The organism is Kosakonia sp. MH5, from assembly GCF_009935945.1.
GTDB classification, from domain to species: domain Bacteria; phylum Pseudomonadota; class Gammaproteobacteria; order Enterobacterales; family Enterobacteriaceae; genus Kosakonia; species Kosakonia radicincitans.
Window position 1 is genome coordinate 115344 of record NZ_QODH01000005.1, and the last position, 56672, is coordinate 172015.

The following is a 56672-nucleotide window of genomic DNA, read 5'->3' on the forward strand; positions in this document are numbered from 1 at the left end:
GCAAGTGAGGCGGCATCTTCTGATACCGCCTTATTATTATTGGTTGTCCTGTTTCATTTTGGCTTTCAGTTGCGCCAGTTGCTCGCTGATTTCGTCATCCGCACGCAGTTCGGCAAATTGCTGATCCAGCGATTTTTGTTTACCAAAGCCGTGGCTTTCGGCTTCCGCTTCCATCTGATCGATACGACGTTCGAAAGATTCAAAACGCGCCATCGCCTCATCCAGTTTGCCGCTATCCAGTTGACGGCGCACATCGCGCGAGGAGCTGGCCGCCTGGTGGCGCAGGGTCAACGCCTGCTGACGAGCACGGGTTTCGCTGAGTTTATTTTCCAGCTCGCCAATCTCTTTTTTCATCCGCGCCAGACTTTCATCCACCAGCGTGACTTCCTGGCCCAGAGTCTCAATCAGCGCGGTGACTTTCTGTTTTTCGATCAGCGCCGCACGCGCCAGATCGTCTTTATCTTTACGCAGCGCCAGTTCAGCTTTCTCCTGCCACTCTTCTTGCTGGGCCGTGGCCTGCTCAATACGGCGCGTCAGCTGTTTTTTTTCCGCCAGCGCACGCGCTGAAGTTGAACGCACCTCAACCAGCGTATCTTCCATCTCCTGAATCATCAGGCGCACCAGTTTCTGCGGATCTTCCGCCTTTTCCAGCAGCGAGTTAATGTTGGCGTTCACGATGTCGGCAAAACGAGAAAAAATACCCATAATCTGTTCCTCTTCCTGTTTCTGTTATCGGGCGTGGCCCTGCTACATGACTACATAGCCCTGCTATTACAATCTTCGTGCCAGGTTTTTATTTAATTGATTTTTAAGAAATTGAATAATTTTACCGCAGCGACGTTTTCATTTAGAGTGGTTAATAAGACCAACTAATGGCGAATTTCATCATGTCAGAATATAAGGATAACCTGCTCGGTGAGGCCAATAGCTTTATCGAGGTGCTGGAACAGGTTTCGCGCCTTGCGCCGATCGATAAACCGGTACTGATCATCGGCGAGCGCGGCACCGGTAAAGAGTTGATTGCAAACCGTCTGCACTTCCTCTCCTCGCGCTGGCAAGGGCCATTTATCTCGCTTAACTGCGCGGCGCTGAATGAAAATCTGCTGGATTCCGAATTGTTCGGCCACGAAGCCGGCGCCTTTACCGGCGCGCAGAAGCGCCATCCAGGCCGCTTTGAGCGTGCCGACGGCGGAACACTGTTTCTCGACGAGCTGGCCACCGCACCAATGCTGGTACAGGAAAAACTCCTGCGGGTCATTGAATATGGCGAACTCGAACGCGTGGGTGGCAGCCAGCCTTTGCAGGTGAATGTGCGGCTGGTCTGCGCGACCAATGCCGACCTGCCACAGATGGTGCTGGACGGCACCTTCCGCGCCGATCTGCTCGACAGGCTGGCCTTTGACGTGGTGTTGTTGCCACCGCTGCGCCAGCGCCAGAGCGATATCATGCTGATGGCCGATCACTTTGCCATTCAGATGTGCCGGGAACTTAAATTGCCGCTGTTCCCCGGCTTTACCGAACGTGCCCGCGATGTGCTGATGAATTACGCCTGGCCCGGAAATATTCGCGAGCTAAAAAACGTGGTGGAACGTTCAGTTTATCGCCATGGGCGCAGTGATGAGCCGCTTGATACCATCATTCTTGACCCGTTTAACCGTACATTGACTGCACCGAAGGCTGAAGAGAATACCTCAATTTCCCTGCCGCTGGATTTGCGTCAGTTTCAGCACCAGCAGGAAAAGCAACTGCTGCAGCAGAGTCTGCAACAGGCGAAATTTAACCAAAAACGCGCCGCGGAATTGCTGGGACTGACCTATCACCAGCTACGGGCACTGCTGAAAAAGCATCAAATAAGCTGAAATCGTCGACAATAACAGCAGTCGCTTGCAGACATTTGTACGAAGCCATAGCAAGTGCGATACACTTTGTTCATGAATTTAAACACGTTGAATAAATCATGCGTCCGGTTCTCTCCTCTCTGCTGTTGACCGCAAGCCTGATCGCAGGCATCGCCCAGGCGGCAGTCACGCCTGCTCCGCTGGCGGATATTCGCGACAGCGGTTTTGTTTATTGCGTCAACGGCCAGGTCGATACTTTTAACCCGCAGAAAACCAGCAGCGGTTTGATTGTTGATACGCTGGCCGCGCAACTCTACGATCGCTTGCTGGACGTCGATCCCTACACTTACCGGCTGGTGCCGGAACTGGCGGAAAGCTGGGAAGTGCTGGATAACGGTGCAACTTACCGTTTTCGTCTGCGCGATAACGTTGCCTTTCAGACCACGCCCTGGTTCACTCCGCACCGCGCATTAAATGCCGACGACGTGGTATTTACTTTTCAGCGCATTTTCAACCGCAATCATCCCTGGCATAACGTCAACGGCGATAGTTTCCCGTACTTCGACAGTTTGCAGTTTGCCGATTCCGTCGACAGCGTGCGCAAGCTGGACAACCGCACCGTCGAGTTTCGCCTGAAAAAACCGGATGCCTCATTTTTATGGCATCTGGCAACACATTATGCCTCGGTGATGTCGGCGGAATACGCAGGCGAACTGGCGAACAAAGATCGGCAGGAACTGATCGATCGCCAGCCGGTCGGCACCGGCCCCTATCAGCTTGATGAGTATCGCGCCGGGCAATATATTCGGTTACAACGTCACGAAAAATTCTGGCGCGGTAAACCACTGATGCAGCAGGTGGTTGTCGATTTAGGCTCCGGCGGTACGGGCCGTTTATCAAAATTATTGACCGGCGAGTGCGATGTCCTGGCGTGGCCAGCCGCCAGCCAGTTGACCATTCTGCGTGACGACCCGCGCCTGCGCCTGACGCTGCGTCCGGGGATGAACATCGCCTATCTGGCATTTAATACCAACAAACCGCCGCTGAATAACCCGCAAGTGCGCCATGCGCTGGCACTGTCAATCAATAACCAGCGCCTGATGCAGTCGATCTACTACGGCACAGCGGAAACGGCGGCGTCAATTCTGCCCCGCGCCTCCTGGGCTTATGATAATGAAGCCAAAATCACCGAATACGATCCGGATCAGGCGCGCGAACGGCTGAAAGCGCTGGGGCTGGAGAATCTCACATTACAACTGTGGGTGCCGACCAGCTCACAGCCCTGGAACCCCAGCCCGCTGAAAACCGCCGAGCTTATCCAGGCCGATATGGCGCAGGTCGGCGTTAAAGTGGTGATCGTACCGGTGGAAGGCCGTTTCCAGGAAGCGCGATTGATGGACATGAACCATGATTTGACACTCACAGGCTGGGCGACGGACAGTAACGATCCGGACAGTTTCTTCCGCCCGCTGCTGAGTTGCGCGGCTATAAACTCGCAGACCAACTTTGCGCACTGGTGCGACCATGAATTCGACGATGTGTTGCAAAAAGCGCTCGCTTCACAGCAACTTGCTGCGCGAATTGATGATTATGACGAAGCCCAGCAAATCCTCGCTCGCGAATTGCCGGTGCTGCCGCTGGCCTCCTCGCTGCGTTTACAGGCGTATCGATATGATATTAAAGGGCTGGTGCTGAGTCCGTTCGGCAGCGCCTCTTTTGCCGGGGTCTCGCGGGATAAACAAGAGGTGTCGAAGCCATGATTATCTTTACTTTGCGTCGTCTGTTGCTTCTGTTGGTGACCCTCTTTTTGCTGACGTTTGTCGGCTTCAGCCTGAGCTATTTCACGCCACACGCGCCACTCCAGGGCGCCTCGCTGTGGAACGCGTGGGTGTTCTGGTTTAATGGCCTGCTGCACTGGGATTTTGGCGTATCCAGCATTAACGGCCAGCTTATTTCAGAACAGTTAAAAGAAGTATTCCCCGCCACCATGGAACTCTGCCTGCTGGCTTTTGGCTCCGCGCTGGTGATCGGTATCCCGGTCGGGATGCTCGCCGGGGTAATGCGCAGTAAGTGGCAGGATTCACTGATTAGCGCCATTGCGCTGCTCGGCTTTTCCATTCCGGTGTTCTGGCTGGCGCTGCTGCTGACGCTTTTCTTTTCGCTCAACCTTGGCTGGCTGCCGGTGTCCGGGCGCTTCGACCTGCTCTATCAGGTAAAAACAGTCACCGGATTCTCGCTGATTGATGCCTGGCTTTCGGACTCGCCGTGGCGCGATGAGATGATGGCCAGCGCTTTGCGCCATCTGATATTGCCGGTAATGACGCTGGCGGTAGCGCCAACGACGGAAGTGATCCGCCTGATGCGAATCAGCACCATTGATGTATTCGACAAAAATTACATTAAAGCGGCGGCGACGCGCGGTCTTTCACGCGTTACGATTTTGCGCCGCCATGTGCTGCATAATGCCCTGCCGCCGGTGATCCCGCGCCTTGGGCTGCAATTTTCCACCATGCTGACGCTGGCGATGATCACTGAAATGGTATTCAGCTGGCCGGGCCTTGGGCGCTGGTTGATTAATGCCATTCGCCAGCAGGATTACGCGGTGATTTCGGCCGGTGTGATGGTAATTGGCTCGCTGGTCATTATTGTCAACGTGCTGTCGGATATTCTGGGTGCGCTGGCGAACCCGTTGAAACATAAGGAATGGTATGCCTTACGATAGCGTTTATAGCGAAAAACGCCCGCCCGGCACGCTGCGCACAGCCTGGCGTAAATTTTATGGCGATACCACCGCGATGATCGGTCTGTACGGCTGCGGCGCGCTGGCGTTGCTGTGTATTTTTGGCCACTGGTTCGCGCCTTACGGTATCGACCAACAGTTCCTCGGTTATCAGCTTTTACCGCCATCATGGTCGCGCTATGGCGATGTGTCATTTTTCCTCGGCACGGATGATCTGGGGCGTGATGTGCTGAGCCGTCTGTTAAGCGGCGCAGCGCCAACAGTAGGCGGTGCATTTATCGTCACGCTGGCTGCCACGCTGTGCGGACTGGCGCTCGGCATTTTTGCGGGTGCCACCCACGGGCTGCGTTCAGCCGTGCTGAACCATATTCTCGATACGCTGTTATCGCTGCCGACACTGCTGCTGGCGATTATTGTGGTGGCATTTGCTGGTCCGCATCTTACTCATGCGATGTTCGCCGTCTGGCTGGCGCTGTTGCCGCGCATGGTGCGTTCGGTCTACAGCATGGTGCATGACGAGCTGGAGAAAGAGTATGTGGTCGCTGCCCGGCTTGATGGCGCGTCAACGAGCAATATCCTCTGGTACGCCGTGCTGCCTAATATTACCGCCGGGATGGTGACGGAAATCACCCGTGCGCTGTCGATGGCGATTCTGGATATCGCTGCGCTGGGCTTTCTCGATCTCGGCGCGCAGCTTCCCTCCCCTGAATGGGGCGCAATGCTCGGCGATGCGCTGGAACTGATTTATGTCGCGCCGTGGACCGTGATGCTACCGGGCGCGGCCATTATGATTAGCGTGCTGCTGGTTAATATCCTCGGCGACGGGATCCGTCGTGCGATCGCGGCGGGAGTCGAATAATGCCACTTCTTGATATCCGCAATCTGACCATTGAAGTGAAGACCGGCGATGATTGGGTTAAAGCCGTCGATCGCATCAGCCTGACGCTTGCAGAAGGTGAAATTCGCGGGCTGGTGGGCGAATCTGGTTCGGGTAAGAGCCTGATCGCAAAAGCGATTTGCGGCGTCACCAAAGATAACTGGCGCGTCACCGCCGATCGCATGCGCTTTGACGATATTGACCTGCTGCGTCTCTCGGCGCGCGAACGCCGCAAGCTGCTCGGCCATAACGTGTCGATGATTTTCCAGGAGCCGCAATCCTGTCTCGATCCCTCGGAGCGCGTCGGTAAGCAGTTGATGCAAAACATTCCCGGCTGGACGTGGAAAGGCCGCTGGTGGCAGCGCTTTGGCTGGCGTAAACGCCGGGCTATTGAGCTTCTGCACCGCGTCGGGATTAAAGATCACAAAGATGCGATGCGCAGTTTCCCCTACGAGCTGACTGAAGGCGAATGTCAGAAAGTAATGATCGCCATCGCGCTGGCTAACCAGCCGCGCCTGCTGATTGCTGACGAACCGACGAACGCGATGGAGCCGACAACCCAGGCGCAGATTTTCCGCCTGCTCGACCGTCTTAACCAGAACAACAACACTACCATTATGCTGATCAGCCACGATTTACAAATGCTCAGCAAATGGGCCGACCGCATTAATGTGATGTATTGCGGGCAAACGGTGGAAACCGCGCCCAGCGAAGAGCTGGTGGTTACGCCGCACCATCCGTATACGCAGGCGCTGATCCGCGCGATTCCGGATTTTGGCAGTGCGATGCCGCATAAAAGCCGCCTCAACACAATGCCTGGCGCCATTCCGCTGCTTGAGCAACTGCCGATTGGTTGCCGCCTCGGGCCGCGCTGTCCGTATGCGCAGCGCAAATGCGTCGAAACACCGCGTCTGACTGGCGCGAGAAACCATCTTTATGCCTGCCACTTCCCGCTGAATATGGAGAGCGAATGATGGTTGAGACCTTGCTTGAAGTGCGTAACCTGAGCAAAACCTTCCGCTACCGCACAGGCTGGTTCCGTCGTCAAACCGTGGAGGCAGTTAAACCGTTAAGTTTTACCCTGCGCGAAAAGCAGACGCTGGCGATTATCGGCGAGAACGGTTCCGGGAAATCGACGCTGGCGAAAATGCTGGCGGGCATGGTCGAACCCTCTTCCGGCGAGCTGGTGATTGACGATCAGCCGCTGCATTATGGCGACTATACTTTCCGCAGCCAGCGCATTCGCATGATTTTTCAGGATCCCACGACATCGCTCAACCCGCGTCAACGTTTGTCGCAAATTCTTGATTTTCCGCTGCGCCTGAACACAGATCTGGAGCCGGAAGCACGACGAAAACGCATCCTGGAGACGCTGCGCATGGTGGGGTTGTTGCCGGATCATGTCAGCTACTACCCGCACATGCTGGCGCCAGGACAAAAACAGCGCCTTGGTCTGGCGCGTGCGCTGATCCTGCGGCCGAAGGTGATCATCGCCGATGAAGCGCTGGCCTCGCTGGATATGTCGATGCGTTCGCAGTTAATTAACCTGATGCTGGAATTGCAGGAAAAACAGGGTATCTCTTATATCTATGTCACCCAGCATATCGGGATGATGAAGCACATTAGCGACCAGGTGCTGGTTATGCATCAGGGCGAAGTGGTGGAGCGCGGTAGCACTGCCGATGTGCTGGCCTCTCCGCTGCATGATTTAACAAAACGTTTGATCGCCGGGCATTTTGGCGAAGCATTAACCGCTGATGCCTGGCGTAAAGACCGCTGATTGACGAGATTCAGTGGTCGGATTAACTCATTCGGCGACTCATGATAGAATCGCCGCGTTTTAACGACGAGCGCCCCATGAAGAGGACGCTCGCCACAACAATGAATATAAGGATTAAAGCTATGGGTTTTCTTTCCGGTAAGCGCATTCTGGTTACTGGCGTCGCCAGCAAACTCTCCATCGCATACGGCATCGCACAGGCAATGCATCGCGAAGGCGCTGAGCTGGCATTCACCTACCAGAACGACAAGCTGAAAGGCCGTGTTGAAGAGTTTGCCGCCCAGCTGGGTTCCAGCATTGTTCTGGAATGTGATGTTGCTAAGGATGAGAGCATCGACGCCCTGTTTGCGGACCTGGCGAAAGTCTGGCCGAAATTTGACGGTTTCGTTCACTCCATCGGCTTCGCTCCGGGCGATCAGTTGGACGGCGACTACGTCAACGCGGTAACCCGCGAAGGTTTTAAAATCGCACACGACATCAGCTCCTACAGCTTCGTGGCAATGGCTAAAGCCTGCCGCCAGATGCTGAATCCGGGCTCCGCGCTGCTGACGCTCTCCTACCTGGGCGCTGAGCGTGCGATCCCGAACTACAACGTAATGGGTCTGGCTAAAGCCTCTCTGGAAGCGAACGTGCGTTACATGGCGAATGCCATGGGCCCGGAAGGCGTGCGTGTTAACGGTATTTCCGCAGGTCCGATCCGTACGCTGGCGGCGTCCGGTATTAAAGACTTCCGTAAAATGCTGGCGCACTGCGAAGCGGTTACCCCGATTCGCCGCACTGTGACCATTGAGGACGTGGGCAACTCCGCTGCGTTCCTGTGCTCCGATCTCTCCGCCGGTATCTCCGGTGAAGTGGTTCACGTAGATGGTGGCTTTAACATCGCTGCGATGAACGAACTGGAAATCAAATAATTTCCCCTCGCCCCTTCTCTGAAGGGGCTTTTCCTTCGATATGCCATTCTGATATTTATTATCACCTAACAATCTTTCATCCCAAACTTGCCATGCGCCAGGATAAAGCAGCAAAAAAGATCCGGCGTATAGACCTGACGTCGAATCCGGATCGCCACTTTCAGACCAAGGAACGACCATGGAACGACGCCGGACAGAAGGCAAAAACCACTGGTACCATGAGACCCAGTCGAGTGCCAGCCGTGCGCAGGCGCTACCGCTGGTTCCCGAAGCCGCCACGGTAAATGACCCTTTCCTGCTCGATATCGCCCTGCCTGAAGACCAGGCTGCCAATCTTGACGGTATTGTGACACCCGCCCGCAAGCTCTACGCCCTGCTCTTTCCGCAGCGCGTGACGGTTAATCGCCTGCGCACCTTCAGCACCTACGATCGTCTCAGCACTGCGCTTACCGTAGCGCAGGTTTTTGGTATTCAGCGGTTATGCAACCACTATGCAGCGCGACTCGCACCGCTGCCTGGCCCGGATTCTTCGCGGGAGAGTAACTACCGGCTGGCGCAAATCACGCAATATGCCCGCCAGCTTGCGGCTTCACCGTCAGTGATTGACGCCCGCGCGCGGCAGCAACTGGAAGATGTCGGTTTAACCCAGTATGACGTGGTGGTTATCACGCAAATTATCGGCTTTGTCGCTTTCCAGGCCCGTGTTCTGGCGATATTGCAGGCCGTTCTCGGCCAGCCTGTGCGAGTGATCCCTGGCATGGAGGTACAACAGGAAGCCGATGCCTCACTGTTCGCTCACGCCGATATCATATGGGAACCCGCCATTGATGCCGTGGATTTGCGCATTGCTAACGCGCCACAGATGGAGTCGCTGGCTCACTGGCAACCGCTACCGGAACTGCGCCTGCTCGCCCCGCTGCTGGCACATGAACATTTGCAATTAAATGCGCTGGGCGAGATTTGCGACAAGCTGACCAGAGCGACGCCGAATAAACAGCTCGCCGGGCTTACCGCGCTCTATACTGCCCGCATTAATGGCAGCGTCGGTTGTTTCGCCGAAGCGCTACAACGTGCGCCGCAGGAGAGATCGATGGAACACGCCTTGCGCGGCGGCGAGCGCGAGGTTAATCGCGAAACGGCCGACAATCCGCAAATCAGGGCATTGCTGCAGTCCGTGCAATTGCTTACCTGCGCCGCCGATCGCTTCAGCCCACTGCACTTTTCACTGCTTGTTGAGCAAGGTTTCAGTCGCCAGGCAGCGGTGAGCCTGCTGATGGGCTGCGCCCTGAACGGCTGGCTTAACCGCCTGAAAATCGCCCTCGGGCAAACTACCTTCCCTGAGACGGAATAACGCAGCGGCAAGCGGCTTCGCCGCCGCTTGCCCACACAGATTTTGCTGAAACAGCGCTTGCCGCAACCAGCAGAATCGCGTAAAACTGTCAGCCGCTCTTTTAGCCACGAAAATACATAACTATGTTTCAGGACAACCCGCTGCTAGCGCAGCTTAAACAGCAACTTCATTCCCAGACACCACGCGCGGAAGGTGTTGTAAAAGGCACGGAAAAAGGCTTCGGATTTCTGGAAGTCGATGCGCAAAAAAGCTACTTCATTCCGCCGCCGCAGATGAAGAAAGTGATGCACGGTGACAAAATCATCGCCGTCATTCACAGCGACAAAGATCGCGAAAGCGCAGAACCTGAAGAGCTGGTCGAGCCGTTTCTGACCCGTTTTGTCGGTAAAGTGCAGAAGAAAGACGATCGTCTTTCCATCGTACCGGATCATCCGTTGCTAAAAGACGCCATTCCCTGCCGCGCGGCTCGCGGCGTGGAACATGATTTTAAAGAAGGCGACTGGGCCGTTGCGGAAATGCGTCGCCATCCACTCAAAGGCGATCGCGGCTTCTATGCCGAACTGACGCAGTTTATTACCTTTGCGGAAGACCATTTTGTTCCGTGGTGGGTTACCCTGGCGCGCCATAATCTGGAAAAAGAAGCGCCGAACGGCGTGGCGACGGAAATGCTTGATGACGGTCTGCAACGCGTCGATCTGACCGCGCTGGATTTCGTCACTATCGACAGCGCCAGCACTGAAGATATGGACGATGCGTTGTTTGTGGAAGAGACCGCCGACGGCAAACTGCAACTGACCGTTGCTATCGCCGATCCTACCGCGTGGATTGCTGAAGGCAGCAAGCTGGATGATTCCGCCAAAGTGCGCGCCTTCACCAACTATCTGCCGGGCTTTAATATCCCGATGCTGCCGCGCGAACTCTCCGACGATCTCTGCTCTCTGCGCGCGAACGAAATCCGCCCTGCGCTGGTTTGCCGCATGACGCTGGATGACGAAGGTAGCATCGAAGAGAATATCGAATTCTTTGCCGCCACCATCGAATCGAAAGCCAAACTGGTTTACGACGAGGTCTCCGACTGGCTGGAAAATACCGGCTCATGGCAACCGGCGAATGAAGCGATTGCCGCGCAGATCCGTCTGCTGCATCGCGTAAGCCAGCTTCGTTCACAGTGGCGTCAGACCCACGCGCTGGTGTTCAAAGATCGCCCGGATTACCGCTTTGTGCTGGGTGAAAAAGGCGAAGTGCTGGATATCGTGGCCGAACCGCGCCGCATTGCGAACCGCATTGTTGAAGAGGCGATGATCGCCGCCAATATCTGCGCCGCTCGCGTTCTGCGCGACAAGCTGGGCTTCGGTATTTATAACGTGCACCTTGGTTTTGATCCGGCGAACAGCGAGCAACTGGCCGCCATGCTGAAAACCCATGGCATGCATGTTGATGCGGAAGAAGTGCTGACGCTGGAAGGTTTCTGCAAACTGCGTCGCGAACTGGATGCTCAACCGTCAGGCTTCCTCGACAGCCGTATTCGCCGCTTCCAGTCGTTTGCCGAGATCAGCGTTGCGCCAGGCCCGCACTTCGGTCTTGGCCTCGAAGCGTATGCCACCTGGACTTCACCAATCCGTAAGTACGGCGATATGGTTAACCATCGTCTGCTGAAAGCGATTATTAAAGGTGAAACGCCGAAGCGTCCGCAGGACGAAACCACCGTGCAGATGGCTGAACGTCGCCGTCTGAATCGCATGGCTGAACGCGATGTCGGTGACTGGCTGTACGCCCGTTTCCTGCAAAACAAAGCCGGTACAGACACCCGTTTTGCAGCCGAGATTATCGATGTCAGCCGTGGTGGTATGCGCGTGCGCCTGGTCGATAACGGCGCCGTCGCGTTTATTCCGGCCCCCTTCATTCACACTGTGCGTGATGAGCTGGTTTGCAGCCAGGAAAACGGCACGGTGCAAATCAAAGGCGAAACAGCGTTTAAAGTGACGGATGTTATTGATGTCACGATCGCCGAAGTGCGCATGGAAACCCGCAGCATTATCGCGCGTCCGGCCCTGTAAAAACCTCACCAGCGGCTCCTTCCCCGTCGAAGGAGCCGTTTTTCGCTGCGATCCCTCCCGCATTTTTTTTCAATTCCTCCCACAACCCGGTAAAAACAGCCACAATAAAACCAGGTCAACTTACTGTTTCGCCCCGATTTATACATTTTTCGCGCCAGCTCTGCTGATACCCGGACTCGCGTTAATGGCATATTCTAAGAAATACAACGCGTTCGTCCTGATGGCCCTTTAACCTGGGCGGTGTTACGCCCGTAAAATGAGTACCCGTTGCGCTTTTAGGTGGGTTGGGAGATAGCATGAAAGACTCGCAGGAACAGAATCTGCTGTTTCGTTACCTGGGTTCGAATAGCCCATTCTGGCGATTGAGCGCCGATAGCAACGCCCTGCACTTTGCCCCCGATGAAACTGCCGATATCAGCCAGGTAGTGCCTCTGACTGATGAGCAGGCGGAACAGATCCGCGAAATGACGGTGATCACTTCCAGCTTAACTATGCATATTTCCGTTTACGGTGAAGAGATGTCCATCCATCTGGTCGGGCGCAAAATTTCCCGCCGGGAATGGGCTGGTACCGCTTCGGCATGGGACGATACTCAGTCTGTCGCCCGCGACCTGGTTCAGGGGCTCTCTTTTGCTGAACAGGTGGTTTCGGAAGCTAATTCAGTGATCGTGATCCTCGACCGCCTCGGCAATATTCAGCGCTTTAACCGATTGAGCGAAGAATATACCGGCATGAAAGAGCAGGAAGTGATCGGGCAAAATGTCTTTAAGCTGTTTATGAGTCGCAGCGAAGCCGCCGCCTCAAAGCGCAATATCACGCAATTTTTTAGGGAAGGTTCATCCTATGAGGTGGAGCGCTGGATCAAAACGCGCAAAGGCCAGCGCCTGTTTCTGTTTCGCAATAAGTTCGTCCACAGCGGCAGCGGTAAAAACGAGATCTTCCTGATTTGCTCGGGCACGGATATTACCGAAGAGCGCCGGGCACAGGAACGATTGCGGGTGCTGGCTAATACTGACACCATCACCGGTTTACCTAACCGCAATGCCATTCACGAGATGATCAGCGACGCCATTGCCAACCGGGGCGATACGCAGGTCGGGATTGTGTATCTCGATTTAGATAACTTCAAAAAGGTCAACGACGCGTATGGCCACATGTTCGGCGATCAACTGTTACAGGCGGTTGCACTGGCTATTTTGAGCTGCCTTGAAGAAGGCCAGGTGCTGGCAAGGCTCGGCGGCGATGAGTTTATTGTGCTGGGGACGAATACTTCTCAGAGCACTCTCGAAGCAATGGCTTCCCGTATACTGACACGCCTGCGTCAGCCCTTCCGTATCGGGCTTATCGAAATTTATACGGGGTGTTCATTGGGTATTGCGCTTGCACCGCAGCACGGTGCCGATCGCGAAAGCGTGATCCGCAATGCCGACACGGCGATGTATACCGCCAAAGAGAATGGCCGTGGGAAATTTTGCGTCTTCTCGCCGGAGATGAATCAACGTGTTTTTGAATATATCTGGCTGGATACCAACCTGCGCCGGGCGCTGGAAAAAAACCAGCTCGTCATTCACTATCAACCCAAAGTGACCTGGCGCGGCGAAGTTCGCAGCCTGGAAGCGCTGGTGCGCTGGCAATCACCGGAGCGCGGATTGATCCCGCCGATGGATTTCATTGCTTATGCGGAAGAGTCGGGGCTGATTGTTCCGCTCGGGCGATGGGTCATGCTGGAGGTGGTGCGTCAGCTCGCGAAATGGCGAGACAAAGGGATCAATTTGCGCGTTGCGGTCAACGTTTCAGCACGCCAGCTCGCCGACCAGACGATTTTTAGCGACCTGAAACAGGCGCTTCACGACCTCAATTTTGAACACTGCCCTATTGATGTCGAACTGACAGAGAGTTGCCTGATTGAAAACGCTGAACTGGCGCTGTCGGTTATTCAGCAATTCAGCGCATTAGGCGCGCAGGTGCATCTGGATGATTTCGGTACCGGCTATTCGTCTCTGTCGCAGTTGGCACGTTTTCCCCTGGACGCCATCAAGCTCGACCAATCTTTTGTCCGTGAAATTCATAAACAATCCGTTTCGCAATCACTGGTGCGCGCCATCGTCGCCGTGGCGCAGGCGCTGAATTTGCAGGTGATTGCCGAAGGAGTAGAGAGTGCAAAAGAAGACGCCTTTCTGACCAAGAATGGCGTCAATGAGCGGCAGGGGTTTCTGTTTGCCAGACCGATGCCCGCTGCCGCGTTTGAGCGCTGGTTTAAGCGCTATCAGGCGCGAAAGATGCGTTAGCTGGCATTACGTAAGCTCACCGCAGTGTGCCGGTTTTGCAGCAACACCAGGCGTTCCATATAAGCAATATCTTTTGGCTGGACGCAAAACGCCGCATCCACCCAATCTTCCGTAATATCCATCAACTCGCTGCGCGGCAGTTGCAGTACCCGCTGCCGTGCACGTAGCATTGCGCGAACACCGTTCAGACGGGGCTGGAGCGTATCGATAAAAGTACGTACCGCCATAAACCCCTGCCCGACATCAAAGGTCTGATCCACCAGCCCCTGCTGTTCGTACCACTCTGCGGTATGCGACTCGCCTTTGTAGATCAGGTCTTCCGCCAGTTTCATACCAGAACGGCGAACGACCAGCGAATAGGCTCCCATACCGGGAAAGAGGTTAAAGGCTATTTCCGGGAACCCCATACGGGCATCACGTTGCGCTAACAGAAAGTGGTGCGCCAGCGCCGCTTCGAAACCACCGCCGAGCGCGCTGCCTTCGACCATCGCCAGTGAAATCGCACCGGTGTCAAAGCCGCGTGACGCGGCATGGACACAGTCCACACAAGCACGGGCGTAGGCACGTAGCGCTTCGCGTCGTCCATTTTTAATGCATTCAACAAAGAATTGTAGATCTCCGCCTGTGTTGTACATACCGGGAACCAGCGAACCTGTTACCCAGAAATCCACTGCGAACCCTGCCCGTTTGACGAGCCAGGAGATATTCATGATCTCTTCAATCAATGCGTGGTTGAAGCAAGGGCGCGGCCTGGCGCGCAACATCATCCACACGGTACGTCGCTCCTCCTCATAGTATCCAGAAAGTTGCGTAAAACGTTCATTATCAGTAAACAGTTTGCACGTAGCCTGGTTGATAACAGTCATTGCTTTATCCTCCGGTAAAAAAAGCGCATTGCGCGCACTGCAAGACTAATCCACGCCAGAACCGGGCTGCCTGTGACATAATGAATATATGCTGAGTGCTTATAAGAATTTGAGATTTCGTTTTTTTTCTTCTCTTTTTACACTCTTTTCTGCATCATTAATTTATTCATTTTTCGATATAAAGGTGAAGGTATGGCAGACATTGACCTTAAACTCCTTGCGGGCCGGATCGATACCGTTCTGGACATACTGGTTGCCGGAGACACACAATCTGCAATTCGCAATCTGGAGATTCTGAAGGCGGAATTATTGGATCTCGACAACAACGACAAGGCCTCCTCTTCTGGCGCGCCTAAAACGCCCTGGGAAATTTGATCTTTCATTTTCACCATCACGCGGCAGCAGGATGCGATAGCCGCAGTGGTGATGTCCGAATTCAATACCTGATTAAAACGACACGACTATGAATTCCCGACAACAAATTATTCTGCAAACGGTGATTGATAAAGGCCAGATGAGCGTCGCCGATCTGGCTCGCATGACCGGCGTTTCTGAAGTCACGATTCGCCAGGATCTGAATACGCTGGAGAAACAGAGCTATCTGCGCCGCACACACGGTTTTGCCGTGCCGCTGGATAGCGATGATGTTGAAACGCGCATGATGAGTAACTACACCGTCAAGCGCGCGCTGGCGGATTTTGCCGCCTCTCTGGTTAGCCCAGGCGAAACTGTATTTATTGAAAACGGCAGCAGTAATGCGCTGCTCGCCCGCAAGTTAGGCGAACAGAGCGACATCACCATTATTACTGTCAGCAGCTATATCGCGCACCTGCTGAAGGAGTCGCTGTGCGATGTGATCCTGCTTGGCGGCATCTACCAGAAAAAGAGTGAAAGCATGGTTGGCCCGCTGACGCGGCAGTACATCCAGCAGGTGCACTTCAGTAAAGCGTTTATCGGTATCGATGGCTGGCAGTCGGAAACGGGTTTTACCGGTCGGGATATGATGCGTACTGATGTCGTTAATGCGGTGCTGGAAAAAGGCAGCGAGGCGATTGTGCTTACCGATAGCTCCAAATTTGGTGTGATGCATCCTTATACGCTAGGCCCGGCTGAACGCTTCCAGCGGGTGATTACCGACGAAAAACTCTCTTCCGAAGCACATCAACAACTTCGCCAGGCAGGCCTGATCGTTGATATTGTTAAACCCGGTATTACTGATTAATTCTCCGCCCGCGAAAGCGGGCTATCTTACTTATATCTGGGAATATTCCGACGCGTTGATTAAGAGTTTTTACCTGTCTGACTTTCTGCCCGCGAGTAAAATTAATATTAGCGATATAACAGGAAGTGACTATCACTCGCGTGATTGTATTACACCTGCGCAGCAAGGTTTCACGGAAGTGCTTTAAGGTGGGCTACAGCTTCTATACTTAAAGAGAACATTTTTCCGTGAATCGATAATTCAGGAGAAAGTATGATGATGTTAACAAGTAAAAAAATGGCCACCGCACTTCTCACCGTAACCTTGGCAATGTCTCTGAGCGCCTGCGGTCACTGGGATAAACGTTCTCGTAATACTGCCATCGGCGCAGGTGCGGGCGCGCTGGGTGGTGCTGTACTGACTGATGGTAGCACGCTGGGTACATTAGGTGGCGCGGCTGTCGGCGGTATTATTGGCCACCAGGTTGGTAAATAATTGGTCATTGAAACGGCGACAACAAGAAAATAAATATACTTTCTTTTCAGGTCTGAGTTACGCAGTGTAAAAATAAGGCCGCGATTTATATCGCGGCCTTTCTGTTTTATCCACCGGCAAGTTTGACTTTCATTCCTTTGGCTTCCAGCAGCGATTTTAATAAATCACGCTTGTCCCCCTGGATCTCAATTACGCCGTCTTTTACCGCACCGCCGCATCCACATTTTTTCTTCAATTCAGCGGCCAGTTTCGCCAGTGTTTCATCATCAGAATCGATACCGGTGATCAGGCACACGCCTTTGCCTTTGCGTCCGCTGGTCTGACGTTGAATACGTACAATGCCATCGCCTTTCGGGCGTACGGCAGCCTCTTTGGGTTCGTCAATACGCCCGGTTTCCGTCGAATAAACCAGACGGCTGTTGTTGTCGCTCATTAAGCCCCCTTACCCAGCGAAGCGTTGATGGCTTTCAGGGTTGCGGCCGGATCTTCCGATTGCGTAACCGGGCGTCCAATTACCATATAGTCTACGCCTGCAAGCTGCGCCTCTTCCGGCGTCATAATACGGCGTTGATCGCCCGCTGCACTGCCCTTGGGACGAATGCCCGGCGTCACCAGTTTAAACGCCTTACCCAGTTCGCTTTTGAAACGTACGGCTTCCTGAGCAGAGCAGACTACGCCATCAAGGCCGCACTGCTGCGTCAGGCGCGCCAGACGCTCAGCATGCTCTGCCGGTGAGGTGTTGATGCCCAGATCCTGTAAATCGCTGGCTTCCATGCTGGTTAACACGGTCACAGCGATCAGCAGCGGCGCATCGGAGCCAAAAGACGATAGCGCCTCTTTCGCCGCCGTCATCATCCGCGCCCCACCCGAGGCGTGAACGTTAACCATCCACACACCGAGTTCTGCCGCTGCTTTCACCGCATGCGCCGTGGTGTTAGGGATATCATGAAATTTCAGGTCGAGGAAAATATCAAAACCACGCTGTTGCAGATCGCGCACCAGTTGCGGCCCGAACAACGTAAACATCTCTTTGCCCACTTTCAGGCGGCAATCGCGGGGATCGATGCGGTCGACAAACGCCAGTGCTTTGTCGCGGTTATCGTAATCAAGTGCCACTACCACCGGGGAAGCAGTCACAGCGCGGGAAGTCGATAAAGGAGTAGATGTCATGATCAGACCTTCTGAAATGAGGCACCCGCACAGGCGCGAAGTGAATAAACGGCGTGCATTCTACCTGCGGGAGCCTGGAAATAACAGTTTCCATTTTTCGCCTGCAAAGCGATATTACTGCGCAGGTCTGACAAATGGGTGTTTAAATCCATTAGTATGTTGTAACTAAAATAAGGGCTTTTAAAAAAATCACTGCCCATCGAGGCCGCGAATAGGCTTAACCGTTGACCACGCCCGGCATGACGGACAGTGCCAGTAAATGGTAAATGCCGTAAAACCGCATTTATGGCAGCGGTAGCGCGGTTTACTGCGCACCTGCTCACCCACCATGTCGCGCAGCACCATCAGGCTCTCTTTCGCACGCCCTTCCTCTGCATCATTCAAATGATAATCGATAAGTTTGTGGAACACACGCATGGTCGGATGACGCTGTACCTGTCGGGTCACGTAGCTCTGCGCAGCATCTGCCCCATCACGCTGCTCAATGATTTCCGCCAGCATCAGTTCCGCGATGGCGCCAACGTTCTCTTCAACACAACGTTGTAGAAAAGCTGCCCACTCGTCATTTTTGCCCAGTTGCTGATAGCAGGTCTGGAGCATATCCAGCGTTTCGCATACCAGCTCCTTATCCTGCTCGATAACCCGCAACAATGTTTCGACCGCTTTACTGTACTCCCCGTTGGTCATAAACACCCGCCCCATCATGATGGAGACGCGTGGGCTATTACGATCGGCGGCGGCACCTTTTTTCAGCAGCCCCATCGCACGATCCATATCTTCATTGCCCATCTGTTGCAGCGCCAGCTCACAGTAGAAATGGGCGATCTCGACGAGTTGCTTCTCTTTGCCGAGTTTCACCAGCCGCTCAGCCACATCAATCGCTTTCTGCCATTCACTGGTGGCCTGAAAAATTTGCAGCAATTGCTGCAGTGCGTTGACGCGGAAATCCGTCTCATCGACCAGTTGCTTGAACATATCTTCGGCCCGGTCATACAGACCCGCCGCCATATAGTCACGACCCAGTTGCTGCACGGCCAGCAGACGCTGGTCATAGGTGAGCGAAGCGCTTTCCATCAGCGTCTGGTGTATGCGAATAGCGCGATCCACTTCGCCGCGCGAGCGGAACAGGTTACCAAGGGTGAGATGAGCTTCGACGGTGCCGGTATCCTCTTTCAACATCTCGAGGAACAGATCTACAGCCTTATCTTGCTGGTTGCTGAGTAACAGGTTAACCCCGGCCACATATTCACGTGAGAGCCGGTTAGCTTCATCCTGCTTTGTTTGTTGAGCATTTCTGCGCCCCATATACCAGCCGTAGGCAGCGGCGACAGGTAACAACAGAAACAGCAACTCCAGCATAAAATATTATTCCTTCACCGCCGCTGTGCCGGAGACAACCGGTACATCTGAGGCGGGAGCAAGCTGGTGCTCAAGTCGTTTGATCTTACGTTCCGCGCGAACCAGAGAGACACGCACGCGTAGCCAGAACAGGCCGCAAATCAGCCAGCCGATGATAAACCCGGCTGCAAACAGCACAGCCAACAGCGTAGAAATGCGATATTCGCCCTGCGCGAGTAAATAATTGAATGTCACTTGCTGATCGTTTTGCGCACCAAGCGTAATCGACACGACAAAAATCGCTAATACCAGTAAGAAAATGAGTAAATATTTCACATTACATCCCGTTATGTGGTTCAGGCGACGAATTTCTATGCAAATGACTGCACGCAGCCTTATAACCTATCATTTTAGCGCCCATCGTGGAATGAAATTACATAATGCCAAATTCCGATTTGCGGGCGAAATATCGAAAATCAAGTCTCGCGATCTCTGGCGACAATTTCTGGCACCTCTTGCGCAGGCGGCGTTAATGGCCCACACAGGCATTGCGCCAGCCAGGTTGCCAGCGTAACCAGCAGCCAGGAGATCAGCGTTGCGACCACCAAATCGCGCGGCCAGTGCATACCCAGCAATAAACGGCTACCCATTACCCCGGTTGCCCATACTAGCAGGAAAACAATGGTCCATGTCCGTCTGCGCGGCCACAATAACCCCACACCCAGCAGCGCCCAGCTGGCAGCGAACATAGTGTGCCCGGAAGGAAAGGCAAAACCGGTCCCTTTTTGCCAATGTTTACGTAAAAAACCAGGAATATCATGCTGTCCGGAGAGTTGCGATTTTACCAGTTCTCCCCGTGCCTTACGCTTTAAAGTGTAGAACTCATCCGCCGGGATATTGTGCGTTTTTTCCAGCCATAACACGAAAGGACGCGGTTCCTGTACCCGCTCTTTGACGAAGGATTTTACCCCCTGCCCGACCAGGATTGCGCATCCAAGAATAGCAAACAGCATCAGCGCCGCTTTCAGGCGAAAACGCAGGCACCAGAGAAACCAGCCGCACAGCGCCACGTGCGTAATAATCCCCCACGGTTGCGTAACCGTTTCGGTTAGCCAGAAGAGAAAATGGAGCCACCATCGGGATTGTCCGGGCTGCCAACTCCAGCCGGAAACCCACACGGTCAGCGGCATCACCAATAAAATCGCCGCTCCCACAGTTGTACGCTTTACAATTGACAGCATGTCCTCTCCTTTCTGATAAGCGACTCAATCATAACCGAAATATAACATTCACGCTAAAAGCGCCGTATTTGTGCGTTTAACCAGCAATGGAATGGTCACTTGTAGGTGTTATTCAGTGCATTGTGGCAAAATACACCTATACAGAAGGCCAACAGGCTAAAGGCGCGCAGTGCGCCAATATAATTCGGAGATTCACATGCAACTTAAACGTGTGGCAGAAGCCAAGCTGCCAACCCCATGGGGCGACTTCCTGATGGTGGGTTTTGAAGAACTGGCTACCGGGCAAGATCACGTTGCTCTTGTTTTCGGCGATATTTCCGGGCAGTTGCCTGTCCTGGCGCGCGTGCACTCGGAGTGTCTGACCGGTGACGCACTTTTCAGTTTGCGTTGTGACTGCGGTTTTCAGCTTGAAGCGGCCCTGAATCATATCGCCGAGGAAGGCCGTGGAGTGTTGCTTTATCATCGCCAGGAAGGCCGTAACATTGGTCTACTGAATAAAATTCGCGCTTATGCGTTGCAGGATCAGGGCTACGACACCGTTGAGGCCAACCATCAACTGGGTTTCGCCGCCGATGAACGCGATTTCACCCTGTGCGCCGATATGTTCAAACTGCTGGGCGTCGATGAAGTCCGCCTGCTGACCAATAACCCAAAGAAAGTGGAAATCCTGACCGAAGCCGGGATCAACATCGTGGAACGCGTACCGCTGATTGTCGGCCGCAACCCGAAAAACGAACATTATCTGGATACCAAAGCCGAAAAAATGGGGCATCTGCTGAAATAAGCTGCCCGATGAAAGTAAAAAGGCCCGCATCTGCAGGCCTTTTTGTTTAGTTCAGCATGTTGCGTATCACATAGTGCAAAATGCCGTCATTGCGGTAGTAAGTCAGCTCTGTCGCTGTATCAATGCGGCAGCGGCACTCCAGCATTTCCTGCTTACCATCAGCGCGGGTTAGCGTTACCGCTAATGTTCCGCCCGGTTTGATATGCTCCAGATCCACAACGTCCAGTTTTTCCTCGCCAGTAAGTCCCAGCGTTTTGCGCGTGACGCCTTGCGGGAATTCCAGCGGCAGGATCCCCATACCAATCAGATTCGAACGGTGAATACGCTCGAACGATTCGGCGATCACCACGCGAATCCCCAACAGACGCGGCCCCTTGGCGGCCCAGTCGCGGCTGGAGCCTGAACCATACTCCTTACCGGCAATCACCGCTAACGGCGTTTTCTCCTGCTGATAGCGCATCGCGGCATCATAGATAGAGATCACTTCACTGCCCGGTAAATGGCGAGTCATGCCCCCCTCCACGCCGGGCACCATTTCATTACGAATACGAATATTGGCAAATGTGCCGCGCATCATGACTTCATGGTTGCCACGCCGCGATCCGTACGAGTTAAAATCGCGACGCTCAACGCCGTGGCTTTGCAGATAACGTCCAGCCGGGCTGTCCGCTTTGATACTGCCTGCCGGCGAAATATGGTCGGTGGTGACAGAATCCCCCAGCATGGCAAGGATCCGCGCGCCGTGAATATCCTCCACCGGCTTCGGTTGCGCCGCCATATCATCAAAGAACGGGGACAACCGGATATAGGTCGAATCGTTCTGCCAGCCGTAAGTGTCCGAACGCTCAACCTGGATGGCTTTCCATTCCGGCGTACCTTCAAACACTTCGGCATACTCTTTGCGGAACATCTCTGTCGAGACCTGCTCAACGGCCCGCGCAATTTCGTTGCTGGAGGGCCAGATATCTTTCAGGTAGACCGGATCACCTTTCCGATCGTGGCCCAGAGGATCGGTTGCGAGGTTGATATTCATGTTCCCCGCCAGCGCGTAGGCCACCACCAGCGGCGGAGACGCCAGCCAGTTGGTTTTTACCAGCGGATGAATGCGGCCTTCAAAGTTACGGTTCCCCGAAAGCACCGCACCAACAGTCAGGTCGCCCGCACGTATCGCCTGCTCAATCGGTTCCGGCAACGGGCCGGAGTTACCGATACAGGTCGTACAGCCATAACCGACCAGGTTAAAACCCAGCTCATCAAGATAAGGCGTCAGGCGAGCCTGCGCCAGGTAATCGGAAACCACTTTCGAACCCGGCGCCAGTGAAGCTTTTACCCACGGCTGACGTTTCAACCCAAGTGTGACGGCTTTCTTCGCCAGTAAACCGGCGGCCATCAGCACGCTGGGGTTTGAGGTATTCGTACAGGAAGTAATGGCCGCAATGACCACTGCGCCATCCGGCAACTGATATGAATGTCCATTGAGCACGTAGTCGACCGGTTTGCGGTCTTTCTGCGCCGTATTCAGTTCCAGTTCAGAGCTGGCAGCAAAGGCTTTAGGCACATCGCCAAGCGCTACACGATCCTGTGGACGTTTTGGGCCAGCAAGGCTTGCCTCGACATCATGCATATTCAGTTCGAGTGTGCTGGTAAATACCGGTTCATCACCCGGGTTACGCCACATGCCCTGCGCTTTCGCGTAGGCTTCAACCAGCGCAACCTGCTCTTCGCTACGCCCGCTCAGGCGCATATATTCAAGCGTTACGCCATCAATAGGGAAAAAACCGCAGGTAGCACCATACTCCGGCGCCATGTTGGCGATAGTGGCACGATCGGCGAGTGGCAGCGAATCGAGTCCGTCACCATAAAATTCGACGAATTTTCCCACCACGCCGTGTTTACGCAACATCTGCGTCACCGTCAACACCAGGTCGGTGGCGGTAATGCCTTCACGCAGTTTGCCGGTCAGTTTAAAACCAACGACGTCAGGAATGAGCATTGATACCGGCTGGCCGAGCATAGCGGCTTCCGCTTCAATACCTCCGACACCCCAGCCCAGCACGCCCAGGCCATTGATCATCGTAGTGTGAGAATCGGTACCGACTAGCGTGTCCGGATAAGCAACCCACTCTTTGTCCTGGAGTTCACTCCATACGGCTTTGCCGAGGTATTCAAGGTTGACCTGATGACAGATACCGGTGCCCGGCGGTACGACGCTGAAGCGGCTGAAGGCTTGCTGGCCCCAGCGCAGAAAGACGTAACGCTCATGGTTACGCTCCATCTCCAGCCGGACGTTCTCTTCGAATGCGTCATCGTCGCCAAAATGGTCAACGGTGACAGAGTGGTCGATAACTAAATCAACCGGTGACAGCGGGTTTACTTTGGCGGTATCACCACCGAGACGTTTTACCGCTTCGCGCATGGCAGCCAAATCAACGACTGCGGGAACACCTGTGAAATCCTGCATCAGTACCCTGGCCGGGCGATAGGCAATTTCTCTGTCGGCATGGGCGGTACTTAGCCAGCCCGCCAGCGCACGGATATCCTCTTCAGTAACGGATTCCTCATCCTGCCAGCGCAGAAGGTTTTCGAGTAGTACTTTGAGTGACTTGGGTAGACGCGCAATATCCCCAAGTTGTCTGGCGGCCAGCGGCAAGCTGTAGTAGTGGTAAGTTTTATTCTCTGCCTGCAACGTGTCCTTACTGGCTTCGCGTAGGGTCAACGACATGTGCTCCTCCTTACTTACAGGGATTGCGATACCCTGAGGATCTTCAGGGTCTGTATTAAAGATAACACAAACATATCGTAACGATTTGATAACAACCCCAATTGCTACAAATGGACAAATTTGCAGGCGAGGAAATTAAAAAAGCCCCGCAGTTGCGAGGCTTTTCAATTCATTACCGGAAGAGCATCCAGACAATCTGAGTCCAAAAGAGGATGGAAACAGAAAACACGGTGATCCACGACCAGTATTTCATTCGACAATCATTATTCATCAATAAATTACCAGAAAAACTATTCATTAAAACTGAGTCTTTACTCAATTCATTTATGCTGTGTATTAATTAAAGAGTACATAAGAACATATCAATGAATAGCGCAGATAATTTCCCACAATTATTCTGATGATATATTTATTGTTTTTTGGTGTCGTCTTCCGCGAAGGCATCAATAAAAGCTTGCTGCTGTGGCGTCAGTTTCCAGCATGCTGGAATAGAGGTCACAGTTTTGGTTTTCGCTTTCTGTGGTGTGTCACGAAGCTGACATACTTGCTTAACTGGTTCTAATCGACCCGCTATAGCCATTTTAACCCCAGAATTTCCAGATCAATAACGCGATAACCGCCCAAAATAAGGCAGAACCAAGAAATACCGCCAGCCAGGCTTTACGCTTGAGCTCAGGATCCCTTTTTGGCTCTTCACTTCCTGATGGCATTGCTAACCTCGTACAATCGACATCACTTATCATTTTAGGCACCAACAATAGGTACAATTAATCATGAGATGAGACAAATCCTAAAAGAACTTTAGCCGAAAATCCAGTGAATTTACTCACCATTTCCAAAGAAATATTTAATCTTTTGACCACAAATAAATTATTGAAGTAATAAATTTGCAGACCAGCAATTTAGTTTCTATTTTTGTCGCTAATTAGTGACAGTGTCTGCTTTGAGGATGTGATTTCAATCACTGAGGCGGATTTTCGATAAGTCAGATGATGATAATAGTGATTTAGCTTTAGTCAGAGTTAAGGGTGTCTTTTCAGTCGAAAAGATACCCTCTGACATTATTTTTGCGGCAACTTAATATCTTTAAACATCGCTTCTATATCTTCATTAGAACGCAATGCCACGGCAGTGTCGACCACATCGCGGGTTAAATGCGGTGCAAAGCGCTGAATAAAATCATACATATAGCTGCGTAAGAAGGTGCTGCGACGGAAGCCAATTTTGGTTGTGCTGTGGCTGAAAATCTCATGCGCATCCAGCTTAACCAGGTCTGGATCGGAGACTGGATCGACCGCCATACTGGCGATAACACCAACTCCCAGGCCAAGTCTTACATAAGTTTTAATTACGTCTGCATCGGTGGCGGTAAAGACAATACGCGGCGTTAACCCTGCGCGATTAAACGCAGTATCCAGCTCAGAACGGCCCGTAAAACCAAAGGTGTACGTTACCAGCGGATACTGCGCCAGCTCGTCAATCGTGACCGATTGCTTTGAGGCGAGCGGATGGTCCGGCGTGACCACGATGGAACGATTCCAGTGATAGCACGGCAGCATCACCAGATCGTCATACAGATGTAACGCCTCGGTGGCAATGGCGAAGTCCGCATTCCCCTTCGAAACCGCTTCGGCAATCTGCGTGGGCGAGCCCTGATGCATATGCAGGGAAACACGCGGATAGCGCTCAATAAAGCCTTTGATCACGTTAGGCAGCGCATAGCGCGCCTGGGTGTGCGTGGTGGCGACATACAGCGAGCCTTTATCGGGCCAGGTATGTTCCCCCGCCACCGATTTAATCGCGTCCACTTTTGACAGGACTTCACGCGCAATGCGGATAATTTCCTGCCCGGCGGGCGTTACCTGAGTAAGATGCTTGCCGCTGCGGGCAAAAATTTGGATCCCCAACTCATCTTCAAGCATGCGGACTTGCTTACTGATACCTGGCTGGGAAGTATAAAGCCCTTCCGCCGTCGAGGAGACATTGAGGTTGTGATTCACCACCTCGACGATATAACGAAGCTGCTGTAGTTTCATGACAGACCATCCGAAGTACGCAAATGGGTTATCGCTTAAGACGATTTCATAATAAAAAAGCGGGTTACTATAACAACTATATCATTTATAGCTTCTGTGTATAGCAGCTAACAAAGAATAATAATGCAGGCATAAAAAAGGGCCGACAGAGCGGCCCTTTGGGGATAGGTAACTGAAGTCGCTTATTTTTTAGCTTCAGTCCATTTGTTATCAATGTAGAAAGCCGACCATCCGGTTGCTTTGCCCTCTTTTTCCGATGCCACGTACTGCTGTTTGGTTTTACGGCTAAAGCGGACAATCGTTTTATTACCTTCCGGATCCTGCTGTGGTGCATCGGCCAGGTAACGCAGTTTTTCCGGCAGACGATCACGGAAACGGTACAGTTCCTCCACCAGCGGTGCACGCGTTTCACGCGATTTCGGGAAGGTATTGGCGGCGAGGAACACCCCGGCAGCACCATCACGCAACACGAAATAAGCGTCGGATTTCTCGCAAGGCAGCTCCGGCAATGGCACCGGATCTTCCTTCGGCGGTGCTACGTCGCCGTTACGCAGAATTTTACGTGTGTTTTTGCATTCGTCGTTGGTACATGCCATGTACTTACCAAAACGCCCCATTTTCAGGTGCATTTCAGAACCGCACTTCTCACATTCAACGATCGGACCGTCATACCCCTTGATGCGGAACTCGCCCTCTTCGATTTCGTAGCCATCACAGGTCGGGTTATTACCGCAAACATGCAATTTGCGCTTCGGATCAATGAGGTAGCTGTCCATCGCCGTGCCACACTTCTGGCAACGACGTTTGGCACGCAGCGCGTTGGTTTCCGCGTCATCGCCTTCCAGCACATTGAGCACTTCGTTTTCCGGCACCAGGTTAATGGTGGTTTTACAGCGCTCTTTTGGCGGCAGCGCATAGCCGGAACAACCGAGGAATACGCCGGTACTGGCAGTACGAATCCCCATTTTACGGCCGCAGGTCGGGCAGTCGATGCTGGTCAGCACCATCTGGTTCGGTCGCATCCCGCCAGCTTCCGGATCCTGTTCAGCTTGCTCAAGCTGGCGAGAAAAATCGCCAAAGAAGCTGTCCAGCACCTTCCGCCACTCGGCTTCATGGTTTGCGACACGGTCAAGGCTGTCTTCCATCTGCGCGGTAAAGTCGTAGTTCATCAGCTCGCGGAAGTTCTCTTCCAGGCGATCGGTAACGATTTCACCCATTTTTTCCGCGTAGAAGCGACGGTTTTCCACGCGCACATAGCCCCTGTCCTGAATGGTCGAAATGATCGACGCATAAGTGGACGGACGGCCAATGCCGCGTTTTTCAAGCTCTTTAACCAGCGAAGCTTCGCTGAAACGCGCTGGCGGCTTGGTAAAGTGTTGCGCCGGAGTCAGTTCGACGAGCGACAGCACATCACCTTTATTCACCGACGGCAGAGTGCGATCTTCATCGCCCTTGCGCAGTGCCGGCATCACTTTTGTCCAGCCATCGAAACGCAAAATACGCCCGCGCGCTTTAAGGCGGAAATCACCCGCGCCAACGGTCAGCGTCGTGGAATCGTACTGCGCTGGCGTCATCTGACAGGCGACAAACTGACGCCAGATAAGCTGATACAGCTTCTGCGCGTCGGTTTCCATATCCTTCAGCGACTCAGCCTGCACCGCAACATCGGAAGGACGAATCGCTTCGTGCGCTTCCTGGGAATTCTCTTTACTGGCGTACTGGTTGGCAGATTCCGGCAGGTATTTCTTCCCGAAATTGTCAGTAATATAGCCGCGAACCATGCTGACCGCGTCCTGGCTCAGGTTGGTTGAGTCAGTACGCATGTAGGTGATGTAACCGGCTTCGTACAGACGCTGCGCCATCATCATGGTTTTCTTCACGCCAAAACCGAGACGCGTACTGGCGGCCTGCTGCAACGTGGAGGTAATAAACGGCGCGCCCGGCTTGCTGCTGGTCGGTTTATCTTCCCGCTCCAGTACGGTGTAACGCGCTTTCTCCAGCAGGCTAACGGCGGCCATTGTCTGTTCGCGGTTGACCGGACGGAACGCTTTGTCGCCTTGATGCGTCACCTGCAGCGGCAATGCGTCGCCGGCGGGCGTCGCGGTAGCGGCATCAATTTCCCAGAACTCTTCCGGTACAAAGGCTTTGATTTCGCGTTCGCGTTCAACCACCAGACGGACAGCAACAGACTGCACGCGACCAGCAGAAAGGCCACGGGCAATTTTCTTCCACAGCAGCGGAGAAACCATGTAACCCACAACGCGATCCATAAAGCGGCGCGCCTGCTGGGCATTCACACGGTCAATATTCAGTTCACCCGGCGTTTCAAAGGCCTGGCGAATGGCATTCTTGGTGATTTCGTTAAACACTACGCGGCTGTAGCGTTTTTCATCACCGCCGATCACTTCCCGCAGGTGCCATGCAATGGCTTCCCCTTCGCGGTCAAGGTCGGTTGCGAGATAGATGTGGTCGGCTTTTTCAGCCAGCGATTTCAGTTCAGAAACCACCTTCTCTTTGCCTGGCAGCACTTCGTAATGTGCATCCCAGTTGTGCCATGGGTCGATCCCCATGCGATTGACAAGAGCGCCGCGTTCATCCTTTTTAGGCTTCTTAGCCGTTTTGGTGGAGGCTGAGTCTGCGCTCTTTTTGGGTGCTGAGCCACTGGTCGGCAAATCACGGATATGACCAACACTGGATTTAACCACATAGTCATTACCCAGATATTTATTGATCGTTTTGGCTTTTGCCGGGGACTCAACGATAACGAGAGCTTTACCCATATTCACCTTTACCTAATTTAATTCTTCCAGGAATACGTCGACATTGCTTAACACCACCCGCGACGAACCTTCACTATTGCGGCGACAACCGGGGATATCAACCCCCATATCTGGCCAGGCGCGTCAAACGGAGCATTCAGGTGGCTGAGTTTACAAGCTTTTTCGCGTCAGGGTGATGTAGTACGACGGTGTTATGGTCGAATGTCAAGCAATTCTGTTGCCAGGTTGACGAAAGCGTCACACTGTACCTGATAAAATTTGTTACGCAACTTTATTAGCACGCAAAAACGAAACGCGCCAGCACAACAACAGCTCAAACCCTTTGCAAAAACAGGGAAAATTTGCTCCCTGTCCGGGCCAGCGGTAAACTTCAGAAAATTTTGAGGAGTAGAAAAATGACCGGTACATCTCAACCCATCGATCGCCAGACATTGCTGGAGCTGGCTAACAAACTGATCCGTGAGCATGAAGATACGCTGGCAGGTATTGCCGCCACCGATGTTACCCAGCGCAATGGCGTGCTGGTGTTCAGCGGTGAGTACTACCTGGATGAGCAAGGTCTGCCGACGCCGAAAAGCACGGCAGTATTCAATATGTTCAAATACTTAGCACATGAACTTTCTGAAAAGTATCATCTTATCGACTAAGTAAAAACGCGAGGCTTCTGGCCTCGCGTTTTGTTTACATCAGGGGTTTTTGCCCGCGCTGCCACCAGCGCATCAGCAGATGGTCAATACTCTCTGTCGCACTGCCGGTAAACCGCTCCATCATTTTCTTCCGTTGCTGGTAGCGGACGCCGATAACTTCATGATTCTCATACAGGCTGAGTAGCAATTCGTCGCTGGTGCCAATCTGATCAATCAGACCCTTCTCCAGCGCCTGGGAACCGTACCAGTGTTCACCGGTCGCCACGCTTTCAATATCCAGCGCCGGGCGCATCTGATGAACAAAATCTTTAAATAAGTCATGGGTTTCATTCAGGCTTTCGCGGAATTTCTGTCGCCCTTCTTCGGTGTTTTCACCCAGTAGCGTTAGCGTACGTTTAAACTGTCCGGCAGTGTGCAACTCAATATCGATCTCTTTGCCTTTCAGGAAACGGTTGAAGTTAGGGATCTGCGCCACCACGCCGATAGAGCCAATAATGGCGAAGGGCGCGGCAACAATTTTATCCGCCACGCAAGCCATCATATAGCCACCGCTGGCTGCCACTTTATCAACGGCGATCGTCAGTGGGATATGTCTGTCGCGCAGGCGCTGTAATTGAGAAGCCGCAAGACCGTAGCCGTGCACCACTCCGCCGGGGCTTTCAAGCCGCAGAACAACCTGATCCTGCGGTTTTGCCACGGTCAGGACGGCGGTAATTTCCTCGCGCAACCCGCTGACTTCTCCGGCGTCCATACTGCCTTTGAAATCCAGCACATAAACGCGTGATTTTCCTGAGTCAACGCTTTTCCCTGCTTTTGCTTTCGCCTTGGCTTCCTTTGCCTCCTGCTTGAGCTTTTTCTTCTGCGCTTTATGCCACTGTTTCTGCTGATGATCGTCCAGCAACGAAGCGGACATCTCTTCCTGCATCTCTTTATACTGCTCGCTCAAACGGGTAATTTTCAGCTCGCCCCGCTGACGCTTGCGCTGCGTCAGATTGACAATCAGTACCGCTATCACCGCAATCGCCACTACCACGGTCGCGATCTTGGCCAAAAACAGACCATATTCAGACAGTAATTCCACGCGTACCACCTCGGTTACACCAATAATCATGGCTCCAGTGTACATGAGCCATCCGGGCGCGTCTCGCGCAAGCCGTGCACCAAATGTGCCATGTTGCTGAATTTTTTAACACTCTTTGGCTTAAAGGTTGCGCAACTCTCCGCGAGGCCGATTGAAATAGCCTGTCATTTAAGGCATAAAGCCAACATATGAAGGTGAATACCGGCCCGGCCTGAGGAGGCAGTATGCATTATCAGCCGCAACGCGATCTGCTAAACGACCGCATAATTCTTGTTACCGGTGCCAGTGACGGCATCGGTAAAGAGGCCGCCCTGACCTACGCTCGCCACGGCGCGAGCCTGATTTTGCTCGGACGCCAGGAAGCGAAATTACGCCAGGTCACGCAGGCAATAAATGACGAAGGTCAGCAGGCACAATGGTTTACTCTGGATATGGCAACCTGCACGCCGGAAGAGTGCCAGCAACTGGCGGCAACGATCGCTGCCACCACACCACGCCTTGATGGCGTGCTGCACAACGCCGGTTTACTGGGCGATGTCTGCCCGATGAGCGAACAGGATCCCGCAACCTGGGATGCCGTTATGCAGGTCAACGTCAGCGCAACGTTCTATCTTACGCAGGCGCTTCTTCCTTTATTACTTAAATCAGACAGCGGTTCGCTGGTGTTTACCTCTTCCAGCGTGGGACGTCAGGGGCGCGCCAACTGGGGCGGTTACGCAGCGTCAAAATTCGCCACCGAGGGAATGATGCAGGTGCTGGCCGAAGAGTACCAGAACCGCCTGCGGGTCAACTGTATCAACCCGGGCGGCACGCGTACCAAAATGCGTGCCAGCGCCTTCCCGACAGAAGATCCGCAAAAACTGAAAACCCCCGCCGATATTATGCCGCTCTATTTGTGGCTGATGGGCGATGACAGCCGACGCAAAACCGGGATGAGCTTTGATGCACAACCCGGCCGTAAACCAGGGATTGCACAATGAGTGAAGAACGTTATCAGCAACGCCAACAGCGCGTAAAAGAACGCGTTGATGCCCGCGTGGCCGCCGCGCAGGACGAACGTGGGATTATTATTGTCTTCACCGGCAACGGCAAAGGCAAAACCACCGCGGCATTCGGCACCGCCACGCGCGCTGTCGGCCATGGGAAAAAGGTTGGCGTGATCCAGTTTATTAAAGGAACCTGGCCTAATGGCGAGCGTAACCTGCTGGAGCCATTGGGCGTGGAATTTCAGGTCATGGCGACTGGTTTTACCTGGGACACGCAAAATCGTGAAAGCGATACCGCGGCTTGTCTGGCGGTGTGGCAACACGCGGAGAGGATGCTGGCAGACCCTTCTCTGGACATGGTGCTGCTCGATGAGCTGACCTATATGGTGGCGTATGATTATTTGCCGCTGGAAACGGTGCTGAACGCGCTGCGCAACCGTCCGCCGATGCAAACGGTGATCGTTACGGGACGCGGTTGCCACCGGGATATTCTGGAACTGGCGGACACGGTCAGTGAACTACGCCCGGTAAAACATGCTTTCGAAGCAGGTATCAAAGCGCAGATTGGTATTGATTATTGATGGCAATTCTGGCCTGCCGATGATGCAGGCCCGTTGACGAGCAACGCCAACGCAGGCGATAAAAAAGGGGCTTTCGCCCCTTTTCTGTTAATCGTTTTTGTTACGCGTGCTGCCAGGACGGCGAGTGCCGCCAGGCTGGCTGTGGCGCTTCACGGCACGACGGATCTGGTTTGCTTTCATGCGGCGACGATCTTTCTCCACCGCCACTTTTGATTGCGTTTCAACGTCCAGACCAACCAGCTCGCGCAGATAGTTGGTCTGCGCCAGATCCAGCTCGGTCCAGCCGCCGCGAGGCAGGCCTTTCGGCAGCGGGATATCGCCGTAACGTACGCGGATCAGGCGGCTAACCTGGACACCCACCGCTTCCCACAGGCGACGCACTTCGCGGTTACGCCCTTCGGTCAGGGTCACGTTGTACCACTGGTTAATCCCTTCACCACCGCTGAATTTGATGGTTTTAAATGCCGCCGGACCGTCTTCCAGTTGCACACCGCGCGCGAGATCGCGCAGCTTCGCATCATCCACTTCACCAAATACGCGCACGGCGTATTCACGCTCAACTTCACGGCTCGGATGCATCAGGCGGTTCGCCAGCTCGCCGTCGGTGGTGAACAGCAACAGACCGCAGGTATTGACGTCGAGACGACCAACAGCAATCCAGCGCGCACCGCGCAGTTTTGGCAGACGATCGAACACCGTCGGGCGGCCTTCAGGATCGTTGCGGGTACAGAGCTCGCCTTCTGGTTTGTAGTACGCCAGCACACGACAAATCTGCTCAACGGACTCTTTCACCGAAATGAGATGACCATCGATGCGAATTTTCAGCCCCGGCGTCACCTCAACGCGGTCGCCCAGGGTAGCGATTTTACCGTCCACGCTGACGCGGCCAGCTTCAATAATAGATTCGATCTCACGGCGGGAGCCGTGGCCAGCTCGCGCCAGCACTTTCTGTAGTTTCTCGCTCATAGAGCATCCTTAGGTGTCGCCTTCACAGGCGTCGAATAGGGTTATCAGTCCGGCGAAGCCGCTGCTGAAAGGCCGCGTAGTATAGCGGCTTGCGCCGCTATAAGAAAGGTTTAACGTCACCGACGCCTTCGCGAAGCACGACCGGCGAGTCATCGGTTAAGTCTATTACGGTCGTTGGTTGCTGCCCGAGATAGCCGCCGTGAATGATCAAATCGACGACCTTCTCCAGTCGGTCTTTGATTTCATCCGGATCGGATTCGGTAAAATCGCTACCCGGCAGCATTAATGACGTCGAGAGCATCGGCTCATTGAGCGCTTCCAGCAGGGCCAGCGCAATTGGATTCGACGGCACACGCAGCCCAATGGTTTTGCGTTTTTCCTGCAATAAACGACGCGGCACCTCTTTTGTCCCTTTCAGGATAAAAGTGTAATTACCGGGTGTATTGTTTTTAATCAGACGAAACGCCACGTTATCAACGAACGAATAGGTCGACAGCTCGGACAGATCGCGACACATCAGCGTGAAGTTGTGGCCATCCGGCAGATGACGGATGCGGCAAATCCGCTCCATCGCGCCTTTATCCTCGATTTTGCACCCCAGCGCATACCCGGAATCGGTGGGATAAACAATCACACCGCCCTTACGCACGATCTCCACCGCCTGATTAATCAATCGCGGTTGTGGGTTTTCCGGATGAATATAAAAAAACTGACTCATACTTCCCTCTCTTACGTTTTACTGCGGCTGCTCCCATTTCAGCCAGACGCCTTCAACACCGGCCGGTAGCCAGAGTTTTCGCCCCAGTTCAATCCACGGGCAGGGCTGATGGAAATCCGATCCTTGCGACGCCAGCAAACCATACTGGCGGGCATACCCGGCGAGCTGCGCTCGTTCATTGGGAGCCTGCTGGCATTGGGCAACTTCCATCGCCTCCCCGCCGCGGTCAGCAAAATGCGCCAGCAGTCTTTTCAGCCATTTAGCGGAAAGGTTATAACGACCAGGATGGGCCAGCACCGCCGTTCCGCCAGAATGATGAATCACTTCAATAGCTTGTTCTATTGTACACCACTGCGGCGGAACATATCCCGTTTTCCCGCGCGCAAGATATTTTTTAAAAACATCGGCGATGTTACTGGCCTTACCCTGCTCCACCAGAAAGCGTGCAAAGTGACCACGCGTCACGCTCGCGCCCTGCGCCAGTCGCTGTGCGCCTTCCCACGCGCCGGGAATATGCGCTTTTTCCAGACGCCCGGCAATCAGTTGCGCGCGCTGAATACGACGCGCGGACTGCTGCTGCAAAAATTCGCACATCGCCGGGTTTTCGATATCAATGTTCAGACCCACGATATGGATTTCATGATTTTCCCAGACGGTGGAGATTTCCACGCCACTAATTAATTCCAGCGCCAGCCCGGCACGGACAATTTCAGCCCGTGCCGCAGGGATCGCGGCTGTGGTATCGTGATCGGTAATGGCCAGCGTGCCCACGCGCATTTCTACCGCGCGATGTACCAGTTGTTCCGGAGAAAGCAAGCCGTCAGAGGCGCTGGTGTGGCTATGCAGGTCATAAATTATGGCGTAGTTCGTGTCGCTCAAAGCGGCTCCGTAGATTTATCAGGACATCTGTTTGCGCCCTATCATAACGGTTAGCCAACTTTTTCTGAAATCGAGGGTTGACTTTCTTTCCGTGAACCAGTTAACTAGTACGAAAGTTCACACGACAAGGTATCGCAACAATGAATGCACATTTCTCTGTTACTCGCTGGTGGCGCACTCCCTGAACAGGGCTGTGAGATCACGTGCGCATTCAGCATACCGATACCCGGCCCGCTCACTCAGCGGGCTTTTTTTTGAACAAATTTATGAGAGCGACTATGCAAACGCAAAAACCAGCACTCGAACTTCTGACCAGCAACGCCGCATACCGCGACAATCCGACGGCGCTGTTCCACCAATTATGCGGCGATCGCCCGGCCACGTTGCTGCTGGAATCCGCCGATATCGACAGCAAGAATGATTTAAAAAGCCTGCTGCTGGTCGATAGCGCGCTGCGCATTACCGCGCTGGGTGACACTGTCACTATTAAGGCGCTCACCGCCAACGGCGCTTCCCTGCTAAATCTGCTCGATGCGGCGCTGACCGCCGGGGTTGAAAACACCGTGCTGACGGATGGCCGCGAATTGCGTTTCCCGTCGGTCAGCACGCTACTGGATGAAGATGCCCGCCTGTGCTCGCTCTCGGTATTTGACGCTTTCCGCCTGCTGCAAACGCTGGTGGACGTCCCGGCAGACGAACGCGAAGCGATGTTTTTTGGCGGCTTGTTTGCCTATGACCTGGTCGCCGGTTTTGAAGATTTACCGCAGCTTGCCCACGATCGTCGCTGCCCGGACTACTGCTTCTATCTCGCGGAAACATTACTGGTGATCGACCACCAGAAAAAGCAAACGCGTATCCAGGCGAGCCTGTTCAGCCAGGACGCCAGCGAAAAAGCACGCCTGCTTGAGCGTGTTAACGTCCTGCGCCAACAACTGGATCTGCCCGCAGAGCCGCTGCCGGTGCAGACCGTGACGCATATGCGTTGCGAGACCAATCAGAGCGACGAAGAGTACGGTGCCGTTGTACGGGAGATGCAGAAAGCGATTCGCAGCGGCGAAATTTTCCAGGTTGTCCCGTCGCGCCGTTTTACGCTGCCTTGCCCCTCGCCGCTGGCCGCTTATGAAGTGCTGAAAAAGAGCAACCCCAGCCCGTATATGTTTTTCATGCAGGACGATGATTTTGCCCTGTTCGGCGCCTCGCCGGAAAGCTCACTGAAATATGACGCCAGCAACCGCCAGATTGAGATCTACCCCATCGCCGGAACGCGCCCGCGCGGTCGTCGCCCGGATGGTTCTCTGGATCGCGATCTCGACAGCCGTATCGAACTCGATATGCGTACCGACCATAAAGAACTTTCTGAGCACCTGATGCTGGTCGATCTGGCGCGTAACGATCTGGCTCGCATCTGTACGCCTGGCAGCCGTTATGTTGCCGACCTGACAAAAGTGGATCGTTATTCATACGTTATGCACCTGGTTTCCCGCGTGGTGGGCGAACTGCGTCAGGATCTGGATGTGCTGCACGCTTATCGCGCCTGCATGAACATGGGAACGCTTAGCGGCGCACCGAAAGTCCGCGCTATGCAACTGATTGCCCGGGCCGAAGGCGCACGACGCGGCAGCTATGGCGGCGCTGTCGGTTACTTCACTGCTCACGGCGATCTGGATACCTGCATTGTCATTCGTTCCGCGTGGGTTGAGGACGGTATTGCCACCGTTCAGGCCGGCGCCGGCGTGGTACTGGATTCTGTACCGCAGTCTGAAGCCGATGAAACCCGTAATAAAGCTCGCGCGGTTCTGCGCGCTATTGCCACTGCACACCACGCACAGGAGACGTTCTGATGGCTGACATTCTGCTGCTCGATAATATCGACTCTTTTACTTACAACCTGGCGGATCAGCTGCGTGCAAGCGGACATAATGTGGTGATTTATCGCAACCATGTACCCGCACAAACTTTAATTGACCGTCTGGCAACGATGCAAAACCCGGTGCTGATGCTGTCACCAGGCCCGGGCGCGCCGTCTGAAGCAGGCTGTATGCCGGAACTGTTGACGCGTCTGCGCGGCAAGTTACCGATTATTGGTATCTGCCTTGGGCACCAGGCGATTGTCGAGGCCTACGGTGGCTATGTCGGCCAGGCCGGTGAAATCCTGCACGGCAAAGCCTCCAGTATTGAACATGATGGCCAGGCGATGTTTGCCGGTTTAAGCAATCCATTGCCGGTGGCGCGTTACCATTCGTTGGTTGGCAGCAATATTCCCGCAGGGTTGACCATCAATGCGCATTTCAACGGCATGGTGATGGCGGTACGTCACGATGCGGATCGCGTCTGCGGCTTCCAGTTCCATCCGGAATCGATCCTCACCACGCAGGGCGCACGCCTGCTGGAGCAGACGCTGGCCTGGGCGTTGCAGAAACTGGAGCAGAGCAACACACTGCAACCGATTCTGGAGAAACTTTACCAGGCGCAAACCCTCAGCCAGCAAGAGAGCCACCAGCTCTTCTCGGCGGTGGTGCGCGGCGAGCTGAAACCTGAACAACTGGCCGCAGCGCTGGTCAGCATGAAGATCCGCGGTGAGCACCCGAACGAAATTGCCGGTGCCGCTACGGCGCTGCTGGAAAATGCCGCGCCCTTCCCGCGCCCGGATTATCCGTTCGCGGATATCGTCGGTACCGGCGGCGATGGCAGCAACAGCATCAATATTTCCACCGCCAGCGCGTTTGTCGCTGCCGCGTGCGGGCTGAAGGTCGCTAAACACGGCAACCGCAGCGTTTCCAGCCGTTCAGGTTCATCCGATCTGCTGGCCGCATTTGGTATTAATCTGGATATGAATGCCGACAAATCGCGCAACGCGCTGGATGAACTTGGCGTCTGCTTCCTGTTTGCGCCGAAATACCACACCGGTTTCCGCCACGCAATGCCGGTACGTCAGCAGTTGAAAACCCGCACCCTGTTTAACGTGCTGGGGCCGCTCATCAACCCGGCGCATCCGCCGCTGGCATTAATTGGCGTTTACAGCCCGGAGTTGGTGCTGCCGATTGCGGAAACCTTGCGTGTTCTCGGTTATCAGCGCGCTGCCGTCGTGCATAGCGGCGGGATGGATGAAGTGTCATTACATGCGCCGACGCTGGTTGCGGAGCTCAATAACGGTGAAATTAAAAGTTACCAGTTAACTGCCGAAGACTTCGGCCTGACGCCTTATCATCAGGAACAGCTTGCGGGCGGCACGCCGGAAGAAAACCGTGACATTCTGACGCGCTTATTACAAGGTAAAGGCGAAACTGCTCATGAAGCCGCTGTGGCCGCCAACGTCGCGGTGCTGATGCGTCTGCACGGCAACGAAGATTTGCGGGCCAACGCGCAGAAAGTACTGGATGTGCTGCACAGCGGAGCAGCCTACGACAAAGTCACCGCACTTGCGGCAAGAGGATAAAAGATGCAGACCGTTTTAGCGAAAATCGTCGCCGATAAAGCCATATGGGTTGCGGCGCGCAAGGAGCAACAACCGCTGGCCAGCTTCCAGAACGACGTCGTGCCGAGTACACGCAGCTTCTACGATGCCCTGCAAGGAACACGGACCGCCTTTATTCTGGAATGCAAAAAAGCGTCGCCGTCCAAAGGCGTTATCCGTGACGATTTCGATCCGGCGCGCATCGCCGGCGTTTATAAACATCACGCTTCGGCGATTTCCGTACTGACCGATGAGAAATATTTCCAAGGCAGTTTCGATTTTCTGCCCATCGTTAGCGCCATCGCGCCACAGCCGATCCTGTGCAAAGATTTTATTATCGACCCATATCAGATCTATCTGGCGCGTCACTATCAGGCCGATGCCTGCCTGCTGATGCTGTCAGTGCTGAATGACGAACAGTATCGCCAGCTTGCTGCCGTGGCCCACAGCCTGAAGATGGGCGTGCTGACTGAAGTGAGTAACAAGGAAGAATTGCAACGTGCCATTGCGCTGGAAGCGAAAGTGGTTGGCATTAATAACCGCGATCTGCGCGATCTGTCGATTGATCTCAACCGTACTCGCCAGCTTGCACCACTTCTGGGTAAAGGCGTCACGGTGATCAGCGAGTCCGGCATTAATACTTACGCCCAGGTTCGCGAACTAAGCCACTTTGCCAATGGTTTCCTGATTGGTTCGGCGCTGATGTCGCATGACGATCTCGATGCCGCCGTGAAACGCGTGCTGCTCGGCGAGAACAAAGTTTGCGGATTGACTCGCGCCGAAGATGCCCGCGCCGCCCATGAAGCGGGCGCGATTTACGGTGGATTGATTTTTGTCGCCTCCTCGCCGCGCGCCGTCTCCGATGAACAGGCGCAAGCGGTAATGCAGGGCGCGCCGCTGCAATATGTCGGCGTGTTCCGTAACGCCCCGGTTGAAGATGTGGTGGCGAAAGCAAAAGCGCTGGCACTTTCTGCGGTGCAGTTACACGGCAGCGAAGATCAGGCCTATATTGACGCTCTGCGCGCGGTATTGCCTGCACAGACGCAAATCTGGAAAGCGCTAAGCGTCAGCGACACCCTGCCGCCACGTAACTTACAGCAGGTCGATAAATATCTCTTCGACAACGGCCAGGGCGGCAGCGGCCAAAGCTTCGACTGGTCACTGCTGGCCGGCGAACCGCTCGATAATGTGCTGCTGGCTGGCGGCCTGAGCGCAGATAATTGTGTGCAGGCGGCGAAAACCGGCTGTGCTGGACTCGATTTTAATTCAGGCGTGGAGTCGGAACCGGGTGTTAAAGATGCCAGCAAACTGGCTTCGGTTTTCCGTACACTGCGTGCTTATTAAGGAAAGAAGAGAATGACAACACTATTGAACCCATGGTTTGGCGAGTTTGGCGGCATGTTTGTTCCACAGATCCTGATGCCCGCGCTGCGCCAACTGGAAGAAGCGTTTGTCAGCGCCCAGAGCGATGCGGATTTTCAGCGCCAGTTTAACGATCTGCTGAAAAACTACGCCGGACGTCCGACTGCGCTGACGAAATGCCAGAACCTGACTGCCGGTACCCGCACCACGCTGTACCTGAAACGTGAAGATCTGCTGCACGGCGGCGCGCACAAAACCAACCAGGTTCTCGGTCAGGCGCTGCTGGCAAAACGGATGGGCAAAACCGAAATCATTGCAGAAACTGGCGCGGGGCAACATGGTGTTGCATCGGCGCTTGCCAGTGCTCTGCTCGGTCTGAAGTGCCGCATCTATATGGGCGCAAAAGATGTTGAGCGCCAGTCGCCGAACGTCTTCCGTATGCGTCTGATGGGTGCAGAAGTGATCCCGGTACACAGCGGCTCCGCCACGCTGAAAGACGCCTGTAACGAAGCGCTGCGCGACTGGTCCGGCAGCTACGAAACCGCGCACTATATGCTCGGTACTGCCGCTGGCCCACACCCGTTCCCGACCATTGTGCGTGAATTCCAGCGCATGATCGGCGAAGAGACCAAAGCGCAGATCCTCGAAAAAGAGGGACGTCTGCCGGATGCCGTGATTGCCTGCGTCGGCGGCGGCTCAAATGCTATTGGCATGTTTGCCGATTTTATCGATGAAACCAGCGTTGGTCTGATTGGCGTTGAACCGGCCGGTCACGGTATTGAAACCGGCGAACATGGCGCGCCGCTGAAGCACGGCCGCGTGGGTATCTATTTCGGCATGAAATCGCCGATGATGCAGACCGATGAAGGCCAGATTGAAGAGTCTTACTCCATCTCCGCCGGGCTGGATTTCCCGTCTGTCGGGCCGCAACATGCGTATCTCAACAGCATTGGTCGCGCTGATTATGTGTCGATTACTGACGACGAAGCGCTGGACGCTTTCCAGGTGCTGAGCCGCCATGAAGGGATTATTCCGGCGCTGGAATCTTCGCACGCCCTCGCCCATGCGCTGAAAATGATGCGCGAAAACCCGGATAAAGAGCAGCTGCTGGTGGTTAACCTCTCCGGCCGCGGCGATAAAGACATCTTCACCGTACATGACATCCTGAAAGCGCGAGGGGAAATCTGATGGAACGCTACGACAACCTGTTTAAACGGCTCGCCGACCGGAAAGAAGGCGCTTTCGTTCCCTTCGTTACACTGGGCGATCCGTCGCCGGAACAGTCGCTGAAAATTATCGATACGCTGATCGAAGCTGGCGCGGACGCGCTGGAACTGGGGATCCCCTTCTCCGATCCGCTGGCCGACGGCCCGACGATCCAGAGCGCGACGCTGCGCGCTTTCGCCGCAGGCGTTACGCCGACTCAGTGCTTTGAAATACTGGCAACCATCCGTCAGAAGCATCCGACCATTCCAATTGGCCTGCTGATGTACGCCAACCTGGTGTTCAGCGGCGGCATTGATGAGTTTTATGCCAAATGCGAAAAAGTCGGTGTCGATTCCGTGCTGGTGGCCGATGTGCCCATTGAAGAGTCTGCCCCCTTCCGTCAGGCGGCGATGCGCCACAATGTTGCGCCAATCTTTATCTGCCCGCCGAATGCCGATGATGAACTGCTGCGCCAGATTGCCTCTTATGGCCGCGGTTATACCTATCTGCTGTCGCGGGCTGGCGTAACCGGTGCGGAAAACCGTGCGGCGCTGCCGTTGCATCACCTGGTGGAAAAACTGAAGGAATACCACGCTGCGCCGCCGTTGCAGGGCTTTGGTATCTCTGCGCCGGATCAGGTTGCCGCTGCGGTGAATGCAGGCGCAGCGGGCGCGATTTCCGGCTCGGCGATTGTCAAAATCATCGAAAAAAATCTGCAAAACCCTACAGCGATGCTGGCTGAGCTGAAAGAGTTTGTTCAGAGTCTGAAAGCCGCTACGCTGCCGCGTTAATTCTGTTGCCGCCTGTTCGCTCAGGCGGCCTCTTCTTGCTTCAGTAGTGTCTGCGCATACTTCTGGACCAGCCGGAACAGCGACTGAACATCATCGGGTTCCCAGCCGTCGAATGTCGCATTCATCAGCCGTTGCCGTGCGGCGTCAATTTTCATTGTCATCGCTTTGCCCTCTTCGCTGATGGTGAGTTCGCTCACTCGTTTGTCCTGCGGCTGACTTTTTTTCACCACTAGCCCGGCCTGCTCCAGTTTTTTCACCTGGCGGCTTACCGTGGTGTAATCCCGTCCGACACGGTTAGCCAGTTCAACCACGCCAATGGGGCCAAAACGTTCAACCGTCACCAGCAGCGGAAACAATACCTGATCAAGGGTGATATCTGCCGCGCGCATCAGCGCCATATCACGTAACGGATGATTCATCACGCCAATAATAGTGAGTAACGCGCGATGGAAATCATCGATGTCATAATTAATATGTGCATTTTGCATATAAATTCCTGATGGTGTAGAGTGGCAATCTCAATATGTGCATTTTACACATAAACCCTGACGGAGAGAATTCTATGTACGCAGCCATTGTCCACCAGACCAACCTGCCCCCACGTTATGCCAGCTTCGCCCTGCCTGAAGCCCGACAGGGCGAGTGCCTGATCACCGTTAACGCCGCCGCGATAAGTCATGTGGTGAAAAGCCGCGCATCAGGCCAGCATTACAGTTTTGATGGTGCGCTACCCTTTGTACCGGGTATTGATGGCGTCGGCACACGACCAGACGGCCAGCGTGTCTGGTTTGCTTTTCCGCGCGCGCCATGGGGCAGCATGGCAGAGTTTGCGCCTGTTGCGGAACAGCACTGCATCCCTCTGGTGGATGAGCTGGACAGCATCAGCGCCGCGGCGATGGCAAATCCGGGCATGTCAGCCTGGGCTGCACTGGCAACCCGCGCGGGCCTCCGTCGCGGTGAAACGGTGTTGATCAATGGCGCAACAGGCAGCGCCGGACAACTTGCGGTGCAGATTGCCCGCTACCTCGGCGCGGGGAAAATTATCGTCACCGGGCGTAACGCCGCCGTTTTGCACAGTCTTGGCGCAGATCACGCGATCAATCTGACGGATGAGAGCGAAGCGCTGCGCCAGCAATTCGCTGGCGCCTTCGCGACTCCTGTCGATGTGGTGGTGGATTATTTGTGGGGTAGTAGCGCAGAACTGATCCTCACCGCCGCCGCGAAGGCAAAATCGCCAACCCGCTTTGTTCAGGTGGGTGCGCTTTCCGGGCAGGATATCCGTTTGTCCGGCGCCTGGCTGCGCGCAGCGCCGATCCAGTTGATGGGCAGCGGCATCGGTAGTTTATCGTTACCTCAGCTGCTGCAAGCTACCGCAGAGATGTTCGCCGTGGCGCTACCGGCGCAACTGCGTATTGCCACTACGCCTGCGCCTCTGAGTGACGTTGAAACTGCCTGGCTGCGTGATGACAGCCAGAAAAGAACCGTTTTTGTTATCAGCTAATGGTAACCCATTGTTAAAAGGTTCATATTTTCTGTGGAATAATGACCGTGACGCTGGTTATACAGAGAGTGAATCGATGAGTGACACACCTTCCCCCTGGCCGCGGCGCTGGATAGCGCTGCTGCTGACTGGCCTGCTTTCCGGCGCGTCAGGCATGCTAATTGCGCTACTGCTGCATGAAATCCAGCATCTGGTGTTTGGTTACAGTCAGCAATCACTGATTGGCGGCGCGCCGTTTCTGCAAGGCGTTACCGATGCCAGTAACCTGCGCCGTTTTGCCGCACTGACCGGTGCCGGTGCAATTGCCGGCTGCGGCTGGTGGTTGCTGGCGAGATATGGTAAGCCCCGGGTAAGCGTTACGGCGGCGCTCGGCGAAAAGGGTCGCCAGATGCCAGCGGGTACCACAATCTGCCATGCCCTTTTACAGGTGGTGACGGTGGCGATGGGCTCGCCGCTGGGACGTGAAAGCGCGCCGCGAGAAGTGGGCGCGCTGTTTGGCGGCAACATTGCCCGGCGTAGCGGCCTCAATGCACAGGAAACCCGGATGGTGATCGCCTGTGGTGCAGGAGCCGGGCTGGCTGCGGTTTATAACGTCCCGCTGGCCGGTGCGATTTTCACGCTGGAAGTGTTGCTGGTGACCATCGCCTGGGATGCGGTGATTGCCGCAACGGTCAGTTCCGCGCTGGCGGCGTTTGTCGCCTCTCTGGTGCTGGGCAACGAACGTCAGTACCAATTTATTGCGCCACCCGCACCTGTATCATTAATCGTTTGGGCGGCGCTCTCCGGCCCGCTGTTCGGTTATGCCGCTTGCCAGTTTCGCCGCATGACGCGACAAGCGCGCGGCCAGGTGAAAAGCAACTGGCAGATGCCGCTATTCTGTTTACTCGCCTTTGCCTGCCTCGGTTTGTTCTCCATCTGGTTTCCGCAACTGCCGGGCAACGGCCGCGGGCCAGTGCAGCTCAGTTTTGGCGGCGGTGTCACTCTGCCGCTGGCAGCCATGCTGATTGGCCTGAAAGTAGTCAGTATCTGGATGGTGCTACGCGGCGGCGCGGAGGGCGGCCTGCTGACGCCCGGCCTGGCGATTGGCGCACTGCTGGGCGCGCTGATGTATCTACTTGTCGGTCCCTTCTTCCCTGGGGGCAGTATGGGAGAATTTGCTCTCACCGGCGGTGCCGCGTTTCTGGCGTCATCCATGCAGATGCCGCTGACCGCCATTGTCCTGCTGATGGAATTTACCGGCATGGACTTCAGCTTTTTTGTCCCTCTCACCTTGTGCGTGGCTGGCGCGTATATGACCTGCCGCTACGTGGAGTGATCCCGACGACTAATTACCGTGCAGTGATTAAATGGATTTGGCGGTGTAAAAGCCACGAACGCAGAGATAAACGGGGAAACTGGCCGCAAGCTGGGCCAGTTTCCAGCCGGACTCAAAAACGATAACCCGCAGAGAACATAAATACCCACGGATCCAGGCGAGTGCTGACACTCTGCTGAGCGCCATTGGCCTTGAAACGCACATCCGTATCAATATCCATATACCAGACCGACATGTTGATTAACCAGTTGCTATTGATCAGATAGTCCAGCCCTACTTGCCCTGCCGCGCCCCATGAATCTTTCAGGCTCAGATCGGAAAGCCCGGCTGCTTTACCGGTGTCGTTAAATTTTTCGTCAAAGAAAGTGGTGTAGTTGATACCCGCGCCAATATACGGACGGAATTTGCTTTTCGGATCACCAAAGTACCACTGCGCCATCAGCGAAGGCGGCAAATGATGCACGGTTGCGATATCGCCCGTAGGGCCAGTGCCTACGCGGTGGCGGAACGGCGTCGCAGCCAGCAGTTCAATACCCACATTGTCCGTTGCCATCCATGTCATCGTCACACCCAACTGGGTGTTATTGCTGACATTAAAACTACCAAGACTACCCAGAACATTATCCGAACCTGCCGTTGGACGGACAGTAGCGGAACCGGCACGAATAAAGAATTCGCCCGCGTCATGCGCATACGCGCCGCCGGAAAGCGAACTCAGGACTAATGCTGCCACAGCTAATTTTTTCATATCCACTCCGTAATTGTGGTTTTTATCGCGACGTGAATATACCCATAACTGAGTACAAAGTGATCCAACCCAGATCACACTTAATCCCATAATTTAACATTCATTGATCTGAGTTAATTTTCATCCTCATGCCACCCCCTTAATTTTTGTATTTAAATCAATTTTCACTTTTTCAGGCATGAAAATTTTCCACCTTAGCCATCTTGTACGCCAGTAAGCGCAGAGATAATTTAGTGGCCTGACAATTCGTCTTGATACGTTGTGAAGTGCAGGTGTGCTATGAGCGATCTCAATCCGTGCATGTCGTGCGGAGCATGTTGTGCGTATTTTCGTGTCTCTTTTTACTGGGCTGAAGCGGATGACGCTGGCGGCCCTGTCCCGGCTCAACTTACAGAGCCACTAACCCCCTTTTTACGCTGTATGAGCGGCACTAATCAGAAACAGAGCCGCTGCGTGGCGCTGGAGGGGACCCCCGGCGAATCGGCCCGTTGCAGTATCTATGAAGGAAGACCATCACCTTGCCGGGAATTTGCGATGTCTGGCGAGAATGGCGAAGTGAATGAAGCCTGCGATCGCGCCCGCGCACGTTACGGATTAGCGCCTCTTTACAAAGATATGCTTTTCCATACAAGCCATGATGCTGCCACTGAGCCACTATTCGGGGTACAATCGCCGACAATTTGATACCGCAATACTCAAGGAGAGTGCATGTCTATCACGGCGAAGTCCGTTTACCGTGACACGGGGAATTTTTTTCGTAATCAGTTGATTACCATTTTGCTGATTGCGCTGCTGTGCGCATTTATCACCGCAGTCATTGGGCACGCGTTTTCACCCACTGACGAACAACTCTCCATTTTAACGCAAGGGGATAACCTGGCGGGCAGCGTCGGCTTGTTTGAACTGGTGCAAAACATGACGCCAGAGCAACAGCAGGTGCTGCTGCGCGCCTCGGCAGCATCGACCTTCTCCGGGCTTATCGGCAACGCGATTCTGGCAGGCGGCGTTTTGCTGCTGATCCAGATGGTTTCAGCCGGTCAACGCGTCAGTGCGCTGCGCGCGATTGGTGCCAGCGTGCCGGTGCTGCCAAAGCTGTTTTTATTGATCCTGTTGACCACCTTTATGGTGCAGATCGGCATCATGTTTATCATTGTTCCGGGCGTGATTCTGGCGATTCTGCTCTCCTTCGCCCCCGTCATGCTGGTACAGGATAAAGTGGGGATTTTCGCCGCCATGCGCAGCAGTATGCGTCTGAGCTGGCGCAATATGCGGCTGGTAGCTCCGGCGGTCATAAGCTGGCTGCTGGCAAAAACAGTTCTGTTAATGTTCGCGCACAATTTCGCGGTTTTCACCCCGGAAGTAGGCGCAGTTATCGCGAATACAATCAGCAATTTGATCTCGGCGGCGCTGCTTATTTATCTGTTCCGCCTCTATATGCTGATGCGCTAATGATTGTTCCGGCAGCCCGCTCAGGGTTGCCCCTGTTTATGGAATCGTAGAATGAAGCAGTTTCTTGATTTTCTTCCGCTGGCGCTCTTTTTCGCAGTTTACAAACTTTACGATATTTTCGCCGCGACCAAAGTATTGATTATCGCCTCAGCCATCGTGCTGATTTATTGCTGGATCCGTTACCGCAAAGTGGAAAAAGTAGCGTTAATCACGTTTGTGCTGGTTGCCGTGTTTGGCGGATTAACCATCAAATTCCACGACGTTGAGTTTATTAAGTGGAAAGTAACGGTGATTTACGGTTTGTTTGCCATCGCGCTGTTGTTCAGCCAGTGGGTGATGAAGAAAACCCTGATCCAGAGCATGCTCGGGAAAGAGCTGACGCTGCCCGCAGCCGTCTGGTCACGGCTGAACATCGCCTGGGCACTATTCTTTATCGTTTGCGGGCTGGCGAATATCTACATTGCTTTCTGGCTGCCGTTTGATGTTTGGGTCAATTTCAAAGTGTTTGGCCTGACGATTCTGACGCTGGTGTTTACCGTGCTCAGCGGTATTTACATCTACCGCCATATGCCGCAGCAGGATGATAATTCCTGAAAACTGAAGCCAGGCCAGCGCCTGGCTTTTTTCTTCCCGAACGCCCCGTATTCGTAGTAGCATCGCGCCAGAAATCCCTCATCACAGAAGAGATAATAATGACCACCATTCAGGAAACTCCTCAGGGAGAACTTGTTTTACGCACATTAGCAATGCCAGCAGATACCAATGCTAACGGAGATATCTTCGGCGGCTGGTTGATGTCACAAATGGATATGGGGGGCGCAATCCTGGCAAAAGAGATTGCGCACGGACGCGTGGTCACCGTGCGGGTGGATGGCATGACCTTCCTCCGGCCGGTTGCCGTCGGCGACGTGGTGTGCTGCTATGCGCGCTGCGTGAAACGCGGGAATACTTCCGTCAGTATCAATATGGAAGTGTGGGTAAAAAAAGTCTCTTCTGAGCCCATTGGCCAGCGTTACAAAGCCACCGAGGCGCTGTTTATCTATGTCGCGGTTGATAAAGAAGGGAAACCTCGCCCGTTACCGCAACAGTCATAAAAAAAGCCTCCTGACGGAGGCTTTTTCTTATTCCATTGACGCCCCGCCATTCAGGCGGAATACCACATTAACTATCAGTCCTGAACCGGGCTTACCGGCTTCGTAGCGCCATTTCCGCATAGCCGCTTTCACTTCACGTTCGAACATGTTTGCTGGCTGTGCAGACAGAACTTCAACATTCTCGACGCGGCCATCGGCCGTAACGTCAAATTTCACCCGCACACGACCTTCAATACGCAGCGCCTGCGCACGCGCCGGATATTGCGGCTGGTTACGACTCAGCGCGCGGGGACCAGCAGGCACAGACGGCGCTGGCGTGAAGGACGCCGACGGTGTCGGATTAGCCACCGGACGCGCTGGCGCGTTGTTGTTAAACGGTGATGCCGGACGCGACTGTGCCGGTTTCACCTCCGGCTTCGTCTGCTCGACCTTTTTCTCCGGTTTCGGTTTTGGCTTCGGCTTAGGTTTCGGTTTTGGCTTTTCAATCACTACCGGGGCTTCTTTCGGCGGCTCCACTACCGGTTCCGGTTCGGGTTCTGGTTCCGGTTCGACGACAGGTTGTGGCGGTTGCACTACCTGCGGCGGTTCGAGTTCAGCCGGCGTTACCATCGTCACAGAGATAGGCTGTGCGGGTGCGGGCAATTCAACAACCTGATGTACCGATGTATAGAGCAGACCCGCCACGACGGCTCCGTGAATACCGACGGACAACAGCGTCGGCCAGGGAAAGCGGCGAGGTAAATCAAGGGTCATTGAAGTCATAATCGTGTCAGTTAAAAAACCAGGGCTCAATTTTAAATGCAAATAGCAATCATATTCAACAAGCCATCGCATTCACTGGTTATTTTCTCTCTGATAGGGTAAAAAACCGCACTTTTTACACGCATATTAATGTCAGTGCATCTTTACATTGCAGTCGCATTCCCTTTCACATACGGTATGCCTTTCTGATAAGTAAGGAGCTCTTCCCGTGCTTTATGTGATTTTTGCTGAAGATGTTGCTGACTCGCTTGAGAAACGTTTATCCGTGCGCCCTGCCCATCTGGCGCGACTGCAGCTGCTGCGTGACGAAGGCCGTTTGCTGACTGCTGGACCGATGCCAGCGGTGGACAGTAACGACCCTGGTGCCGCAGGTTTTACCGGTTCAACGGTGATTGCAGAGTTTGAATCGCTTGAGGTGGCAAAAGCCTGGGCGGATGCCGATCCCTATGTTGCCGCTGGCGTGTACCAGAACGTTATTGTTAAGCCGTTCAAAAAGGTTTTTTAAAACTTAAGACCCGCCAAAGATGGCGGGTCCTTCTGGTTACAACGATTAATGAGCAACACTTTTGGAAAAAAGATTAATGATAACCACACCGGCAATAATCAACCCCATCCCCAGCATTGCCGGAAGATCCAGTTTCTGACCGTGAACCAACCAGCCAACAATCCCAATCAATACGATCCCGGCGCCAGACCAGATGGCGTAAATAATTCCCGTCGGGATGGTGCGCATCGGAATCGTCAGGCACCAGAACGCAATGCAATAACCCGCAATGCTAATGATACTGGGCAGCAGCCGGGTAAAGCTGTCCGATGATTTCAGTGCGGTGGTGGCTATCACTTCAACAACAATGGCGATACCAAGGAAAATAAGCGCTTCTTTATTCATTTTGTCCAACTTATATCCGTTAACGCTTGCTCATGGCCAGGCGGGTAGCAAACAGCAGGAACACCATGCCGGTACTGCGATCCATCCAACGTATCACTCTCTCTTTACGCAAGAATGACGACAGCGGGCGGGTCGCCGAAATTAATACCGTTGACCAGCAGGAGCCCAGCACAACATGAATCATGACCAGGCCGAAAGTCCAGGCAATCAGCGGCTGCCCGTGCGGAATAAATTGCGGTAAAAACGAGACGTAAAAGATACCGACTTTTGGATTCAGCACATTACCCAGCATGCCTTTTATAAACCAGTTTTGTGCTTTAGTTTGCGTCCCATTGTCTGTAGCCAGTGAACCGCGGGGACGTAACAGCATATTCAGCCCCAGCCAGCAGAGGTAAGCGGCGCCGCAATATTTCAGGATGTTATAAGCGAGTTCAGAAACCGCAATCAGCGCGCCAAGGCCGAAGGCAACCATCGCCCCCCAAATCAGGCATCCGGTATTGATACCAAGCGCGGCTTTGAATGCCTGCTTACGCCCTTCCACCGCCGCCGTACGCAGTATCAGCGCGGTATCAAGCCCGGGTGTTAACGTCAGCAGCGTTGCCGCAAAAGTGAATGCAAGAAGACTATCAAGAACCGACATGCTGCCTCTCCTGTAGATAAAAGAAAGCCCTAAAACGACCGCGGGCACCTTATCGGTGCCCGGGTATCAAAGATCGTAAATGGCGAACAACAGCACATTACGATGGCGATTTACGCCGCATTTTCTGATGGCGTGGATGCGCATATTGCGGCGTGATTGCGCTTCCAGCCAGCGGGCTTTACGGCGGCTCATCTGCCGAAGCATACGCCAGCGCCCCACTTCCGTTCGACTACGCTTCATTTTTACAACTCTGAACAAAACAGAGAGGCCATTATAGTCCGTCGTTTTTCCCAGACCAGTGCTTTTCCGCGTTTTTATTTGCCAGATGAATGCGGATGCGTAAACTCATGAGATGTGGTTTTTAAAAGGATTTTTATCTATGTCCGCTTTTTACACCGTAATGAGTTGGCTGATCGTCTTAGGTTACTGGCTACTGATTGCTGGTGTAACCCTGCGTATTTTAATGAAACGGCGGGCGGTAACATCGGCGATGGCCTGGCTGTTAATTATCTATATTCTGCCACTGGTTGGGATTATCGCCTATCTCTCGCTGGGCGAATTGCATCTCGGCAAACGCCGCGCCGAACGCGCCCGCGCCATGTGGCCTTCTACCGCCAAATGGCTCAACGATTTAAAAAACTTTAAACGCATCTTCGCACAGGAAAACAGCAGCGTTGCTTCCTCATTATTTAAATTGTGCGAACGGCGCCAGGGCATCGCGGGCGTTAAAGGCAACCAGTTGCAACTGCTGACATCCAGCGATGATGTGATGCAGGCGCTGATCCGCGATATTCAGCTCGCCAGGCACAATATTGAGATGGTGTTCTACATCTGGCAACCCGGCGGAATGGCCGATCAGGTGGCAGAATCGCTGATGGCCGCAGCACGACGCGGCGTGCACTGCTGTCTGTTACTCGACTCTGCGGGTAGCGTGGCATTCTTCCGTAGCCCCTGGGCTGCGATGATGCGCAATGCGGGCATCGAGGTGGTCGAGGCGCTGAAGGTGAATCTGATGCGCGTTTTTTTACGTCGTATGGATTTACGCCAGCACCGCAAGATTGTGCTCATCGATAACTATATTGCCTACACCGGCAGCATGAATATGGTCGACCCGCGCTTCTTCAAACAGGACGCCGGCGTCGGCCAGTGGGTCGATTTGATGGCGCGAATGGAAGGCCCGGTTGCCACGGCGATGGGCATCGTTTACTCCTGCGACTGGGAGATTGAGACCGGCAAGCGCATTCTGCCACCGCCGCCGGATGCCAATATTATGCCGTTTGAAGAAGCCAGCGGGCACACGATTCACACGATTGCCTCGGGGCCAGGGTTTCCCGAAGATTTGATTCACCAGGCATTACTGACCGCAGTTTACGCCTCACGTGAATACCTGATCATGACCACGCCCTATTTCGTACCCAGTGACGACTTGCTGCACGCCATTTGCACGGCGGCGCAGCGCGGTGTCGATGTGAGCATTATTCTGCCGCGCAAAAACGACTCGGTGCTGGTCGGTTGGGCCAGCCGCGCCTTTTTCACTGAGTTGCTGGCGGCCGGGGTGAAGATTTATCAGTTTGAAGGCGGTCTGTTGCACACCAAAAGCGTGCTGGTTGACGGCGAATTGAGCCTTATTGGCACCGTGAACCTTGATATGCGCAGTTTATGGCTGAATTTTGAGATCACGCTGGTTATTGATGATGCCGGTTTTGGCGGCGATCTGGCGGCGGTGCAGGACGATTATATCTCCCGTTCCCGGTTACTTGATGCGCGGTTGTGGGTAAAACGTCCATTCTGGCACCGGATTGCTGAACGACTGTTTTACTTCTTTAGTCCGTTGCTGTAAAACGTGCCCAACAGACATGAAGAGGTAAATCATGGAAATGGATCTGAACAACCGCCTGACCGAAGACGAAACGCTCGAACAGGCTTATGACATCTTCCTCGAACTGGCGGCGGACAACCTTGACCCGGCGGACATCATTCTTTTCAACCTGCAATTTGAAGAGCGTGGCGGCGCAGAGCTGTTTGATCCAGGCGAAGATTGGGCGGAGCATGTCGACTACGATTTAAACCCGGATTTCTTTGCTGAAGTGGTGATCGGGCTGGCAGACACCGACGGTGGCGAACTCAATGACATCTTCGCGCGTGTTTTGCTGTGCCGTGAGAAAGATCATAAACTTTGCCATATTCTGTGGCGCGAATAAGCTGCCGTGGAAGTAAAAAGGGCTGACAAATGTCAGCCCTTTTTTATGCATCGCTTATAACGGGTCGACTTTCAGGCAAGAGACCGCATGGCGGAAACTGCCCTCCAGTACCGGACGCGTCTGCGCGCATTCCGGCCCGGCAATCGGACAACGGGTACGGAAGACACAACCTGACGGTGGGTTAATCGGCGACGGTAAATCCCCTTCCAGCAACTGGATAGTTTTATTCTTTTCCAGATCCGGATCGGGAACCGGCACGGCCGACATCAGCGCTTTGGTGTACGGATGTAGCGGGTTCTGATACACCTCATCGTAAGTACCTAACTCAACGGCGTGCCCGAGGTACATCACCAGCACGCGATCGGAGATGTGCTTCACAACGGCCAGGTCATGGGCGATAAAGATCAGTGACAGCCCCATTTCACGTTGCAGTTGTTGCAGCAGGTTCACCACCTGCGCCTGAATCGACACATCCAGTGCGGATACCGGCTCATCGCAGATAATCAGCTTGGGTTCAAGAATCAGCGCGCGGGCAATACCAATACGCTGACACTGACCGCCGGAAAACTCATGCGGGTAGCGGTTGATGAGGTTCGGCAACAAACCGACCTTCATCATCATCGTTTTCACGCGATCGCGCACTTCCTGACGCGACATTTTCGGGTGATAGGTGCGCAACGGCTCGGCAATGATTTCCCCGATAGTCATACGCGGGTTCAGCGACGCCAGCGGATCCTGGAAAATCATCTGGATATCACTGCGCACATCGCGCCACTCTTCCGGTTTCATGCCCAGCAGATCTTTACCCAGCCAGGCAACTTTACCGTCGGTAGCTTTTACCAGCCCGATAATGGCACGGGCAAAGGTCGATTTACCGCAGCCGGACTCACCGACCACGCCGAGGGTTTCCCCTTCGTACAGACGCAGGGTGACGCCATCGACTGCTTTCAGGGTTTTTGCCGGTTGCCAGAACCACTGTTTGCCGTCTTTGATATCGAAATGCACCTTCAGATCGGCGATTTCCAGCAGCACTTTTCTCTCTTCGGTCATCGCGTTCATACCAGTTCCTCCACCGACTTAAAGCAGGCGCGCAGGCGGCCTGGGGCAAACTGCTCCAGCGGTGGAGCACTGTTACAGATTTCCATCGCATGCGGGCAGCGAGGCTGGAACGGACAGCCTTTCGGCAGACGCAGCAAGTTCGGCGGATTGCCCGGAATGGTCAACAGCGCTTCACCTTCAGCATCCAGACGCGGTACAGCACTTAACAGGCCGATAGAGTAAGGATGAGACGGATGGTAGAACACATCGCGCGCGTTGCCATATTCCATGGTGCGCCCGGCATACATCACCAGCACTTTATCGCAAATCCCGGCAACCACGCCGAGGTCATGGGTGATCATGATAATCGCGGTGTTGAATTCACGTTTCAGTTCATTCAGCAAAGTCATGATCTGCGCCTGTACGGTCACATCCAGCGCGGTGGTCGGCTCGTCGGCAATCAGCAGTTTCGGCCGGCACAGCAACGCCATCGCGATCATCACACGCTGACGCATACCACCGGAAAACTCATGCGGATACATACGCATGCGCTTACGCGCTTCCGGCATTTTCACCGCATCGAGCATTTTAACGGATTCTTCAAACGCTTCCGCTTTGCCTATGCCTTTATGCAACATCAGGACTTCCATTAACTGCTCGCCAACCCGCATATACGGGTTCAACGAGGTCATTGGATCCTGGAAAATCATGGAGATCTGTTCGGCGCGCAGTTTGTTCAACGCCTGTTCCGGCAAATTGAGGATCTCTTTACCGTTAAACGTCGCAGAACCGCCAATGCGACCGTTAGCCGCCAGCAGCCCCATCAGCGCAAATGCAGTCTGCGATTTGCCGGAGCCGGACTCACCAACGATACCCAGTGTTTCACCCGCACGCAGCGAGAAATTGAGATCGTTGACCGCCGTAACATCGCCATCCGGCGTCTGGAAGGTGACCCGCAAATCTTTGACATCCAGCAGAAGGTCCGATTGCTGCCGCGTCGTGGACGCTAATGAGGTTTCAGTAATGCTCATGACAGCACTCCTTAACGATCTTTCGGGTCGAGGGCATCACGCAGGCCATCGCCGATAAAGTTAAAACAGAACAGAGTGACAACGAGGAAACCTGCCGGAAACAGCAGCAGCCACGGAGACACTTCCATCGAGTTGGCGCCATCGCTTAACAACGCGCCCCAACTGCTCAGCGGCTCCTGCGTACCCAGCCCCAGGAAGCTGAGGAAGGATTCGAACAGGATCATGCTCGGTACCAGCAGCGACGCGTACACCACCACCACGCCCAGAACGTTCGGTACGATGTGACGCACCACGATATTCGCCGTAGAAACACCACCAACCTGCGCCGCTTCGATAAACTCTTTACGCTTCAGGCTTAAGGTCTGACCGCGAACGATACGCGCCATATCCAGCCAGGAGACCATACCGATCGCCACAAAAATGAGCAGAATATTTTGCCCAAAGAAGGTCACCAGCAGGATAACGAAGAACATAAACGGGAAGGAGTTGAGGATTTCCAGCAGACGCATCATGACGGAATCGGTTTTGCCGCCGAGGTAGCCGGAAAGCGATCCGTAAAGCGTACCGACCACGACCGCCACCAGCGCCGCAGCAATACCGACCATCAGCGAGATACGTCCGCCGATCGCCACACGCACCAGTAGATCGCGTCCGGAGGAGTCAGTACCAAAATAGTGACCGGACTCCATATCCGGCTGGCTCGACATCATGCCCCAGTCGGTATCGAAATAGGTAAATTGTGAAACCATTGGCGCCAGCGTCACAAACAATGCGATCAGCAACAGCACAACCAGGCTGGCAACCGCCGCGCGGTTATGCATAAAGCGGCGACGCGCATCCTGCCACAGACTACGTCCTTCGACTTCGAGTTTCTCACTGAAGTTTTCCAGCGCCTCGCTGTTTTTCTTACTTAACATCATGGCGAACTCCAGTGTTAATAACGGATCTTCGGATCGATAACGGCATACAGCACATCAACGATCGCGTTAAAGATAATGGTCAGCGCCCCCACAAGGATAGTCAGGCTCAGTACCAGCGAATAGTCACGGTTCAGCGCGCCGTTCACAAACAGCTGGCCGATACCCGGCAGACCATAAATGGTCTCGATAACCATTGAGCCGGTAATAATGCCGACAAACGCAGGCCCCATGTAAGAGAGTACCGGCAGCAGCGCAGGTTTCAGCGCATGGCGGAAGATAATGCGGCGCATCGGCAAACCTTTCGCGCGGGCTGTACGAATAAAGTTTGAGTGTAATACCTCAATCATTGAACCGCGCGTAATACGGGCGATACTGGCAATATAGGCCAGAGAGAGCGCAACCATCGGCAGGATCATGAATTTCAGTGCACCGCCATTCCAGCCACCGGCTGGCAGCCATTTCAATATAATGGCGAAGATCATCACTAATAACGGTGCGACAACAAAACTGGGGATCACTACCCCGGTCATTGCCAGCCCCATCACCGTGTAATCCCACTTCGTGTTCTGGTTTAACGCAGCAACAACGCCTGCGGTAACGCCAAAGACAATCGCAAGAATAAAGGCTGCCGCCCCTAATTTCGCTGAAACCGGGAAGCTGGCCGCAACCAGATCGTTTACGGTGTAGTCTTTGTATTTAAATGACGGTCCGAAATCGAAATGCGCCAACTGTTTCAGATAGCTGAAATACTGCGTAGTGATCGGATCGTTTAAATGGTATTTCGCTTCAATATTCGCCATCACTTCCGGCGCAAGCGCGCGTTCACCGGTAAAAGGACTGCCCGGCGCGAGACGCATCATAAAGAACGAAATCGTGATAAGGATGAAAAGCGTTGGGATCGCTTCAAGACAGCGACGTAGGATAAATTTCAACATTGCCCGTACCTTCTGGCCTGTGCCTTTTACACATTCGCTTCAAGACAGCAATTTAGCCGTCCGTGCATGATGTGTATTCTGTTGCGAAAAAAATAAGACACTGTGGGGCAGGTCACCCTGCCCCACTCATTGCCATTAATGCTTGATAATATACAAGTTTTTAACGTAGATATTATCCATCGGGTCTTTACCGGTGTAGCCGCCAACCCAGGTTTTCACCAGACGGGCGTTCACGTAGTAGTACACCGGAACGATCGCCGAGTCTTTATCCAGCTGCTGTTCAGCTTTGGAGTAAAGCTCAGTACGCTGCGCTTCGTCAGTGACTTTCAGCGTGTCACCAATCAGCTTATCAAACGCCGGGCTCTTATAGTGCGCGGTGTTGTTAGAGCTGTCGGACAGCATAGTATTCAGGAAGGAGGTCGGCTCGTTGTAGTCCGCACACCAGCCTGCGCGTGCCACATCAAAGGTGCCCTGATGACGCGTGTCGAGGAAGGTTTTCCACTCCTGGTTTTCCAGCGTTACGTTAGCGCCAAGGTTTTTCTTCCAGATGGAAGCCACGGCAATCGCCAGTTTCTTATGCAGGTCAGACGTGTTGTACAGCAGGCTGAAGGAGAGCGGTTTATCCGCAGTATAACCTGCTTCGGCCAGCAGTTTTTTCGCTTCGGCGTTACGCTGTTCCTGGGTCATTTTGAACCAGGCTGGTTCAGTCAGTTTTGCACCATCGGTATACGGCGGCGTGTAGCTGTATGCCGGCAGATCGCCCTGGTTTTTCACTTTATTGACGATAATGTCGCGGTCCAGCGCCAGTTTCAGGGCGGTACGAACACGAACGTCAGTGAATGGCGCTTTTTGGTTGTTAATTTCGTAGTAGTAAGTACACAGGTACGGATCGACGTGTACTTCTTTAGGAATCTCTTTTTTCAGCTTCTGGAACAGTTCAATCGGCATGTTGTTGTAAGTCATGTCGATTTCACCGCTGCGATAGCGGTTAACGTCTGTCACT

General features: G+C 54.1%; 59 protein-coding genes and 1 other annotated feature (1 of these 60 only partly in view). Of the genes, 31 read left to right on the forward strand and 28 right to left on the reverse strand.

Features of this window, described 5'->3' with window-relative positions; genetic code table 11:
- Positions 1–36: 36 nt before the first annotated feature.
- Complete coding sequence (pspA, locus tag DK872_RS15015; RefSeq protein WP_035885550.1) at positions 37–705, reverse strand: phage shock protein PspA; 669 nt, start codon at positions 703–705, stop codon at positions 37–39.
- 167 nt (positions 706–872) lie between these two features.
- On the opposite strand from pspA, the gene pspF reads away from it, so the two are divergent.
- The 10 genes from pspF to pdeR all read left to right on the forward strand — a co-directional run bounded on the left by pspF (position 873) and on the right by pdeR (position 13842).
- Complete coding sequence (gene pspF, locus DK872_RS15020; RefSeq protein WP_161518499.1) at positions 873–1859, forward strand: phage shock protein operon transcriptional activator; 987 nt, start codon at positions 873–875, stop codon at positions 1857–1859.
- A 98-nt stretch (positions 1860–1957) separates the two neighbouring features.
- Positions 1958–3598 carry an ABC transporter substrate-binding protein SapA gene (gene sapA, locus DK872_RS15025; protein ID WP_007371956.1) on the forward strand — a complete coding sequence of 547 codons (1641 nt, stop codon included), beginning with the start codon at positions 1958–1960 and terminating at the stop codon, positions 3596–3598.
- Positions 3595–4560 (forward strand): putrescine export ABC transporter permease SapB, encoded by a 966-nt coding sequence (sapB, locus tag DK872_RS15030; RefSeq protein WP_007371955.1) that lies wholly within the window; start codon positions 3595–3597, stop codon positions 4558–4560. Before sapA ends, sapB begins: the two co-directional genes overlap by 4 nt.
- Positions 4547–5437, forward strand: coding sequence for a putrescine export ABC transporter permease SapC (gene sapC, locus DK872_RS15035; RefSeq protein WP_007371954.1), 891 nt, complete (start codon positions 4547–4549; stop codon positions 5435–5437). The genes sapB and sapC overlap by 14 nt, the downstream gene beginning before the upstream one ends.
- Positions 5437–6429 (forward strand): putrescine export ABC transporter ATP-binding protein SapD, encoded by a 993-nt coding sequence (sapD, locus tag DK872_RS15040; RefSeq protein ID WP_007371953.1) that lies wholly within the window; start codon positions 5437–5439, stop codon positions 6427–6429. The genes sapC and sapD overlap by 1 nt, the downstream gene beginning before the upstream one ends.
- Positions 6429–7235 carry a peptide ABC transporter ATP-binding protein SapF gene (gene sapF / locus DK872_RS15045; protein WP_007371952.1) on the forward strand — a complete coding sequence of 269 codons (807 nt, stop codon included), beginning with the start codon at positions 6429–6431 and terminating at the stop codon, positions 7233–7235. Before sapD ends, sapF begins: the two co-directional genes overlap by 1 nt.
- A gap of 122 nt (positions 7236–7357) precedes the next feature.
- Entirely contained in the window at positions 7358–8146 is a 789-nt protein-coding gene (gene fabI, locus DK872_RS15050; protein WP_007371951.1) for an enoyl-ACP reductase FabI, read from the forward strand.
- A gap of 178 nt (positions 8147–8324) precedes the next feature.
- Positions 8325–9497 carry a hypothetical protein gene (locus DK872_RS15055; protein ID WP_007371950.1) on the forward strand — a complete coding sequence of 391 codons (1173 nt, stop codon included), beginning with the start codon at positions 8325–8327 and terminating at the stop codon, positions 9495–9497.
- Positions 9498–9619: 122 nt separating this feature from the next.
- A complete protein-coding gene (locus DK872_RS15060; RefSeq protein ID WP_161518500.1) occupies positions 9620–11554 on the forward strand; it encodes an exoribonuclease II in 1935 nt (644 codons plus the stop codon).
- Positions 11555–11850: 296 nt separating this feature from the next.
- On the forward strand, positions 11851–13842 hold the full coding sequence (gene pdeR, locus DK872_RS15065; RefSeq protein ID WP_035885541.1) for a cyclic di-GMP phosphodiesterase: 1992 nt from the start codon (positions 11851–11853) through the stop codon (positions 13840–13842).
- Here the strand turns inward: pdeR and DK872_RS15070 are convergent.
- Positions 13839–14708: a crotonase/enoyl-CoA hydratase family protein gene (locus DK872_RS15070; RefSeq protein WP_007371947.1), complete on the reverse strand. Its 870-nt coding sequence runs from the start codon at positions 14706–14708 to the stop codon at positions 13839–13841. The genes pdeR and DK872_RS15070 overlap by 4 nt on opposite strands.
- A 192-nt stretch (positions 14709–14900) precedes the next feature.
- On the opposite strand from DK872_RS15070, the gene DK872_RS15075 reads away from it, so the two are divergent.
- From DK872_RS15075 to osmB, 3 genes are all read left to right on the forward strand, one after another.
- Complete coding sequence (locus tag DK872_RS15075; RefSeq protein ID WP_007371946.1) at positions 14901–15083, forward strand: hypothetical protein; 183 nt, start codon at positions 14901–14903, stop codon at positions 15081–15083.
- An 88-nt stretch (positions 15084–15171) separates the two neighbouring features.
- Positions 15172–15930, forward strand: a complete 759-nt coding sequence (locus DK872_RS15080) for a DNA-binding transcriptional regulator YciT (RefSeq protein ID WP_161518501.1) — start codon at positions 15172–15174, stop codon at positions 15928–15930.
- 255 nt (positions 15931–16185) lie between these two features.
- Positions 16186–16404 carry an osmotically-inducible lipoprotein OsmB gene (gene osmB / locus DK872_RS15085; RefSeq protein ID WP_035885807.1) on the forward strand — a complete coding sequence of 73 codons (219 nt, stop codon included), beginning with the start codon at positions 16186–16188 and terminating at the stop codon, positions 16402–16404.
- Positions 16405–16510: 106 nt separating this feature from the next.
- Here the strand turns inward: osmB and yciH are convergent, their stop codons facing one another.
- The 5 genes from yciH to pgpB form a co-directional block, all read right to left on the reverse strand.
- Positions 16511–16837, reverse strand: a complete 327-nt coding sequence (gene yciH, locus DK872_RS15090) for a stress response translation initiation inhibitor YciH (RefSeq protein ID WP_035885536.1) — start codon at positions 16835–16837, stop codon at positions 16511–16513.
- Complete coding sequence (gene pyrF, locus DK872_RS15095; RefSeq protein ID WP_007371942.1) at positions 16837–17574, reverse strand: orotidine-5'-phosphate decarboxylase; 738 nt, start codon at positions 17572–17574, stop codon at positions 16837–16839. The genes yciH and pyrF overlap by 1 nt, the downstream gene beginning before the upstream one ends.
- 189 nt (positions 17575–17763) lie before the next feature.
- On the reverse strand, positions 17764–18933 hold the full coding sequence (gene lapB, locus DK872_RS15100; RefSeq protein ID WP_161518502.1) for a lipopolysaccharide assembly protein LapB: 1170 nt from the start codon (positions 18931–18933) through the stop codon (positions 17764–17766).
- Between the two features lie 6 nt (positions 18934–18939).
- On the reverse strand, positions 18940–19248 hold the full coding sequence (locus DK872_RS15105; RefSeq protein ID WP_007371940.1) for a LapA family protein: 309 nt from the start codon (positions 19246–19248) through the stop codon (positions 18940–18942).
- 140 nt (positions 19249–19388) lie between these two features.
- Positions 19389–20153 carry a phosphatidylglycerophosphatase B gene (gene pgpB / locus DK872_RS15110; protein ID WP_007371939.1) on the reverse strand — a complete coding sequence of 255 codons (765 nt, stop codon included), beginning with the start codon at positions 20151–20153 and terminating at the stop codon, positions 19389–19391.
- A gap of 196 nt (positions 20154–20349) precedes the next feature.
- Between pgpB and ribA the strand changes: the two genes are divergently transcribed.
- Positions 20350–20937 carry a GTP cyclohydrolase II gene (gene ribA, locus DK872_RS15115; RefSeq protein ID WP_007371938.1) on the forward strand — a complete coding sequence of 196 codons (588 nt, stop codon included), beginning with the start codon at positions 20350–20352 and terminating at the stop codon, positions 20935–20937.
- 46 nt (positions 20938–20983) lie between these two features.
- Here the strand turns inward: ribA and acnA are convergent, their stop codons facing one another.
- From acnA to topA, 6 genes are all read right to left on the reverse strand, one after another.
- Positions 20984–23659 (reverse strand): aconitate hydratase AcnA, encoded by a 2676-nt coding sequence (gene acnA / locus DK872_RS15120; RefSeq protein WP_071920883.1) that lies wholly within the window; start codon positions 23657–23659, stop codon positions 20984–20986.
- Positions 23660–23831: 172 nt separating this feature from the next.
- Positions 23832–23930, reverse strand: a complete 99-nt coding sequence (ymiC, locus tag DK872_RS27570) for a small membrane protein YmiC (RefSeq protein ID WP_227136793.1) — start codon at positions 23928–23930, stop codon at positions 23832–23834.
- A 138-nt stretch (positions 23931–24068) separates the two neighbouring features.
- On the reverse strand, positions 24069–24239 hold the full coding sequence (locus DK872_RS27340; RefSeq protein ID WP_007371935.1) for a hypothetical protein: 171 nt from the start codon (positions 24237–24239) through the stop codon (positions 24069–24071).
- A 1-nt stretch (position 24240) separates the two neighbouring features.
- Entirely contained in the window at positions 24241–24402 is a 162-nt protein-coding gene (locus DK872_RS15125; protein WP_072439810.1) for a YmiA family putative membrane protein, read from the reverse strand.
- Between the two features lie 318 nt (positions 24403–24720).
- Positions 24721–25695, reverse strand: a complete 975-nt coding sequence (gene cysB / locus DK872_RS15130) for an HTH-type transcriptional regulator CysB (RefSeq protein ID WP_007371933.1) — start codon at positions 25693–25695, stop codon at positions 24721–24723.
- A gap of 182 nt (positions 25696–25877) precedes the next feature.
- Positions 25878–28475: a type I DNA topoisomerase gene (topA, locus tag DK872_RS15135; protein ID WP_071920884.1), complete on the reverse strand. Its 2598-nt coding sequence runs from the start codon at positions 28473–28475 to the stop codon at positions 25878–25880.
- A gap of 395 nt (positions 28476–28870) precedes the next feature.
- On the opposite strand from topA, the gene DK872_RS15140 reads away from it, so the two are divergent.
- Complete coding sequence (locus tag DK872_RS15140; protein ID WP_007371930.1) at positions 28871–29122, forward strand: YciN family protein; 252 nt, start codon at positions 28871–28873, stop codon at positions 29120–29122.
- A gap of 34 nt (positions 29123–29156) precedes the next feature.
- Here the strand turns inward: DK872_RS15140 and sohB are convergent, their stop codons facing one another.
- Positions 29157–30203 (reverse strand): protease SohB, encoded by a 1047-nt coding sequence (sohB, locus tag DK872_RS15145; RefSeq protein WP_007371929.1) that lies wholly within the window; start codon positions 30201–30203, stop codon positions 29157–29159.
- Between the two features lie 224 nt (positions 30204–30427).
- On the opposite strand from sohB, the gene DK872_RS15150 reads away from it, so the two are divergent.
- A complete protein-coding gene (locus DK872_RS15150) occupies positions 30428–31183 on the forward strand; it encodes a YciK family oxidoreductase (protein WP_161518503.1) in 756 nt (251 codons plus the stop codon).
- Positions 31180–31770 carry a cob(I)yrinic acid a,c-diamide adenosyltransferase gene (gene cobO, locus DK872_RS15155; protein WP_007371927.1) on the forward strand — a complete coding sequence of 197 codons (591 nt, stop codon included), beginning with the start codon at positions 31180–31182 and terminating at the stop codon, positions 31768–31770. Before DK872_RS15150 ends, cobO begins: the two co-directional genes overlap by 4 nt.
- Positions 31771–31857: 87 nt before the next feature.
- On the opposite strand, the gene rluB is transcribed toward cobO, so the two are convergent.
- The 3 genes from rluB to rnm form a co-directional block, all read right to left on the reverse strand.
- Positions 31858–32736 carry a 23S rRNA pseudouridine(2605) synthase RluB gene (gene rluB / locus DK872_RS15160; RefSeq protein WP_007371926.1) on the reverse strand — a complete coding sequence of 293 codons (879 nt, stop codon included), beginning with the start codon at positions 32734–32736 and terminating at the stop codon, positions 31858–31860.
- A 97-nt stretch (positions 32737–32833) separates the two neighbouring features.
- Entirely contained in the window at positions 32834–33454 is a 621-nt protein-coding gene (locus DK872_RS15165) for an L-threonylcarbamoyladenylate synthase (protein ID WP_007371925.1), read from the reverse strand.
- An 18-nt stretch (positions 33455–33472) separates the two neighbouring features.
- Positions 33473–34333 carry an RNase AM gene (rnm, locus tag DK872_RS15170; RefSeq protein WP_007371924.1) on the reverse strand — a complete coding sequence of 287 codons (861 nt, stop codon included), beginning with the start codon at positions 34331–34333 and terminating at the stop codon, positions 33473–33475.
- Between the two features lie 161 nt (positions 34334–34494).
- Positions 34495–34589: a sequence feature (Trp leader region), on the forward strand.
- Positions 34590–34611: 22 nt separating this feature from the next.
- Here rnm and DK872_RS15175 point away from each other — a divergent pair.
- The 5 genes from DK872_RS15175 to trpA are packed head-to-tail and all read left to right on the forward strand — an operon-like array spanning position 34612 to position 41146.
- Positions 34612–36174, forward strand: a complete 1563-nt coding sequence (locus tag DK872_RS15175) for an anthranilate synthase component 1 (RefSeq protein WP_007371923.1) — start codon at positions 34612–34614, stop codon at positions 36172–36174.
- Positions 36174–37769 carry a bifunctional anthranilate synthase glutamate amidotransferase component TrpG/anthranilate phosphoribosyltransferase TrpD gene (gene trpD, locus DK872_RS15180; RefSeq protein ID WP_035885524.1) on the forward strand — a complete coding sequence of 532 codons (1596 nt, stop codon included), beginning with the start codon at positions 36174–36176 and terminating at the stop codon, positions 37767–37769. The genes DK872_RS15175 and trpD overlap by 1 nt, the downstream gene beginning before the upstream one ends.
- Before the next feature lie 3 nt (positions 37770–37772).
- Entirely contained in the window at positions 37773–39131 is a 1359-nt protein-coding gene (trpCF, locus tag DK872_RS15185) for a bifunctional indole-3-glycerol-phosphate synthase TrpC/phosphoribosylanthranilate isomerase TrpF (RefSeq protein WP_072439819.1), read from the forward strand.
- A gap of 12 nt (positions 39132–39143) precedes the next feature.
- On the forward strand, positions 39144–40337 hold the full coding sequence (trpB, locus tag DK872_RS15190; RefSeq protein ID WP_007371920.1) for a tryptophan synthase subunit beta: 1194 nt from the start codon (positions 39144–39146) through the stop codon (positions 40335–40337).
- Positions 40337–41146 (forward strand): tryptophan synthase subunit alpha, encoded by an 810-nt coding sequence (trpA, locus tag DK872_RS15195; protein WP_007371919.1) that lies wholly within the window; start codon positions 40337–40339, stop codon positions 41144–41146. The genes trpB and trpA overlap by 1 nt, the downstream gene beginning before the upstream one ends.
- Before the next feature lie 20 nt (positions 41147–41166).
- Here trpA and DK872_RS15200 read toward each other — a convergent pair whose 3' ends face one another.
- Complete coding sequence (locus DK872_RS15200; RefSeq protein WP_035885521.1) at positions 41167–41634, reverse strand: MarR family winged helix-turn-helix transcriptional regulator; 468 nt, start codon at positions 41632–41634, stop codon at positions 41167–41169.
- 74 nt (positions 41635–41708) lie between these two features.
- On the opposite strand from DK872_RS15200, the gene DK872_RS15205 reads away from it, so the two are divergent.
- Together DK872_RS15205 and DK872_RS15210 are read left to right on the forward strand one after the other, a co-directional pair.
- Positions 41709–42647, forward strand: coding sequence for a zinc-binding alcohol dehydrogenase family protein (locus DK872_RS15205; RefSeq protein ID WP_079517847.1), 939 nt, complete (start codon positions 41709–41711; stop codon positions 42645–42647).
- Positions 42648–42657: 10 nt separating this feature from the next.
- Positions 42658–43962 (forward strand): chloride channel protein, encoded by a 1305-nt coding sequence (locus DK872_RS15210; protein WP_007371915.1) that lies wholly within the window; start codon positions 42658–42660, stop codon positions 43960–43962.
- A gap of 112 nt (positions 43963–44074) precedes the next feature.
- Here DK872_RS15210 and ompW read toward each other — a convergent pair whose 3' ends face one another.
- Positions 44075–44710, reverse strand: a complete 636-nt coding sequence (gene ompW / locus DK872_RS15215; protein WP_007371913.1) for an outer membrane protein OmpW — start codon at positions 44708–44710, stop codon at positions 44075–44077.
- A 279-nt stretch (positions 44711–44989) separates the two neighbouring features.
- Between ompW and DK872_RS15220 the strand changes: the two genes are divergently transcribed.
- The 4 genes from DK872_RS15220 (at position 44990) to yciA (ending at position 47253) form a co-directional block, all read left to right on the forward strand.
- Positions 44990–45394 (forward strand): YkgJ family cysteine cluster protein, encoded by a 405-nt coding sequence (locus DK872_RS15220; protein WP_071532002.1) that lies wholly within the window; start codon positions 44990–44992, stop codon positions 45392–45394.
- Between the two features lie 24 nt (positions 45395–45418).
- Entirely contained in the window at positions 45419–46159 is a 741-nt protein-coding gene (locus DK872_RS15225) for a YciC family protein (protein WP_161518504.1), read from the forward strand.
- Between the two features lie 51 nt (positions 46160–46210).
- Positions 46211–46753 carry a septation protein A gene (locus tag DK872_RS15230; protein ID WP_161518505.1) on the forward strand — a complete coding sequence of 181 codons (543 nt, stop codon included), beginning with the start codon at positions 46211–46213 and terminating at the stop codon, positions 46751–46753.
- Between the two features lie 98 nt (positions 46754–46851).
- Complete coding sequence (yciA, locus tag DK872_RS15235) at positions 46852–47253, forward strand: acyl-CoA thioester hydrolase YciA (RefSeq protein ID WP_007371909.1); 402 nt, start codon at positions 46852–46854, stop codon at positions 47251–47253.
- A 27-nt stretch (positions 47254–47280) separates the two neighbouring features.
- On the opposite strand, the gene tonB is transcribed toward yciA, so the two are convergent.
- Positions 47281–48006: a TonB system transport protein TonB gene (gene tonB / locus DK872_RS15240; RefSeq protein WP_172825193.1), complete on the reverse strand. Its 726-nt coding sequence runs from the start codon at positions 48004–48006 to the stop codon at positions 47281–47283.
- A 217-nt stretch (positions 48007–48223) separates the two neighbouring features.
- On the opposite strand from tonB, the gene DK872_RS15245 reads away from it, so the two are divergent.
- Positions 48224–48520, forward strand: coding sequence for a YciI family protein (locus DK872_RS15245; RefSeq protein WP_007371907.1), 297 nt, complete (start codon positions 48224–48226; stop codon positions 48518–48520).
- A 45-nt stretch (positions 48521–48565) separates the two neighbouring features.
- Here DK872_RS15245 and DK872_RS15250 read toward each other — a convergent pair whose 3' ends face one another.
- From DK872_RS15250 to DK872_RS15260, 3 genes are all read right to left on the reverse strand, one after another.
- The gene (locus DK872_RS15250; protein ID WP_007371906.1) at positions 48566–48904 is read right to left on the reverse strand and encodes an SMR family transporter; all 339 of its coding nucleotides are present in this window, start codon (positions 48902–48904) and stop codon (positions 48566–48568) included.
- Positions 48905–48923: 19 nt separating this feature from the next.
- A complete protein-coding gene (locus DK872_RS15255) occupies positions 48924–49544 on the reverse strand; it encodes a LysE family translocator (RefSeq protein WP_007371905.1) in 621 nt (206 codons plus the stop codon).
- A gap of 66 nt (positions 49545–49610) precedes the next feature.
- Entirely contained in the window at positions 49611–49784 is a 174-nt protein-coding gene (locus DK872_RS15260; RefSeq protein ID WP_017457170.1) for a YciY family protein, read from the reverse strand.
- A 139-nt stretch (positions 49785–49923) separates the two neighbouring features.
- On the opposite strand from DK872_RS15260, the gene cls reads away from it, so the two are divergent.
- Both cls and DK872_RS15270 read left to right on the forward strand, forming a co-directional pair.
- Complete coding sequence (gene cls, locus DK872_RS15265) at positions 49924–51384, forward strand: cardiolipin synthase (RefSeq protein WP_161518506.1); 1461 nt, start codon at positions 49924–49926, stop codon at positions 51382–51384.
- Between the two features lie 31 nt (positions 51385–51415).
- Entirely contained in the window at positions 51416–51745 is a 330-nt protein-coding gene (locus DK872_RS15270; RefSeq protein WP_007371902.1) for an HI1450 family dsDNA-mimic protein, read from the forward strand.
- A gap of 54 nt (positions 51746–51799) precedes the next feature.
- On the opposite strand, the gene oppF is transcribed toward DK872_RS15270, so the two are convergent.
- From oppF to oppA, 5 genes are all read right to left on the reverse strand, one after another.
- On the reverse strand, positions 51800–52804 hold the full coding sequence (oppF, locus tag DK872_RS15275) for a murein tripeptide/oligopeptide ABC transporter ATP-binding protein OppF (protein ID WP_007371901.1): 1005 nt from the start codon (positions 52802–52804) through the stop codon (positions 51800–51802).
- On the reverse strand, positions 52801–53814 hold the full coding sequence (locus DK872_RS15280; RefSeq protein WP_007371900.1) for an ABC transporter ATP-binding protein: 1014 nt from the start codon (positions 53812–53814) through the stop codon (positions 52801–52803). Before DK872_RS15280 ends, oppF begins: the two co-directional genes overlap by 4 nt.
- Before the next feature lie 11 nt (positions 53815–53825).
- Positions 53826–54734, reverse strand: coding sequence for an oligopeptide ABC transporter permease OppC (oppC, locus tag DK872_RS15285; protein ID WP_007371899.1), 909 nt, complete (start codon positions 54732–54734; stop codon positions 53826–53828).
- A 14-nt stretch (positions 54735–54748) separates the two neighbouring features.
- Complete coding sequence (gene oppB, locus DK872_RS15290; protein ID WP_007371898.1) at positions 54749–55669, reverse strand: oligopeptide ABC transporter permease OppB; 921 nt, start codon at positions 55667–55669, stop codon at positions 54749–54751.
- A 135-nt stretch (positions 55670–55804) separates the two neighbouring features.
- Positions 55805–56672, reverse strand: partial view of an oligopeptide ABC transporter substrate-binding protein OppA gene (gene oppA / locus DK872_RS15295; RefSeq protein WP_007371897.1) — the 3' portion only. It continues 764 nt past the right edge of the window; only the last 868 of its 1632 coding nucleotides appear in the window; its start codon lies beyond the right edge, outside the window — the gene reads right to left on this strand; its stop codon occupies positions 55805–55807.

What these genes read in the sequence shown, in the direction of transcription:
- ompW (WP_007371913.1), bottom strand. Translation starts at nt 44,710, where the DNA reads ATGAAAAAATTAGCTGTGGCAGCATTAGTCCTGAGTTCGCTTTCCGGC.
- DK872_RS15250 (WP_007371906.1), bottom strand. Translation starts at nt 48,904, where the DNA reads ATGAATAAAGAAGCGCTTATTTTCCTTGGTATCGCCATTGTTGTTGAA.
- trpB (WP_007371920.1), top strand. Translation starts at nt 39,144, where the DNA reads ATGACAACACTATTGAACCCATGGTTTGGCGAGTTTGGCGGCATGTTT.
- sapD (WP_007371953.1), top strand. Translation starts at nt 5,437, where the DNA reads ATGCCACTTCTTGATATCCGCAATCTGACCATTGAAGTGAAGACCGGC.
- DK872_RS15220 (WP_071532002.1), top strand. Translation starts at nt 44,990, where the DNA reads ATGAGCGATCTCAATCCGTGCATGTCGTGCGGAGCATGTTGTGCGTAT.
- DK872_RS15075 (WP_007371946.1), top strand. Translation starts at nt 14,901, where the DNA reads ATGGCAGACATTGACCTTAAACTCCTTGCGGGCCGGATCGATACCGTT.
- yciA (WP_007371909.1), top strand. Translation starts at nt 46,852, where the DNA reads ATGACCACCATTCAGGAAACTCCTCAGGGAGAACTTGTTTTACGCACA.
- DK872_RS15060 (WP_161518500.1), top strand. Translation starts at nt 9,620, where the DNA reads ATGTTTCAGGACAACCCGCTGCTAGCGCAGCTTAAACAGCAACTTCAT.
- DK872_RS15150 (WP_161518503.1), top strand. Translation starts at nt 30,428, where the DNA reads ATGCATTATCAGCCGCAACGCGATCTGCTAAACGACCGCATAATTCTT.
- DK872_RS27340 (WP_007371935.1), bottom strand. Translation starts at nt 24,239, where the DNA reads ATGGCTATAGCGGGTCGATTAGAACCAGTTAAGCAAGTATGTCAGCTT.
- ribA (WP_007371938.1), top strand. Translation starts at nt 20,350, where the DNA reads ATGCAACTTAAACGTGTGGCAGAAGCCAAGCTGCCAACCCCATGGGGC.
- lapB (WP_161518502.1), bottom strand. Translation starts at nt 18,933, where the DNA reads ATGCTGGAGTTGCTGTTTCTGTTGTTACCTGTCGCCGCTGCCTACGGC.
- DK872_RS15200 (WP_035885521.1), bottom strand. Translation starts at nt 41,634, where the DNA reads ATGCAAAATGCACATATTAATTATGACATCGATGATTTCCATCGCGCG.
- pyrF (WP_007371942.1), bottom strand. Translation starts at nt 17,574, where the DNA reads ATGACATCTACTCCTTTATCGACTTCCCGCGCTGTGACTGCTTCCCCG.
- sapB (WP_007371955.1), top strand. Translation starts at nt 3,595, where the DNA reads ATGATTATCTTTACTTTGCGTCGTCTGTTGCTTCTGTTGGTGACCCTC.
- cysB (WP_007371933.1), bottom strand. Translation starts at nt 25,695, where the DNA reads ATGAAACTACAGCAGCTTCGTTATATCGTCGAGGTGGTGAATCACAAC.
- cls (WP_161518506.1), top strand. Translation starts at nt 49,924, where the DNA reads ATGTCCGCTTTTTACACCGTAATGAGTTGGCTGATCGTCTTAGGTTAC.
- pspF (WP_161518499.1), top strand. Translation starts at nt 873, where the DNA reads ATGGCGAATTTCATCATGTCAGAATATAAGGATAACCTGCTCGGTGAG.
- trpD (WP_035885524.1), top strand. Translation starts at nt 36,174, where the DNA reads ATGGCTGACATTCTGCTGCTCGATAATATCGACTCTTTTACTTACAAC.
- pdeR (WP_035885541.1), top strand. Translation starts at nt 11,851, where the DNA reads ATGAAAGACTCGCAGGAACAGAATCTGCTGTTTCGTTACCTGGGTTCG.
- DK872_RS15255 (WP_007371905.1), bottom strand. Translation starts at nt 49,544, where the DNA reads ATGTCGGTTCTTGATAGTCTTCTTGCATTCACTTTTGCGGCAACGCTG.
- DK872_RS15140 (WP_007371930.1), top strand. Translation starts at nt 28,871, where the DNA reads ATGACCGGTACATCTCAACCCATCGATCGCCAGACATTGCTGGAGCTG.
- DK872_RS15070 (WP_007371947.1), bottom strand. Translation starts at nt 14,708, where the DNA reads ATGACTGTTATCAACCAGGCTACGTGCAAACTGTTTACTGATAATGAA.
- sapC (WP_007371954.1), top strand. Translation starts at nt 4,547, where the DNA reads ATGCCTTACGATAGCGTTTATAGCGAAAAACGCCCGCCCGGCACGCTG.
- DK872_RS15055 (WP_007371950.1), top strand. Translation starts at nt 8,325, where the DNA reads ATGGAACGACGCCGGACAGAAGGCAAAAACCACTGGTACCATGAGACC.
- oppF (WP_007371901.1), bottom strand. Translation starts at nt 52,804, where the DNA reads ATGAACGCGATGACCGAAGAGAGAAAAGTGCTGCTGGAAATCGCCGAT.
- oppC (WP_007371899.1), bottom strand. Translation starts at nt 54,734, where the DNA reads ATGATGTTAAGTAAGAAAAACAGCGAGGCGCTGGAAAACTTCAGTGAG.
- yciH (WP_035885536.1), bottom strand. Translation starts at nt 16,837, where the DNA reads ATGAGCGACAACAACAGCCGTCTGGTTTATTCGACGGAAACCGGGCGT.
- DK872_RS15205 (WP_079517847.1), top strand. Translation starts at nt 41,709, where the DNA reads ATGTACGCAGCCATTGTCCACCAGACCAACCTGCCCCCACGTTATGCC.
- topA (WP_071920884.1), bottom strand. Translation starts at nt 28,475, where the DNA reads ATGGGTAAAGCTCTCGTTATCGTTGAGTCCCCGGCAAAAGCCAAAACG.
- DK872_RS15230 (WP_161518505.1), top strand. Translation starts at nt 46,211, where the DNA reads ATGAAGCAGTTTCTTGATTTTCTTCCGCTGGCGCTCTTTTTCGCAGTT.
- sapA (WP_007371956.1), top strand. Translation starts at nt 1,958, where the DNA reads ATGCGTCCGGTTCTCTCCTCTCTGCTGTTGACCGCAAGCCTGATCGCA.
- DK872_RS15270 (WP_007371902.1), top strand. Translation starts at nt 51,416, where the DNA reads ATGGAAATGGATCTGAACAACCGCCTGACCGAAGACGAAACGCTCGAA.
- DK872_RS15125 (WP_072439810.1), bottom strand. Translation starts at nt 24,402, where the DNA reads ATGATAAGTGATGTCGATTGTACGAGGTTAGCAATGCCATCAGGAAGT.
- ymiC (WP_227136793.1), bottom strand. Translation starts at nt 23,930, where the DNA reads ATGAATAATGATTGTCGAATGAAATACTGGTCGTGGATCACCGTGTTT.
- DK872_RS15225 (WP_161518504.1), top strand. Translation starts at nt 45,419, where the DNA reads ATGTCTATCACGGCGAAGTCCGTTTACCGTGACACGGGGAATTTTTTT.
- pgpB (WP_007371939.1), bottom strand. Translation starts at nt 20,153, where the DNA reads ATGCTGTCAATTGTAAAGCGTACAACTGTGGGAGCGGCGATTTTATTG.
- cobO (WP_007371927.1), top strand. Translation starts at nt 31,180, where the DNA reads ATGAGTGAAGAACGTTATCAGCAACGCCAACAGCGCGTAAAAGAACGC.
- sapF (WP_007371952.1), top strand. Translation starts at nt 6,429, where the DNA reads ATGGTTGAGACCTTGCTTGAAGTGCGTAACCTGAGCAAAACCTTCCGC.
- trpA (WP_007371919.1), top strand. Translation starts at nt 40,337, where the DNA reads ATGGAACGCTACGACAACCTGTTTAAACGGCTCGCCGACCGGAAAGAA.
- osmB (WP_035885807.1), top strand. Translation starts at nt 16,186, where the DNA reads ATGATGTTAACAAGTAAAAAAATGGCCACCGCACTTCTCACCGTAACC.
- DK872_RS15175 (WP_007371923.1), top strand. Translation starts at nt 34,612, where the DNA reads ATGCAAACGCAAAAACCAGCACTCGAACTTCTGACCAGCAACGCCGCA.
- fabI (WP_007371951.1), top strand. Translation starts at nt 7,358, where the DNA reads ATGGGTTTTCTTTCCGGTAAGCGCATTCTGGTTACTGGCGTCGCCAGC.
- trpCF (WP_072439819.1), top strand. Translation starts at nt 37,773, where the DNA reads ATGCAGACCGTTTTAGCGAAAATCGTCGCCGATAAAGCCATATGGGTT.
- tonB (WP_172825193.1), bottom strand. Translation starts at nt 48,006, where the DNA reads ATGACCCTTGATTTACCTCGCCGCTTTCCCTGGCCGACGCTGTTGTCC.
- DK872_RS15280 (WP_007371900.1), bottom strand. Translation starts at nt 53,814, where the DNA reads ATGAGCATTACTGAAACCTCATTAGCGTCCACGACGCGGCAGCAATCG.
- DK872_RS15260 (WP_017457170.1), bottom strand. Translation starts at nt 49,784, where the DNA reads ATGAAGCGTAGTCGAACGGAAGTGGGGCGCTGGCGTATGCTTCGGCAG.
- acnA (WP_071920883.1), bottom strand. Translation starts at nt 23,659, where the DNA reads ATGTCGTTGACCCTACGCGAAGCCAGTAAGGACACGTTGCAGGCAGAG.
- pspA (WP_035885550.1), bottom strand. Translation starts at nt 705, where the DNA reads ATGGGTATTTTTTCTCGTTTTGCCGACATCGTGAACGCCAACATTAAC.
- rluB (WP_007371926.1), bottom strand. Translation starts at nt 32,736, where the DNA reads ATGAGCGAGAAACTACAGAAAGTGCTGGCGCGAGCTGGCCACGGCTCC.
- oppB (WP_007371898.1), bottom strand. Translation starts at nt 55,669, where the DNA reads ATGTTGAAATTTATCCTACGTCGCTGTCTTGAAGCGATCCCAACGCTT.
- DK872_RS15165 (WP_007371925.1), bottom strand. Translation starts at nt 33,454, where the DNA reads ATGAGTCAGTTTTTTTATATTCATCCGGAAAACCCACAACCGCGATTG.
- DK872_RS15080 (WP_161518501.1), top strand. Translation starts at nt 15,172, where the DNA reads ATGAATTCCCGACAACAAATTATTCTGCAAACGGTGATTGATAAAGGC.